Annotated in this window: 52 protein-coding genes and 1 riboswitch (1 of these 53 running past the window's edge); of the genes, 27 read left to right on the top strand and 25 right to left on the bottom strand. The window is 68.8% G+C overall.

The window, feature by feature from the left end; genetic code table 11:
• The 3 genes in view from rfbB to E3O44_RS19010 are tightly spaced (each overlapping or abutting the next) and all read left to right on the top strand, a layout consistent with a single transcriptional unit that may run on beyond the window.
• Positions 1-807: the 3' portion of a dTDP-glucose 4,6-dehydratase gene (gene rfbB, locus E3O44_RS19020; RefSeq protein ID WP_134536757.1), read on the top strand. Its footprint begins 183 nt before the window's first position; only the last 807 of its 990 coding nucleotides appear in the window; its start codon lies off the left edge, out of view; it ends in the stop codon at positions 805-807.
• Positions 804-1,658, top strand: coding sequence for a dTDP-4-dehydrorhamnose reductase (rfbD, locus tag E3O44_RS19015; protein ID WP_134536755.1), 855 nt, complete (start codon positions 804-806; stop codon positions 1,656-1,658). Before rfbB ends, rfbD begins: the two co-directional genes overlap by 4 nt.
• The gene (locus tag E3O44_RS19010) at positions 1,655-2,800 is read left to right on the top strand and encodes a glycosyltransferase family 4 protein (protein ID WP_134536753.1); all 1,146 of its coding nucleotides are present in this window, start codon (positions 1,655-1,657) and stop codon (positions 2,798-2,800) included. Before rfbD ends, E3O44_RS19010 begins: the two co-directional genes overlap by 4 nt.
• A gap of 43 nt (positions 2,801-2,843) precedes the next feature.
• On the opposite strand, the gene E3O44_RS19005 is transcribed toward E3O44_RS19010, so the two are convergent.
• The 4 genes from E3O44_RS19005 to E3O44_RS18990 form a co-directional block, all read right to left on the bottom strand.
• Positions 2,844-3,959, bottom strand: a complete 1,116-nt coding sequence (locus E3O44_RS19005) for a tocopherol cyclase family protein (protein ID WP_134536751.1) — start codon at positions 3,957-3,959, stop codon at positions 2,844-2,846.
• Positions 3,960-3,998: 39 nt separating this feature from the next.
• Complete coding sequence (locus E3O44_RS19000; RefSeq protein ID WP_134536749.1) at positions 3,999-5,360, bottom strand: LCP family glycopolymer transferase; 1,362 nt, start codon at positions 5,358-5,360, stop codon at positions 3,999-4,001.
• On the bottom strand, positions 5,357-5,824 hold the full coding sequence (purE, locus tag E3O44_RS18995; RefSeq protein ID WP_134536796.1) for a 5-(carboxyamino)imidazole ribonucleotide mutase: 468 nt from the start codon (positions 5,822-5,824) through the stop codon (positions 5,357-5,359). The genes E3O44_RS19000 and purE overlap by 4 nt, the downstream gene beginning before the upstream one ends.
• A gap of 104 nt (positions 5,825-5,928) precedes the next feature.
• A complete protein-coding gene (locus E3O44_RS18990) occupies positions 5,929-7,065 on the bottom strand; it encodes a 5-(carboxyamino)imidazole ribonucleotide synthase (RefSeq protein ID WP_134536747.1) in 1,137 nt (378 codons plus the stop codon).
• A gap of 122 nt (positions 7,066-7,187) precedes the next feature.
• Here E3O44_RS18990 and E3O44_RS18985 point away from each other — a divergent pair, with 122 nt between their 5' ends.
• Positions 7,188-7,712, top strand: coding sequence for a GtrA family protein (locus E3O44_RS18985; RefSeq protein ID WP_134536745.1), 525 nt, complete (start codon positions 7,188-7,190; stop codon positions 7,710-7,712).
• Here the strand turns inward: E3O44_RS18985 and E3O44_RS18980 are convergent.
• Both E3O44_RS18980 and E3O44_RS18975 read right to left on the bottom strand, forming a co-directional pair.
• Positions 7,668-8,228 carry a PH domain-containing protein gene (locus E3O44_RS18980; protein ID WP_241976440.1) on the bottom strand — a complete coding sequence of 187 codons (561 nt, stop codon included), beginning with the start codon at positions 8,226-8,228 and terminating at the stop codon, positions 7,668-7,670. The two genes, E3O44_RS18985 and E3O44_RS18980, sit on opposite strands and share 45 nt — an antisense overlap.
• A 7-nt stretch (positions 8,229-8,235) precedes the next feature.
• Complete coding sequence (locus E3O44_RS18975) at positions 8,236-9,120, bottom strand: biotin--[acetyl-CoA-carboxylase] ligase (RefSeq protein ID WP_134536743.1); 885 nt, start codon at positions 9,118-9,120, stop codon at positions 8,236-8,238.
• A 182-nt stretch (positions 9,121-9,302) separates the two neighbouring features.
• Here E3O44_RS18975 and E3O44_RS18970 point away from each other — a divergent pair, with 182 nt between their 5' ends.
• Entirely contained in the window at positions 9,303-10,916 is a 1,614-nt protein-coding gene (locus E3O44_RS18970) for an acyl-CoA carboxylase subunit beta (protein WP_372488145.1), read from the top strand.
• A 9-nt stretch (positions 10,917-10,925) separates the two neighbouring features.
• Entirely contained in the window at positions 10,926-11,189 is a 264-nt protein-coding gene (locus tag E3O44_RS18965; RefSeq protein WP_134536740.1) for a hypothetical protein, read from the top strand.
• 269 nt (positions 11,190-11,458) lie between these two features.
• On the opposite strand, the gene E3O44_RS18960 is transcribed toward E3O44_RS18965, so the two are convergent.
• The 4 genes from E3O44_RS18960 to E3O44_RS18945 form a co-directional block, all read right to left on the bottom strand.
• Positions 11,459-12,499 carry a hypothetical protein gene (locus tag E3O44_RS18960; protein WP_134536738.1) on the bottom strand — a complete coding sequence of 347 codons (1,041 nt, stop codon included), beginning with the start codon at positions 12,497-12,499 and terminating at the stop codon, positions 11,459-11,461.
• Entirely contained in the window at positions 12,499-13,752 is a 1,254-nt protein-coding gene (locus E3O44_RS18955; protein ID WP_134536736.1) for a sensor histidine kinase, read from the bottom strand. The genes E3O44_RS18960 and E3O44_RS18955 overlap by 1 nt, the downstream gene beginning before the upstream one ends.
• 49 nt (positions 13,753-13,801) lie before the next feature.
• Positions 13,802-14,506: a response regulator transcription factor gene (locus E3O44_RS18950; protein WP_134536785.1), complete on the bottom strand. Its 705-nt coding sequence runs from the start codon at positions 14,504-14,506 to the stop codon at positions 13,802-13,804.
• Between the two features lie 118 nt (positions 14,507-14,624).
• Complete coding sequence (locus tag E3O44_RS18945; protein WP_134536734.1) at positions 14,625-15,938, bottom strand: class I SAM-dependent RNA methyltransferase; 1,314 nt, start codon at positions 15,936-15,938, stop codon at positions 14,625-14,627.
• A 57-nt stretch (positions 15,939-15,995) separates the two neighbouring features.
• Between E3O44_RS18945 and E3O44_RS18940 the strand changes: the two genes are divergently transcribed.
• From E3O44_RS18940 to E3O44_RS18930, 3 genes are all read left to right on the top strand, one after another.
• Complete coding sequence (locus E3O44_RS18940; protein ID WP_134536732.1) at positions 15,996-16,664, top strand: Maf family protein; 669 nt, start codon at positions 15,996-15,998, stop codon at positions 16,662-16,664.
• Between the two features lie 109 nt (positions 16,665-16,773).
• Positions 16,774-18,543, top strand: a complete 1,770-nt coding sequence (locus E3O44_RS18935; protein WP_134536730.1) for an acetyl/propionyl/methylcrotonyl-CoA carboxylase subunit alpha — start codon at positions 16,774-16,776, stop codon at positions 18,541-18,543.
• Positions 18,544-18,628: 85 nt separating this feature from the next.
• Positions 18,629-18,982 carry an MmcQ/YjbR family DNA-binding protein gene (locus E3O44_RS18930; protein ID WP_134536728.1) on the top strand — a complete coding sequence of 118 codons (354 nt, stop codon included), beginning with the start codon at positions 18,629-18,631 and terminating at the stop codon, positions 18,980-18,982.
• An 84-nt stretch (positions 18,983-19,066) separates the two neighbouring features.
• Here E3O44_RS18930 and E3O44_RS18925 read toward each other — a convergent pair whose 3' ends face one another.
• Positions 19,067-20,512, bottom strand: a complete 1,446-nt coding sequence (locus tag E3O44_RS18925; RefSeq protein WP_134536727.1) for an NAD(P)H-quinone dehydrogenase — start codon at positions 20,510-20,512, stop codon at positions 19,067-19,069.
• 191 nt (positions 20,513-20,703) lie between these two features.
• Here E3O44_RS18925 and E3O44_RS18920 point away from each other — a divergent pair, with 191 nt between their 5' ends.
• On the top strand, positions 20,704-21,537 hold the full coding sequence (locus E3O44_RS18920) for a purine-nucleoside phosphorylase (RefSeq protein WP_134536725.1): 834 nt from the start codon (positions 20,704-20,706) through the stop codon (positions 21,535-21,537).
• A 497-nt stretch (positions 21,538-22,034) separates the two neighbouring features.
• Positions 22,035-23,750 carry a phospho-sugar mutase gene (locus E3O44_RS18915; protein ID WP_241976446.1) on the top strand — a complete coding sequence of 572 codons (1,716 nt, stop codon included), beginning with the start codon at positions 22,035-22,037 and terminating at the stop codon, positions 23,748-23,750.
• A gap of 44 nt (positions 23,751-23,794) precedes the next feature.
• Here E3O44_RS18915 and E3O44_RS18910 read toward each other — a convergent pair whose 3' ends face one another.
• The 10 genes from E3O44_RS18910 to E3O44_RS18865 all read right to left on the bottom strand — a co-directional run bounded on the left by E3O44_RS18910 (position 23,795) and on the right by E3O44_RS18865 (position 34,253).
• The gene (locus E3O44_RS18910) at positions 23,795-24,067 is read right to left on the bottom strand and encodes a PTS sugar transporter subunit IIB (RefSeq protein ID WP_134536723.1); all 273 of its coding nucleotides are present in this window, start codon (positions 24,065-24,067) and stop codon (positions 23,795-23,797) included.
• Complete coding sequence (locus E3O44_RS18905) at positions 24,064-24,540, bottom strand: PTS sugar transporter subunit IIA (RefSeq protein ID WP_134536721.1); 477 nt, start codon at positions 24,538-24,540, stop codon at positions 24,064-24,066. Before E3O44_RS18905 ends, E3O44_RS18910 begins: the two co-directional genes overlap by 4 nt.
• A 41-nt stretch (positions 24,541-24,581) precedes the next feature.
• Positions 24,582-25,700 (bottom strand): adenosine deaminase, encoded by a 1,119-nt coding sequence (locus tag E3O44_RS18900; protein WP_174775107.1) that lies wholly within the window; start codon positions 25,698-25,700, stop codon positions 24,582-24,584.
• Between the two features lie 87 nt (positions 25,701-25,787).
• Positions 25,788-27,098, bottom strand: coding sequence for a thymidine phosphorylase (locus E3O44_RS18895; RefSeq protein WP_134536717.1), 1,311 nt, complete (start codon positions 27,096-27,098; stop codon positions 25,788-25,790).
• Positions 27,095-27,616 (bottom strand): cytidine deaminase, encoded by a 522-nt coding sequence (locus E3O44_RS18890; RefSeq protein WP_134536716.1) that lies wholly within the window; start codon positions 27,614-27,616, stop codon positions 27,095-27,097. The genes E3O44_RS18895 and E3O44_RS18890 overlap by 4 nt, the downstream gene beginning before the upstream one ends.
• Positions 27,613-28,839, bottom strand: coding sequence for an ABC transporter permease (locus tag E3O44_RS18885; RefSeq protein ID WP_241976444.1), 1,227 nt, complete (start codon positions 28,837-28,839; stop codon positions 27,613-27,615). Before E3O44_RS18885 ends, E3O44_RS18890 begins: the two co-directional genes overlap by 4 nt.
• Positions 28,840-28,919: 80 nt before the next feature.
• Entirely contained in the window at positions 28,920-30,218 is a 1,299-nt protein-coding gene (locus tag E3O44_RS18880) for an ABC transporter permease (RefSeq protein ID WP_134536714.1), read from the bottom strand.
• Entirely contained in the window at positions 30,215-31,735 is a 1,521-nt protein-coding gene (locus tag E3O44_RS18875) for an ABC transporter ATP-binding protein (protein ID WP_134536712.1), read from the bottom strand. Before E3O44_RS18875 ends, E3O44_RS18880 begins: the two co-directional genes overlap by 4 nt.
• A 108-nt stretch (positions 31,736-31,843) precedes the next feature.
• Positions 31,844-32,947 carry a BMP family lipoprotein gene (locus tag E3O44_RS18870; protein WP_134536710.1) on the bottom strand — a complete coding sequence of 368 codons (1,104 nt, stop codon included), beginning with the start codon at positions 32,945-32,947 and terminating at the stop codon, positions 31,844-31,846.
• 184 nt (positions 32,948-33,131) lie between these two features.
• Positions 33,132-34,253, bottom strand: a complete 1,122-nt coding sequence (locus E3O44_RS18865) for a mannose-1-phosphate guanylyltransferase (protein ID WP_134536708.1) — start codon at positions 34,251-34,253, stop codon at positions 33,132-33,134.
• Between the two features lie 100 nt (positions 34,254-34,353).
• Here E3O44_RS18865 and E3O44_RS18860 point away from each other — a divergent pair, with 100 nt between their 5' ends.
• From E3O44_RS18860 to E3O44_RS18820, 9 genes are all read left to right on the top strand, one after another.
• Complete coding sequence (locus E3O44_RS18860; protein ID WP_134536706.1) at positions 34,354-35,508, top strand: glycosyltransferase family 4 protein; 1,155 nt, start codon at positions 34,354-34,356, stop codon at positions 35,506-35,508.
• Positions 35,509-35,621: 113 nt separating this feature from the next.
• A complete protein-coding gene (gene sdhC, locus E3O44_RS18855; RefSeq protein ID WP_134536704.1) occupies positions 35,622-36,038 on the top strand; it encodes a succinate dehydrogenase, cytochrome b556 subunit in 417 nt (138 codons plus the stop codon).
• 11 nt (positions 36,039-36,049) lie between these two features.
• Entirely contained in the window at positions 36,050-36,502 is a 453-nt protein-coding gene (locus E3O44_RS18850) for a succinate dehydrogenase hydrophobic membrane anchor subunit (protein WP_134449413.1), read from the top strand.
• 16 nt (positions 36,503-36,518) lie between these two features.
• Positions 36,519-38,333, top strand: a complete 1,815-nt coding sequence (sdhA, locus tag E3O44_RS18845) for a succinate dehydrogenase flavoprotein subunit (RefSeq protein ID WP_134536702.1) — start codon at positions 36,519-36,521, stop codon at positions 38,331-38,333.
• Positions 38,334-39,092, top strand: a complete 759-nt coding sequence (locus E3O44_RS18840; RefSeq protein WP_134449415.1) for a succinate dehydrogenase iron-sulfur subunit — start codon at positions 38,334-38,336, stop codon at positions 39,090-39,092. It begins immediately after the preceding gene.
• Between the two features lie 377 nt (positions 39,093-39,469).
• On the top strand, positions 39,470-40,543 hold the full coding sequence (locus E3O44_RS18835) for a YihY/virulence factor BrkB family protein (protein WP_134536700.1): 1,074 nt from the start codon (positions 39,470-39,472) through the stop codon (positions 40,541-40,543).
• Positions 40,544-40,582: 39 nt separating this feature from the next.
• On the top strand, positions 40,583-41,446 hold the full coding sequence (locus E3O44_RS18830; protein ID WP_134536698.1) for an exodeoxyribonuclease III: 864 nt from the start codon (positions 40,583-40,585) through the stop codon (positions 41,444-41,446).
• A gap of 156 nt (positions 41,447-41,602) precedes the next feature.
• Positions 41,603-42,607 (top strand): tryptophan--tRNA ligase, encoded by a 1,005-nt coding sequence (gene trpS / locus E3O44_RS18825; RefSeq protein ID WP_134536697.1) that lies wholly within the window; start codon positions 41,603-41,605, stop codon positions 42,605-42,607.
• A gap of 11 nt (positions 42,608-42,618) precedes the next feature.
• Positions 42,619-43,191: a GNAT family N-acetyltransferase gene (locus E3O44_RS18820; RefSeq protein WP_134536695.1), complete on the top strand. Its 573-nt coding sequence runs from the start codon at positions 42,619-42,621 to the stop codon at positions 43,189-43,191.
• 97 nt (positions 43,192-43,288) lie between these two features.
• Here the strand turns inward: E3O44_RS18820 and glpK are convergent, their stop codons facing one another.
• From glpK to E3O44_RS18805, 3 genes are all read right to left on the bottom strand, one after another.
• Positions 43,289-44,803: a glycerol kinase GlpK gene (glpK, locus tag E3O44_RS18815; RefSeq protein WP_134536693.1), complete on the bottom strand. Its 1,515-nt coding sequence runs from the start codon at positions 44,801-44,803 to the stop codon at positions 43,289-43,291.
• A gap of 114 nt (positions 44,804-44,917) precedes the next feature.
• Positions 44,918-45,682, bottom strand: coding sequence for an MIP/aquaporin family protein (locus E3O44_RS18810; protein ID WP_134536691.1), 765 nt, complete (start codon positions 45,680-45,682; stop codon positions 44,918-44,920).
• 152 nt (positions 45,683-45,834) lie between these two features.
• A complete protein-coding gene (locus tag E3O44_RS18805) occupies positions 45,835-47,604 on the bottom strand; it encodes a glycerol-3-phosphate dehydrogenase/oxidase (protein WP_420897946.1) in 1,770 nt (589 codons plus the stop codon).
• 102 nt (positions 47,605-47,706) lie between these two features.
• Here E3O44_RS18805 and E3O44_RS18800 point away from each other — a divergent pair, with 102 nt between their 5' ends.
• Positions 47,707-48,675, top strand: a complete 969-nt coding sequence (locus E3O44_RS18800) for a sugar-binding transcriptional regulator (RefSeq protein ID WP_134536689.1) — start codon at positions 47,707-47,709, stop codon at positions 48,673-48,675.
• A gap of 518 nt (positions 48,676-49,193) precedes the next feature.
• Here E3O44_RS18800 and E3O44_RS18795 read toward each other — a convergent pair.
• A complete protein-coding gene (locus E3O44_RS18795) occupies positions 49,194-50,084 on the bottom strand; it encodes an endonuclease domain-containing protein (protein ID WP_134536687.1) in 891 nt (296 codons plus the stop codon).
• Between the two features lie 390 nt (positions 50,085-50,474).
• Positions 50,475-50,605: riboswitch (FMN riboswitch) on the top strand.
• A gap of 93 nt (positions 50,606-50,698) precedes the next feature.
• On the opposite strand from E3O44_RS18795, the gene ribD reads away from it, so the two are divergent.
• From ribD to E3O44_RS18765, 6 genes are all read left to right on the top strand, one after another.
• Entirely contained in the window at positions 50,699-51,811 is a 1,113-nt protein-coding gene (ribD, locus tag E3O44_RS18790) for a bifunctional diaminohydroxyphosphoribosylaminopyrimidine deaminase/5-amino-6-(5-phosphoribosylamino)uracil reductase RibD (RefSeq protein ID WP_241976439.1), read from the top strand.
• A 1-nt stretch (position 51,812) separates the two neighbouring features.
• On the top strand, positions 51,813-52,445 hold the full coding sequence (locus E3O44_RS18785) for a riboflavin synthase (RefSeq protein WP_134536685.1): 633 nt from the start codon (positions 51,813-51,815) through the stop codon (positions 52,443-52,445).
• Entirely contained in the window at positions 52,442-53,704 is a 1,263-nt protein-coding gene (gene ribA, locus E3O44_RS18780; protein WP_134536683.1) for a GTP cyclohydrolase II, read from the top strand. Before E3O44_RS18785 ends, ribA begins: the two co-directional genes overlap by 4 nt.
• A complete protein-coding gene (gene ribH, locus E3O44_RS18775) occupies positions 53,701-54,180 on the top strand; it encodes a 6,7-dimethyl-8-ribityllumazine synthase (protein WP_134536681.1) in 480 nt (159 codons plus the stop codon). The genes ribA and ribH overlap by 4 nt, the downstream gene beginning before the upstream one ends.
• 267 nt (positions 54,181-54,447) lie before the next feature.
• A complete protein-coding gene (locus tag E3O44_RS18770) occupies positions 54,448-55,815 on the top strand; it encodes an MFS transporter (RefSeq protein WP_134536680.1) in 1,368 nt (455 codons plus the stop codon).
• A 230-nt stretch (positions 55,816-56,045) separates the two neighbouring features.
• On the top strand, positions 56,046-57,467 hold a 1,422-nt coding region (locus E3O44_RS18765), incomplete at its 3' end, for an ABC transporter ATP-binding protein (protein ID WP_241976442.1).

Below are 57,467 nucleotides of genomic sequence, written 5' to 3'. Positions count from 1 at the left end.
GGCGACATCCGTGACGCGGCCCTGCTCGACACGATCTTCCCGTCCCTGGACGCGGTCGTGCACTTCGCGGCCGAGTCCCACGTGGACCGGTCCGTGCGCGACGCCTCCATCTTCGTCGAGACCAATGTCCTCGGCACCCAGCAGCTCCTGGACGCGGCGCTCCGCCACAACCTGGCCCGGTTCGTGCACGTGTCCACGGACGAGGTCTACGGGTCGATCGCGGAGGGCTCCTGGAACGAGGAACGCGCCCTGGAACCCAACTCCCCGTATTCCGCCTCCAAGGCCGGCAGTGACCTGCTCGCCCGCTCGTACCACCGCACTCACGGCCTGAACGTGTCGATCACGCGCTGCTCGAACAACTACGGCCCGTATCACTTCCCCGAGAAGGTCATCCCGCTGTTCGTGACGAACCTGATCGATGACAAGCACGTTCCTCTGTATGGGGCGGGCAACAACATCCGCGACTGGTTGCACGTGGACGACCACACCCGTGCGATCGCGATGGTCCTCGTCGGCGGTCGCGCCGGCGAGATCTACAACATCGGCGGCGGCACCGAACTGACCAACCTGGAGCTCACCCAGTTGCTGTTGGACTCCACCGGCAAGGACTGGTCCTACGTGGACCGGGTCGCCGACCGTCTCGGCCATGACCTGCGCTACTCGGTGGACATCGGAAAGATCCAGGCCGAACTCGGCTACGCCCCCCAGGTCCCCTTCGAGAAGGGCCTCGCCGACGTCGTGCAGTGGTACCGCGACAACCGAGCCTGGTGGGAACCTCTCAAGGCCCGCGCGGCCCTGGGCTCATGACCCGCTACCTGATCACCGGTGCTGCCGGGATGCTCGGCCGCGACCTGCAGAACGCCCTGACCGGGCGGGACGTGACCGCGTTCGACCGCACCGAACTCGACATCACCGACGAGGCCGCCGTTCAGGCTGCCGTGACCGGGTTCGACGTGGTGATCAACGCGGCCGCGTACACGAAAGTCGACGACGCCGAAACGAACGAGGACGCCGCGTACCTGCTGAACGCGATCGGACCGCGGAACCTCGCCCGGGCCGCGAAAGCGACGGGCGCGCGCCTGGTGCAGATCTCCACCGACTACGTCTTCGCGGGCAACGCCACCTCCCCCTACCCGGAGGACGCGCCGGCCGCGCCCCTCTCCGCGTACGGGCGCACCAAGGCCGCCGGCGAGGAATTCGTGCTCGCGGAGAACCCCGGCCGGACCTACATCGTGCGCACCGCGTGGCTCTACGGGAAGAACGGCCCCAACTTCCCCAAGACCATGCTGAAACTCGCCGCGACCCGCGACACCCTGGCCGTCGTCGAAGACCAGGTCGGCCAGCCCACGTGGACCGTCGACCTCGCGGAGCAGATCGTCGCGCTCCTGGACGCGGACGCCCCGGCCGGGATCTACCACGGCACCAACTCCGGAGTCACCAGCTGGTTCGGCTTCGCTCAGGCCGTCCTCACCGCAAACGGCCTCGACCCCGCTCGCGTGCACCCGACCGACGGGGCCTCGTTCGTCCGTCCAGCACCCCGCCCGGCGTACTCCGTCCTCGGCCACAACGCCTGGGCCACCGCCGGACTCGCCCCCATGCGCGACTGGCACGACGCCCTCGCCCAGGCCGTGACCGAAGGCGCCCTCGAAACCGCATGATCACACTGCGGGTTATCGTCGACCAGATGATCGCGCCGGTTCCCGGCGGAATCGGTCGATACACCGAGGAACTGACCCGAGCGCTCATCGCGAGCGCTCCCCTCAACTGCGAAGTCGAAGGGATCGTCTCCGCGTCACAACCCGAACAGTATGCGGCGATCGAGGAAGCCCTGCCCGGGCTCGCCGGCCTGTACAAGACAGCGCTCCCCCGTCGCGAGCTCGCCGCGGCCTGGCAGCTCGGCGTGACGACCTCCCCCGGTCCCGGCATGATCCACGCACCGGGCCTGATGGCGCCGCTGCGCCGCCACGACCGGCAGAACGACCACACCCAGGTCGCCGTGACCGTGCACGACGTGCTCGCGTGGACGCATCCGGAGGCTCTCACCCCCACGACCGTCGCCTGGACCAAGGCGCGCATGAAGCGGGCGCGGAAGCACGCCGACGCGATCGTCGTCCCGAGCCACGCCGTCGCCGCGCAGCTCGCCGAGATCGTCAACCTCGGCGACCGGGTGCGCGTCATCGGCGGCGCCGTCGGCACGGGCTTCCGCCTGCCGTCCAACTCCTCGGCCACCGAACTCCTCGCCACGGCCCTCGATCTGCCGTCCGAATACATCGTCACCGTCGGCACCCTGGAACCGAGGAAGGGCGTCACCGCGCTCATCACCGCCCTCGGCCTGCCCGGCGCCTCCGACCTGCCCCTCATCGTCGTCGGCCCGGACACCTGGGGTGAAGTCGATCTCGGCTACGTCGCCGAGGAGGCCGGGCTCACGCCGGGCCGGGTCCGGGCGATGCCCGGACTCACCGACGAGGAACTCGCCGTCGTGATCTCCCGCGCGAGCGTTCTCGTTTTCCCGAGCCTCGAAGAAGGCTTCGCGCTGCCGATCATCCAGGGTTTCCACCTCGGTACCCCGGTCGTGCACTCCGACGCCCCCGCCCTTCTCGAGGCGGGCGGCGACGCCGGTCTCGTCGTCGAGCGCGAGGATGCCGCCGGGTACCCCGAACGCCTGGCCGAGGCCATCGGGCGGGTACTGACCGACCGCGCCCTCGTCCAGCGGTTGCGTATCTACGGCAGCGACCGGGCGAAGGCCTTCAGCTGGCGAGACTCGGCCGAGCGGGTCTGGCAGCTGCACGCTGACCTGTAGGGCGCGGCGCGGGCATCCGCTCGGGGTAGTCGACTGAACGGCCTCAGTAGGCGCCGTACTCGCAGCCGGTGTTGCGCATGTCGATGTCGTCGATGAGGGTGCGGGTGCCGCGCGTCTTCGCATAGAGGCGAATGCGGCCCGTTCCGGTACCGCCGTTCCACAGCCGGGTGTGCCGTTTGACACCGTCGGGGGCCTCATAGTTCACGAGCAGCATCTCGTCCTTGGCACAGCGGACGTCGACGGTCAGGGCGTGGCTCGGATTCTCGGCGGTGACGTGCCAGACGATCTCGGTATCGGTCTCGCTGCAGTCGAAGGCCGTGGTGCTGCGCGTCCAGAAACGGGAGAAGTTGAAGTCGTAGTCGATGCCGTCGTGGTGGAAGCCGACGATCAGCCTGCGCCCGATCGGCACCCCGACGACCTGGGGCCGGCCGCCGCCGATGTCGATCGCCGAGTCGAGCAGCTGCTCGCCGGTGGATCGCCGGGTCAGGTTGCTGCTGGCCAGCCACACCCACGGATTGGTGAAGTCGGAGCCCCAGTTCTTGTCGGCATAGCCGTACGAGGTCTCCGGCGTGACCAGGTAGGTCTCGCCGTCGATCGTGACCGTTCCGCGGTAGAGGGTCTTCATCCCCTCGGCATGCCAGAACATCGTGAACGCGTTCAGCCGCCGGAAGAACGCCGAGGCCCCGTAGCCGACGTTCAGGGCGAGCCGCTTGTCGATCGCGAGGTCCCAGCTCATCCGACCGCTGTCGCTCATGTACTCGGGATGCTGCGCGGCAGCATCCGCTGTCACGCTCACGTCGCCGGCGGCGTGCGTCTCGGTGAGCCGCGCGGTTCCGACCTCGACGGAGAGTGGGTCGGACGAGATCCGTGCCTCGGAAACGGGGAAGAACGCGTGCAGTTGCTTTCCCCGGCCGCCCGCGCCCCACGACCCGGCCTTGAGCATTACATAGGACGGGATCTCGCTGACCGGCGGCTGGCCGAAGGTGGTGACGCCCGGCGAGACTGCCGGGTTGATCACGAAGTACTCGACGAAGAACACCCGCTCCTCGCCGGTCACGGCGTGGCGGCCGGTGAAGGAGTGCCACCACCAGTCGTAGCCCCGCCGGGCCAGTCGTCCGGTGAGCATGTAGCGATCGCGGGCGAGGTCTGAGCGGTTCATACCTCCATCCTCGCCCCGTCTACTGGGGAGTGGATACCGCTAGGGGGTGGGCGTCGCCGTGGCCGGGGTGAGGGCCGCTGAGATCAGGGACCTGATCTGGTCGAAGTCGGGATTCTCCTGGTCGACGTTGTTCGCCGGCGTCAGTTCGACCGTGTTGATCGGGTGCGTCTTGGACTTGGCGGCGAGCGTCACGAAGTAGCCGAGCATGCTCTGCGGGATATCGGTCTTCACGACCTGGGACCCGGCAGAGGCCACGGACTCGAACTTCGCGAGCACGTTCGCGGGGCTGGCCTGGGCGAGGATCGCCTCCTGAAGCTGGTGCTGGCGCTCCATGCGGCTGAAGTCGCTCGTGCCGTGCCGCGACCGGGCGTACCAGAGGGCATGGTAGCCGTCCATGTGCTGCATGCCCGGCTCGAACCAGAACAGCACGGTGGTGAAGGTGTCGTCTGTGTGCACGGGCACGCGTTCGGTCACGTTGATGTCGACTCCGCCGAGGGCGTCGATGAGCTCGGAGAAGCCCTGCATGTCGATGAGGCCGTAGTACTGGATGGTCAGACCGGTGATGCCCTCCGCGGCGTCCCGCATGCCTTCGATGCCGGGCTCGCTGCCGGCGTCGATGGCCTTCGGATACATCTCCGGGCTCTTCAGCTCGACCTCCGTGTAGATCGAGTTGAGCTTGCAGGGGTTGACTTCGCATCCGTCGACGGCGCCATAGCCTCTGGGGTACACAGCGGCCATCGGGGAGCCGGCCACGAATGGCACGTCCTCGAGGTCGCGGGGCAGGCCGATCATGGTGACCTGGCCCGTGGTGGCGTCGATGCTCGCCACGGTGATACTGTCCGGGCGGAGACCGTCCCGGTCGGCCCCGGCGTCGCCGCCGAGGAGCATGATGTTGTAGCGCCCGTCGACCGGGGGGACGGTCGGCCCGGTCACGAAGACCGAGGAGAGGAAATCGCTCGCGGTCGCGGCGACGTATGCGCCGTAGCCGGCCGTGCCGGCGAGGACGACCATGAGCACGGTCGCGAAACCGGCGATGAGCGGGCGGGCGCCGGGGCCCGCCTTGACGAGGCGGACGAGCCGGAGCGTGTCGAGCGTGAGCACGACCCAGACGATGCCGTAGAACACCAGCACCGCCGCGGCGACCCAGAGCCCGATCGAGTTGGTGAAGGCGGTGAGCACGACCTCGGGCCAGAACAGGTAGACGAGCCCCACGATCACGACGAGGCCGATCAGGGTGAACGTGCAGCGCAAGCCGAAACGGCCGAGGCGACGACTCCCGGCAAGCACCTGCGCCGAACCGGGCAGGACGACGTTCAGCAGGACGAGCCACCAGGCCCGTTTGGTCATCACACGGGCTGACCCGGATTCCGGGTTCCTGATCGGGTTGGCGGCGATGCTCATAGCGTGGCTTGGAGATCCGAATTCTTCTGTTCGACCTGCGCGGCGAGGCCCGCGGCGTAGGCGACGAGCTGGTCGTGCAGGTCGGTGTCGGACAGGGCCAGGATCTTCACGGCGATAAGCGCCGCGTTACGGGCCCCACCGATGGAAACGGTCGCGACGGGCACTCCGGCCGGCATCTGCACGATGGAAAGGAGGGAGTCGAGACCGTCGAGCCGGCTGAGCGGAACGGGAACGCCGACGACCGGAAGCGCGGTGACGGCCGCGAGCATGCCGGGGAGGTGCGCTGCACCGCCGGCGCCGGCGATGATGACCTTGAGGCCGCGCCCGTGGGCATCTTCGCCGTAGGCGATCATCTTCTTCGGTGTGCGGTGCGCGGACACGACCTGCACTTCGTAGTCGACCCCGAAGTCGCGCAGGAGCTGCGCGGCGTCGCTCATAACCGGCCAGTCGGAATCGGAGCCCATCACGACGCCGACGAGCGGCGCACGCGGCGCCGGGGGCGTTTCTCGGTTCTCCGACAGCGGGATGGTTGCTATGGGGTTCTCGGGCACGCAGTCGATCTTAGGTGTCAGTCCTGAAAAAACGCCGCAGTGGCACGCGCTTCGTAGGCGACGTCGTCCAGATCCGCCCCGCCCACGGTGACGTGGCCGACCTTGCGGCCGATTCGCGGATCCTTCCCATAGTTGTGCACCTTGGCCGACGGATGCGCGGCGAAAGCGGCCGGGTACCGATCGAAAAGAGTGCCCTCCGCGGGCCCACCGAGGATATTCACCATCACCGACCACTCGTCGCGCGGCGTGGTCGCACCGAGCGGGAGATCGAGGACGGCACGCAGGTGCTGCTCGAACTGGCTCGTGGTCGATCCTTCGATCGACCAGTGGCCGCTGTTGTGCGGGCGCATCGCCAGTTCGTTGATCAGGAGGCGCTCATCCATCGTCTGGAAGAGTTCGACGGCCATCACGCCGCACACGCCGATGCCCTCGGCGACGCGCGTGGCGATGTCGGCGGCCACCGCGGCGAGGCGTCCGCTCGACAGGGGGGCCGGCGCGATCACCTCGGCGCAGACTCCGTCGCGCTGCACGGTCTCGACGACGGGCCACACGGCGACCTGGCCGGACGGTCGCCTGGCCACGAGCTGGGCGAGCTCGCGGGTATACGGCACGTGCTCCTCGACCAGGAGGGCACCGCCGTTGGCGTCTTCGGCGAGTGCGGTGAACCAGTCGTCGACCTCGTGCTTGTGCGTGACCACGCGGACGCCCTTGCCGTCGTAGCCGCCGCGCGGCGTCTTGACGACGGCACGGCCGCCGTGTTCGGCGATGAAGGCGGCGAGCTCGGTCGGGTTCTCGACCGCTGCCCAGTCGGGGACCGGCAGGCCGAGCTCGCCGAGGCGCCGACGCATCTCGATCTTGTCCTGGGCGAAGACGAGGGCCTCCGGCCCCGGGCGCACGGTGACCCCGCGGGCGACGAGCTCGCGGAGCACGGACTGCGGAACGTGCTCGTGGTCGAAGGTGATCACGTCGACGGTCTCGGCGAAGGCGAGGACCGTGTCGAAATCGCGATAGTCGCCCACCATGCTCGCGGCGAGACCCGCGGACATCCCGTCGGCTTCGGCCAGGACGCGCAGGTCGATCCCGAGGTTCACCGCCGCGGGAATCAACATCCTGGCCAGCTGGCCGCCCCCGATTACGCCGACTGTCGTGCTCATTTCATCACCGATTTCTGTGCGACCCTTCATTTTCGGACGCACCAATTTTCAGTCTGAAGCGGCAGCTGCGCCGTAGACTCGTGGATTGTTGTTCTATCTTCGCCCATAGACCGGATGGATGTATGCCGATTACCTCGGGAAAATCAGCACGGCTCGTCGCACTCGCGATTCAGATCGCAAGCTTCGGCGCCGTGGGGCTCGTCGGCTTCGCCGTCGACTTCTCGGTGTTCAATCTGCTCCGCACCACGGTCTTCGATCCGCACCTGGTCCACGCCGGGCCGATCTACGCCAAGGTCGTCTCGACCATCCTCGCGATCGCCGTGAACTGGATCGGCAACCGCTACTGGACCTTCGGTAAGAACCGCCAGTCGCAGACCCTCCGCGAGGGCATCGAATTCTTCGCCGTCAGCCTCGTCGGCATGGGCATCGGCCTCGCCTGCCTGTGGGTGAGCCACTACGTGCTCGGCCACACGAGCGTCGTCGCCGACAACATCTCCTCGAACGTGATCGGCCTCATCCTCGGCGCGATCTTCCGCTTCGTGCTCTACCGCTACTGGGTCTTCGCCCCGCACCGTCGCATTGTCGCTCCGGTCACGGCGAGCCTAGCGACCATTCCAGATGGTCGTCTGGTCGGCAGCGAACGCTGATTCCTCGCGCCGCCGCGAATCGAACCCGGTCTGCGACTGTTCGATGAGGTCGTGCAGCACGCGCTGCACCAGAGTCGCGTTCGGCACGTCCTTGAGCACGAGCGGCCGTTCGGAGCCCGAGGCGATGATCACGTCGCCTGATCCGCTCAGGGTCTGCAGCCAGGTCGTCCGCACGCTCACGTCGTAGCCGCGGCTGTGCAGCAGTTCCTGGCGCGTGCGCACGAAGAAGCCGCGCCGGAAGATGATCCGCCGGGTCGTGATCGTGTATCGCCGGTTCAACCAGGACGCGAGCGGCAGCAGCCAGAGCAGCACGACCGCCGCGGAAGCGACACCGAGCAGGGCGCTGTCCTGCCACGGCTCCGCGAGGTTGCCGTAGAAATACCCGGTTGCCGTGCAGACGCCGAGCAGCGCGAGGGTCGGCCAGAACAACACGCGGCCGTGCGGGCGCAGCGCGGCCACGACCCGTTCGGTCGGCGCCGCCGGATCTGCCGGGCCCGTCCCCCTGTTGTTCGTCATGACCCTATTAATACCTCAGGTGGGTCACATCGCCCGCAGCGACGGCCTGCGGTTCGCCGGTGGCCTGGTCTTCCACGATCAGCCGGCCCGACTCGTCGAGCGCGATCGCGACCCCGACGAGGTCGTCGCCGCCGGGCAGTTGCACCCGCACCATCGAGCCGAGCGTGCCGCACAGCCCCGTGACGGTGTCGAAGAGTCCGCTCGCGACCGGGTCCCCACCTGCCGCGAGGAACGCGGCCGTGAGGCGGGCGAGCTCGGTCAGGTAGCGGGCGAGCACCGCATCCGCTCCGGGGGCGCGCCCGGTCACCAGGAGAAGCGACGTCGAAGTGAGCGTGGGCAGGTCGTGTTCGTCCAGGGAGAGGTTGAGGCCCGCGCCGACCACGAGGCCACGGGTGTCGGGGAGCAGCTCCGAGAGGATGCCGGACACCTTGTAGCCGTCGATCAGCACGTCGTTGGGCCACTTCAGGGTGACCTCGTGAGCGGGGTGTTCCCCGTCGTCGGGGCCGCCCGGGGCGGCACTCCCGGCCGCGGTGCCCGCTACGAGGAGGCTCGCCTCGACCTCCGCGCGCACGGCGATGGTCATCGCCGCACCGGCGAGGAGCGGGAACCAGCCGAAGCGGTCGACCGGGAGCGGGGCACCCTGGCCCGCGCTCGTGCCGATGAGCGGGCGCAGCAGCACCGAGATGGCGAGCGACTTGCCGGTGGGTGCGAGCCAGGTGCGTCCGAGCCTGCCCCTGCCGCGGGTCTGGTTGTCGGTGACGACGGTCGACAGGTGCGGCCAGCCTGCGGCATCCGCCCCCGACGCGTGGCCGACGAGCACGTCGTTCGTGGACCCGGCCTCGTCGAGGTAGTCGAACCGGGTCACCGCCTCGCGGCTGAGTGGAAACTGCATCTGCCCTACTTCCGCTGCATAACTCCTGCAATTCTCCCGGAAGATGCCCCCGATGCCACATTTTGGGCCCGATTTGCGGAATCTGCAGGAGTTCTGCCCACCCGGGAGAACAGAACGGCCAGCGAACCGGCCGGGTTTTGTAGGGTTTCGTCAACGGTCCGGGCCACGGGCTGGCCGGTAGAGTGAACGGCGTGAGTGACAATTCGCCCGTTTCGGGACCAGATCTGTACACGACGGCTGGAAAGCTCGCCGACCTCAAGGTTCGCTATCACGAAGCCGTGACCGCGAGCGGTGAAGCGGCGATCGAAAAACAGCACGCCAAGGGCAAGATGACCGCGCGCGAGCGCATCGAGCTTCTGCTCGACCAGGGCTCGTTCGTCGAGCTCGACGAGTTCGTGCGACACCGCACCCACGGCTTCGGCATGGAGAACAAGCGGCCGTACGGCGACGCGGTCGTCACCGGCACCGGTACGATCCACGGGCGCCAGGTCGCGGTCTACTCGCAGGACTTCACCATCTTCGGCGGATCGCTCGGCGAGGTGGCCGGCGACAAGATCATCAAGGTGATGGACCTCGCCCTCAAGACGGGCGTGCCGATCATCGGCATCCTCGACTCCGGCGGAGCGCGCATCCAGGAGGGTGTCGTCGCCCTCGGCAAGTACGGCGAGATCTTCCGTCGCAACACGGCGGCCTCCGGCGTCATCCCGCAGATCTCGATCATCTGCGGCCCGGCCGCCGGTGGCGCGGTCTACTCCCCCGCACTCACCGACTTCGTGATCATGGTCGACAAGATCAGCCAGATGTTCGTCACCGGCCCCGACGTGATCAAGACGGTCACGGGCGAGGACGTCGGCATGGAGGAGCTCGGCGGCGCGCTCACCCACAACAAGATCTCCGGTGTCGCGCACTACCTCGCGAGCGACGAGGCCGATGCGCTCGACTACGCCCGCACCCTGCTCGGCTTCCTGCCGGACAACAACCTCGCCGAGCTTCCGGCCTTCGACAGCGACGTCGAGCTCGAGACGACGGATGCCGACCGCACGCTCAACACGATCATCCCGGACTCGCCGAACCAGCCCTACGACGTCAAGACCGTGATCGAGCACATCGTCGACCGCGGCGACTTCCTCGAGACGCAGCCGCTGTTCGCCCCGAACATCGTCGTCGGCTTCGCCCGCGTCGAAGGCCGGTCCGTCGGCATCGTCGCCAACCAGCCCAACGCCATGGCCGGAACGCTCAACATCCAGGCCGGCGAGAAGGCCGCCCGCTTCGTGCGGTTCTGCGACGCGTTCTCGATCCCGATCCTCACCCTCGTCGACGTCCCCGGGTTCCTGCCCGGCACCGACCAGGAATGGACCGGCATCATCCGTCGCGGCGCGAAGCTGCTCTACGCCTATGCAGAGGCGACGGTGCCGCTCGTGACCGTGATCCTGCGGAAGGCCTACGGCGGCGCGTACATCGTGATGGGCTCCAAGCAGCTCGGCGCCGACATCAACCTGGCCTGGCCGACCGCCGAGATCGCCGTGATGGGCGGCCAGGGCGCCGTGAACATCCTCTACCGCGCCGAGATCAAGAAGGCGGAAGCCGCGGACGAGGACGTCAACGCCGTGCGCACCCGCCTCGCCAACGAATACACCTACAACGTCGCGAGCCCGTTCCTGGCCGCCGAACGCGGCGAGCTCGACGGGATCATCGAGCCGGCCGCCACCCGGGTTGCGATCACCAAGGCCCTGCGCGCCCTCCGCACCAAGCGCTCGAGCCTGCCGCCCAAGAAGCACGGCAACATCCCGCTGTAGGGATCGACCATGGCAGACGACGAGAACACCCGGCAGGATGCGCCGGAGGACACCCCCACGGACACCCCCGCGCACCTGCGGTTCCTGACCCGCGGCATCAGCCCGGTCGAGGCCGCCGCCGTGTCCGCCGTGCTGCACGGCCTGCTCCGCGAGGAGACCGGCAGCCTGCACAAGAAGCCGACGGGCGCCCGGAGTGGCTGGCAGGCCGGCCAGCGCGCCATCCGGCCGCCCTTCGTCTCCGGGCAGAGCAGCTGGGGCGAGTTCCGGGCCTGAACCCCGGATTCGAGCCGGTCCCCCTAAATGCCGACTTTTGAATTGCGCACGGGTCGACCACTATAGATATTGCTAGGTGTCGCTCACTGAGTTACACAACCAGAACTCGTCGACTAGGGTAAGCAGGCGAATTCTGGGGGCACGTCAGGGTGACATTCGGGTTGTCGCCCTGGCACAACGTAAAAAGGGGACCAACCTCCGGGTTGGTCCCCTTTTTTGTGTGCCCGGCCGCATCGGATCAGGCCAGACGCCGGCTTCCGTTCGCGTCCTCAGGCGCCGAGGGCGGATGCCGTGGCCGGATCCCTGGGGATCTCGAGCCACAGGTCGACCTCGGGCTCCGGCGAGTCCTGCCCCAGGGCGCTGAGCCGGGCATCCGCGCTGCTGAGGCCGACCACGGTCACGGCCGTCGCGGACCCTTCGCCCGCGGTGCGGGCGATGATCGTGTCGGCCGTCGATTCGCCGATGGCGGCGGCGAGCTGGTCGAGGACGGCCTCGAGCTCGGTGCCGTCGAGATCGTCGATCGTGCCCTCGTCGAGCAGCGTCACGATGGCGCCGCGGCGCCTCGCCGCCATCACCTGCTCACGCACGGCGTCGTTGAGCAACTTGCGGCCGCGGATCTCGTCCCGGACGGCGGCTTCGAGGTAGCGGCACTCCTGGCGGTCGTCCGCGTCGAGCTCACCGTGCCTGTCGATGATGTGGCGGAGCATCGGTGCCGCAAGGCGGAGCGTCTGTGCCAGGCGCATCTGGCGTTCGAACAGGTGCGCTTCCTGGGCGGCCTGCCACTCGGTCGCCTCCCGCTCGGCGAGCGCGTACTGGCGGGCGTCACGCCCCGCCTTGGCGAGGGCGCGGGCGAGGAGCACGGCGACGGTCACCCAGACCACGCTCCCGATCACGCCCATGTCGAGCAGCTGGGCCGGGCCGGCCCAGATGATCGTGTGCACGACGAGCGCTCCGACGCCGACCCAGGCCAGGGTGGTGCGGCGGCGGGTCGCCGTGATCGTCATCAGGGTTCCGACGGCCGCGACGTACCAGGTCGCGTAGCCGTTCCGGGCCGAACCGTCCAGCTGGCTGCCGACGAGCAGCGGGATCACGACGCAGACCGCGACATTGAAGAAGGCGAGCGCCAGGCCCATCCGCATCGGGCTCGACGGCCACAGGCTCAGCGCCGTCGCGAGCGCGTAGAGTGCGAGCGCGAAGATCGTCGGCCCCGGGGTGCGCGGCAGGTCGATCGAGTAGATGCCGAGCACGACGTGGTACGCCGAGAAGAGGCCGGCGAGGAACAGGACGAGCCCGCGGGGGACGGTGATCATCAGGGATTCACCCCGGCATCCTTCGGCCACTCGATGGTGATCGTGGTGCCCTGCCCCGGCGTGGAGCACACCAACACGGAGCCGCCGACACTCTGTACCCGCTCCGCGATCGAAATGCGCAGGCCGAGCCGCGCGCTCGGGACGAGACCGGGGTCGAAGCCGACGCCGGTGTCGGAGATCTCGACGGTGCATCCGCCCTGGCTGTTCGCACTCATCGTCAGCACCCGCTCGGGATCGGGCGTCCCCGGGCCCGCGCCGGCATGCTGCACGCTGTTGGCCATCGCCTGGACGGAGGCCGCGAGGATCGCGTCGGAGACGTGCACGGGCATGGCGAGCCGGGGGATCGAGCACTCGACGATCGTGAACGGGCGGGCGAGCCGGGACGCCGCGAGGCGGATCTGCCCGGCGAGGTCCGAGAAGGACACCGTGCTGCCGTCGACGGCCGGGGTGCTCGCGGCCTCGGTGAGCCGCTGGAGGGCGTCCGTCGCCATCCCGGAGGCGAGCTGCGCGGCCTTCGGGCTGCCGGTCGCTGCCGCGGCGAGAAACGTCGCGAGCACGCTGTCGTGCACGATCGAGTCGACCTGCACCCGCTCGACCTCCGTGGCGTGCTGGCGCACGGCCGTCGCGTACTTGTTGAGCGCATTCGTCTGAGCGGAGTCGACGGATGCGGCCGTCTGCCGCAGCATGAAGATCATGATCAGGAGGACCTGGCCGAGGAGCGTCGCGTAGACGGCGTCGAGGGAGGCCAGCAGGGCGTCCGCGTTGCCGCCGGAGGGCAGCGAGCGCACGATCCCGTAAGCGAGCGGGGCCGCAAAGGTGTACGCGCACGCCCAGCCGAGCGGGAAGGCGATGGCGGCGCACGAGGTCGCGACCGTGCAGACGTACCAGAGCCACGGTTTCCCGTCGAGGACGGCCGCCGGGTCCCGCATCAGGAACGGCCACCCGACCAGGGCGGTGAGATAGACGAGTGCGACGGCACCGGTCGCGATCCGCACCCCGACCTTGGTGATCGAGGCCACCACGACTGCGGCGACCGCGAGGGCGAGGGCGACCGGCATGGCGACGCCCATGACCGGCAGCCGCAACGGGATCTGCTGCAGCAGGGCAGGGAGGGCCTGCAGGGAGAACACGACGGCGACCCCGGCGACGGACCGGGAGATCACGACCTCGATCCGCGACCGGCTGATCGGGTTGCGCGGCTGCCGGATGCCGGGCGCCCGGATATCCTCCGCCGCGACGGGTATGAGTTCCAAGCGGTCAGGGGGCAACCGTGTCGAGGGCGGCGGGATCGTGCCCGCTGCTTCAGCCGCGGCCATCTCCGCCGTCCGGGTCCAGCCCCGGGAGGATTCCGTCTTCTACGGCCCGGCGCAGCAGGTCGACTTTCGTCGGCGCCGGCCGGCCGACCTCCACGTACTTCACCCGGATCCTGTCGAGGTACTCGCGCGCGGTCGAGTGCGCGATGCCGAGCTGCATGGCGACCATTTTGAGCGGAAGGCCGGACGCGTAGAGGTGCAGCACGTCCCGTTCCCTGCGGCCGAGCTGGGCCTTGGCGAAGTCGCGGTCCGCGTCGATCGCGGTCGCCCATTCGAGGTTGTTGAGCACGTCGCCGCGGGCCACGGAGGCCACGGCGGCCATCACGGTCGTCGTGGGTGAGGACTTCGGGATGACGCCGGCGGCCCCGGCCGCGAGGGCCTCGCGAACGAGGGCGACCCGGTCGGCGATGCTGTGCACGAGCACCGAGGCTCCTGTGCTCTGCGCGAGGTGCACGTTGTCGGTGACGAGGGAGCCGTCACCGAGGGAGAGGTCGAGCACGATCACGTCGCAGGGACGCCCGCCGATCCCGTCGACGAGCCCCCGGACGGTCGCCGCGGTCGCGACGACCTCGTAACCGACGTTCTCGCAGGCGGCCTGGATGCCGAGGCGGACCGATTCGTGATCGTCGGCGATTCCCACCCGGACGGGGTGGTCAAGCGGCGTGCGCGCTTCGGTGGCGTGCGTCGAACCCACGGTCACACCGACCGGCGCGGCCAGGGCGGCCGCCGCGTTCGTCGGTGAGCTCGCGGGTGTTGTCTGGTGCGTCACTTTTTCCTACATTCTTCCCATTGCACGTACACGTCAACGATAGCTATTTGGTCAGCAGAGCGACGGCTTCAACGTGATGAGTGTTCGGGAAGAGGTCGAACGCGCGCAGCTTCCGCAACTCGTATCCGTGCCCGGCGAGGAGCGCGATGTCGCGGGCAAGGGCGACGGGATCGCACGCCACGTACACGATCTGCTTCGGGGACAGCACCGCGAGCTGGTCGATGACCTCGCGGCCCGCGCCGGACCGCGGCGGGTCGAGGACGACGGTCGCCGCCTGGTGCTTCACCCGTTCCGCTGCACTCGCGTCGCGGGCCAGGCCGGCCAGGAAACGGTCGACCCGATCGGTGCGAACGCTCGCGCCGACCCATTCCGCGAGGTTCTCCGCGGCGAAGTCGGTCGCGTGCGCGTCGCTCTCGACCGAGGTGATCCGGACGGTGCTGCCGAACTTGTCGCCGACGGCCGCGGCGAGCAGCCCGACACCGCCGTACAGGTCGAGGTTCGTGGCCCGGGGGTCGAACATCCCGGGATCGATGATGTCCTGGACGGCGTGGTACAGGGTGTCCGCCGCGCGGACGTGCACCTGCCAGAACCCGCCGGCGTCGAGGCGGAATTCCCGGTCACCGACGACCTCGCGGATCAGCGTGCGCGGCGTGGCCTTGGGCTTACCGTGTGCGTCCGGCTCCGCGACGAGGATCTGCACGGTGCCGAGGCTCGGGGAGACCACGTCGACGGACGCCGCGCCGGGGAAACGCTGGTCGAGAGGGGCGGCCGCTTCGAGCATCCGCTCGGCGAGGGGAAGGTCGCCGACGGGGATCACCCGGTGGGAGCGGGCCGCATACGGGCCGACCGTGCCGTCTGCGTCGACGTGCAGGCGCACCCGGGTGCGCCACCCGGTGCCGTCTGCGGCGTCGCCCGGCGACGCGTTCTGGCCGAGCGGCACGGGTTCGACGACGACGTCGGACTCGATCTTCGCCATGCGCTTCAGGGAATCTGCGAGCACCTGGCGCTTGAGTTCGCGCTGGAAGCCGAGTTCGATGTGTCCGAACTCCGCGCCGCCGGCCCGGTCGTCCGGGTCGCGCTCGAGGGCTGCCGAGGCCCAGATGTGCGGCTGTCGTTCGCGGGCGGCGTCGAGGACCTCGACGGTCTCCGCGCGCCAGAAGCTTTTGTGGTTCGCGGATGTGAGCCGGGCGCGCACGCGCTCCCCCGGCAGGGTGTCGCTCACGAAGACCACGCGGCCTTCGTGCCTGGCGATGAAGATACCGCCGTGAGCTACGTTGGTGACGAGGAGTTCGAGTTCAGTACCCACCTCGGCTTCGGGTGCGGGGAGATTCGCCGGTGTGTCATTGCTGGTGGCCATTGATCGAGCATCCCACATCGCTTCTATCGCCGCTCCTTTCGCGGCACAAAGGGAACCATGCGCCTCTACCTGGCTTCGACCTCTCCGGCCCGGCTCACGCTCCTGCGGGCCGCCGGCATCGAGCCGGTCACGATCGCGCCCGGAGTCGACGAGCACGAGGTCGCAGCGGATGCCGCCCGGACGCTGGGCGTACCGCTCACGCCCCGCCACACGGTCGAGTTGCTCGCCCGCGCCAAGGCGGAGGACGTCTCCCGGGCGATCGTCGCCCTGGACGCCGAGGCGGGCGACGGGGACGACGTGCACCTCGTGCTCGGCGGAGACTCGGTCTTCGTGATCGACGACGTCATCTACGGCAAGCCGCACACGGCGGAGAAGGCCAGGCAGCGCTGGGAGTTGCAGCGCGGCCGCACCGGGCAGCTGTACTCCGGCCACTGGCTCATCGAGCACCGGGCGGGCGTGCCGGGACGGGCAGTCGGGGCCGTCGCCGTCGCCGACGTGACCTTCGCCGACGACATCGACGACGCCGAACTCGACGCATACATCGCGACGGGGGAACCGCTGTTCGTCGCGGGGGCCTTCACGATCGACAGCCTCGGCGCCCCGTTCATCACCCGCATCGAGGGCGACCCCTCGACCGTCGTCGGCCTGTCCCTGCCCACACTGCGCCGCCTCGTGGTGAGTCTCGGGCACTCCTGGCCGAGCCTGTGGAACCGCCCGAACGCCTGACACCCAGCCCGCTTCGGGGGCGTTTTGTAGGCATCCCTACCTTTTTGGGGGTTCTTTTTGTTGAGGAGAACCAAAGCCTGAGGCGCGATGTCCAATAAGCTCAGGCACTGTGTCCCGTATAACGAAGGTCCTCATCGCCAACCGGGGCGAAATCGCCGTCCGGGTGATTCGAGCCGCGAAAGACAGCGGAATTCTCTCGGTCGCCGTCTACGCCGACCAGGATCGTGACGCCGTGCACGCCCGCCTCGCAGATGAGGCGTACGGGCTCGACGGTACGACCAGCGCAGAAACCTATCTGGTCATCGAGAAGATCCTCTCGATCGCCCGCCGGTCCGGCGCCGACGCCGTGCACCCCGGGTACGGCTTCCTCGCCGAGAACGCCGAGTTCGCCCGCGCCGTGATCGACGCCGGCCTGATCTGGATCGGCCCGTCCCCCGACGCCATCGAGCAGCTCGGGGACAAGGTCTCCGCGCGGCACATCGCCGAACGCGTGCACGCGCCGATGGCGCCGGGCACCCTCAACCCGGTGCTCGACGCGACCGAGGTCCTCGACTTCATCGACCAGCACGGGCTGCCGGTCGCGATCAAGGCGGCCTTCGGCGGCGGCGGGCGCGGCCTCAAGGTCGCCCGCACCCGCGAAGAGGTCCCCGAGCTCTTCGACTCCGCCGTGCGCGAGGCCGTCGCCGCCTTCGGCCGCGGCGAATGCTTCGTCGAGAAATACCTCGACAAGCCTCGCCACGTCGAGACCCAGTGCCTCGCCGACGCCTACGGCAACGTCGTCGTCGTCTCCACCCGCGACTGCTCGCTGCAGCGCCGCCACCAGAAGCTCGTCGAGGAGGCTCCTGCGCCGTTCCTGACGACCGCCCAGCACGACGAGATGTACCGCGCGTCCAAGGCCATCCTCAAGGAGGTCGGCTACCTCGGTGCCGGCACCTGCGAGTTCCTGATCGGGCAGGACGGCACCGTCTCCTTCCTCGAGGTCAACACCCGGCTCCAGGTCGAGCACCCCGTCTCCGAAGAGGTCACCGGCATCGACCTCGTCCGCGAGCAGTTCCGCCTCGCCGAGGGCGGCCGCCTCGACTACGACGACCCGATCCCGCGCGGGCACTCCTTCGAATTCCGGATCAACGGCGAAGACCCCGGCCGCGGGTTCATGCCCGCCCCCGGCCCCGTGCACGTCTTCCGGGCGCCGGGCGGCCCCGGTGTGCGTGTCGACAGCGGCGTGCAGGCCGGCGACGTCATCTCCGGATCCTTCGACTCGCTGCTGGCCAAGCTCATCGTCACCGGCGCGACCCGCGAGGAGGCGCTCGAGCGCTCCCGCCGCGCGCTCGACGAGTTCGACATCGCCGGCCTCCCGACCGTGCTGCCGTTCCACCGCACGATCGTGCGCGACCCCGCATTCGCGCCCGCGGCCGGCGAACCGTTCTCGATCTACACCCGATGGATCGAAACCGAGTTCGTCAACGAGATCGAACCGTGGAACGGTTCGCTCACCGACGAGGGCACGGCCGAGAAACGGCACAACGTCGTCGTCGAGGTCGAGGGCCGCCGCATCGAGGTCAGCCTCCCCATTCGGCTCCTGCCCGGCATCGCCGAGAACACCGCCGGTCCTGCACCGCGTCGCCGCGGCGTCGCGCACTCGGTGAACACCGCCATCGGCGACGCCGTGGTCGCGCCGATGCAGGCCACGATCGTCAAGCTCGCCGTCGCAGAGGGCGATGTCGTCGTCAAGGGCGACCTGTTGCTCGTCCTCGAGGCCATGAAGATGGAGCAGCCGCTCACGGCACACAAGGACGGCGTGATCGGCAGCCTCGGCGCCGTCGTCGGCGCCACCGTGTCGAGCGGGTATATGTTGCTCGCCGTGACCGACGCCGCGTAGGCACCGCACGGCAGGCATCCACTCGCTCGATGATCGCTCGACAGGAAGGTGCCGGGCACTCGCCGGCCAGGGAGAGAGGACCGTCGTGGATCCGGACGAACTGACCGCGTTCCTGCTGGACCTGAACGGGGCCGTCGAGACCTACCCGTTCGGGCCGGAGGCCCGGGTGATGAAGGTCGCGGGCAAGGTGTTCTCCATCGACCAGCCGGATGCCCCGCGCCGGTCGATCACGCTCAAGGCGCTCCCGGAGAACGTGCCGCGGCTGATCCGGAGCGTCGCCGGCATCGAGCCCGGGTACCACATGAACAAGCGGCACTGGGTGACCGTGCGCCTGGACGGCTCCGTGCCCGCCGACCACGTGCGCGAGCTGATCACCGAATCGCACGCGATCATCGTCGCGTCCCTCCCCCGAGCCACTCGCCGCGGCCTCGAAGGCTGACCCCTCTCACCGCGAAAGCGTAGTTTTGGCCCTTAAGACCGAGTCATAAGGGCCAAAAGTGTACTCTCGCGAGGCCTGGGCGAGTCAGCGGTTGGTCCGATGGACGATGTGCATGGCGCGGGCGGCATCCGTGATCGAGCCCGTGAGCGATGGGTAGACCGGGAACGCGCGGGCGACCTCGTCGACCGTGAGCCGGTGCTCGACGGCGAGCGCGAGCGGGAAGATGAGCTCGCTCGCCTTCGGGGCGACGATGACGCCGCCGATGACGGTGCCGGTCGTCGTGGTCGCGAAGAGCTTCACGAAGCCGTCCTTGATGCCCATCATCTTCGCGCGCGGGTTCGCGGCGAGGGGCAGCTTGTAGATGGTGCCGCGCACGAGGCCGTCCTCGATCTGCTTCTGCGTCCAGCCGACCGTCGCGATCTCGGGCTGCGTGAAGATGTTGGCCGCGACGTTGCGGATCTCGATCGGGTTCACCGCGTCGCCCATGGCGTGGAACACCGCGGTGCGGCCCATCATCGAGGCGACGGATGCGAGCGGCAGCTCGGTTGTGCAGTCTCCGGCCGCGTAGATGTTCGGCATCGACGTGCGGGCGACCCGGTTAACCCGGATGTGCCCGGAGTCGGTCAGCTGCACGCCGGCCTCCTCGAGGCCGATCCCGCGGGTGTTCGGCACGGAGCCGACGGCCATCAGGCAGTGACTGCCCTCGACCTTGCGGCCGTCGGACAGGGTGGCGAGCACGCCGGTCGCGGTGACCACGACGGATTCGGCGCGCGACTTGCCGAGGACGACCATCCCGTTGCGCTTGAAGACGTTCTCGATCACCGCTGCGGCGTCGGCGTCCTCGCCGGGCAGGACCTGGTCGCGGCTCGAGATCAGGGTGACGCGGGCGCCGAGGGCCCGGTAGGCGGAGGCGAACTCGGCGCCGGTGACGCCGGATCCGACGACGATGAGGTGCTCCGGCACCGCCCGCAGGTTGTAGAGCTGGGTCCAGGTGAGGATGCGCTCCCCGTCGGGGACCGCGGTCGGGAGGATGCGCGGGCTCGCGCCGACGGAGACGACGATCGTGTCGGCGCTGATCCGGTCGAAATCGGTGCCGGAGGCCTCCGAGGTCGCTACGATCACGCCGCTCGTGCCGTCGAGACGCCCGTGACCCTGTACGAGGTGCACGCCGGCCGTGACGAGCGTTGCCCGCATGTCCTCGGACTGCTGGCGGGCGAGCGCGAGGAGGCGCTTGTTGACGGCGGCGAGGTTGATCGCGACCTCGGGGCGGCTCGGCTTGCCGTCTGCCCCGCGGACGAACAGCTGGACGCCGAGCTCGGTCGCGTCTCCGATGGAGTTGGTGGCCTCCGCGGTGGCGATGAGGGACTTCGAGGGGACGACATCCGTGATGACCGCTGACCCGCCGACGCCGACCTCTTCGACGAGCGTGACCTCCGCTCCGAGTTGCGCTCCGGCGATCGCCGCTTCATACCCGCCGGGCCCTCCGCCGAGAATGACGATCTGCTGCTTGCGTTCGAACTCGTAGGCCATGGTGACATTCTGCCGTTCGCCGCCCTTCGCCACCAATCCCGGCCCCTGGCATCCGCCCGCCGCAGCCCGACTCGCCGCCCGCGCCTGACGAATTCGACGGAGTTTTCGCCCAAAACGCCCGTAGGCGGCCACTTTCGGCCCCGAATGCCCAAAATCTCCGTCGAATTGGTTCGGGCGAATAGAGTGGGGGGATGCCGACGATCGACGCAAACCCGCTGGACGAGCCACAAACCGACCCGTTCGAAATCGCCCGGATCGCGGCGGCTGAAATCGCCGAGCTCACGGGCGTCACCCATCACGACGTGGCGCTGACCCTCGGCAGCGGTTGGGGGAAGGCCGCCGAGCTCATCGGCGAGACCACCCACACGATCCCCGCCCAGGCGATCACCGGCTTCAGCGCCCCCGCGCTCGAAGGCCACGTCGGCACCCTGCGCTCCGTGCTCCTGCCGAACGGCAAACGGGCCCTCGTCATCGGCGCGCGCACCCACTACTACGAGGGGCACGGCGTCCGCAGGGTCGTGCACAGCGTGCGCACCGCGGCGGCAACGGGCGCGACGACCATGATCCTCACCAACGGGGCAGGCGGCATCCGTGAGACCTGGACCCCCGGGACGCCGGTGCTGATCAGCGACCACATCAACCTCACAGCGGACTCGCCGCTCGAAGGCGCGACCTTCATCGACCTGACCGATCTCTATTCGAAGCGGCTGCGCGACCTCGCCCGCACCATCGACCCCGGGCTCGACGAGGGCGTCTACTGCCAGTTCCGCGGGCCACACTACGAGACCCCCGCCGAAGTGCAGATGGCGAAGGCGATCGGCGGCCACATCGTCGGTATGTCGACGGCGCTCGAGGCCATCGCAGCCCGCCAGGCCGGCATGGAGATCCTCGGCCTGTCCCTCATCACCAACCTCGCGGCCGGGATCCAGAAGGAGCCGCTCAGTCACGCCGAAGTGCTCGTCGCGGGCCGGCAGGCCGAACCCGTGATCAGCGCACTCCTGGCCAGGATCGTGGCCGCCCTGTGAGCGCCACCGAGACCGGCACCGGGCCCGTGAACACCGGCTCGACCGGCACAGGGCCGACCAGCACCGGCGAGGTTCGCGCACGCGGGCGTCACCGGGCGTTGCCGGATGCTCCCGCTTCCGTCCTGCCGGCGACCCTCGCGCTCGACATCGTCGACGTTCCGTTGCCGGCAGCACCCCCCGTCAACGCCCCGGCTCCCGCCGCCTTCACCGCTCCCGCCGGCGCGGAAACCGCCCTCGCCGCTGCCCCCGCCGTAGCGCACGAGGCCGCCCAGGGAACACCGGCAGCACCGGCTACCGCAGAGCACCCGGAACCCGAATCGGAACCGACCGCTCCCCCCGTGATCGCCCACCCGGCATCCGCCCGGGACGAGCCGACCCCCGTCACGACCGAGATGGACGCCACGGTCGCGACGGACTTCGTTCCGACAGCACTCGTCCACGCCGCACGGGCGGGTTCATCGGCCGCACCGGCACCGGCCCCCGACGACGATGCCACGATCGCCGCGGCCACCGCCTGGCTCGCCCAGGACCCCGACGCCGAGACCCAGGCCGAACTGCGCGCCCTGCTCCGCGGGGCACAGTCCGCAGACCAGGCCGCCATCACCGAGCTGCACGCCCGCTTCGACGAGCGCCTCGCCTTCGGAACCGCCGGGCTCCGCGGCGCGATCGGCGCCGGCTCCAACCGGATGAACCGCGTCCTCGTGTCCCAGGCCGCAGCCGGCCTCGCCGCATTCCTGATCGGAACCGCCCTCCCCGGCCAGACCCCCTCCGTCGTGATCGGCTACGACGGTCGCAAGAACTCCCAGGTCTTCGCGACGGACAGCGCGGCGATCATGGCCGGCGCCGGGGTCCGCGCGATCCTGCTCCCCCGCCTGCTGCCGACGCCCGTCCTCGCCTTCGCCGTGCGCCACCTCGACGCGAGCGCCGGCGTCATGGTCACGGCCTCGCACAACCCCGCGGCCGACAACGGCTACAAGGTCTACCTCGGCGGCGCGAACAACGGGTCCCAGATCGTCTCACCCGACGACGCGTTCATCGCGGCGGAGATCCACCGGGTGGCCACGCACGCGACCATCCCCGACCTGGTCCGCGGCGTCTATGAGACGGCGGAGGAGACGGTCGTCCAGGCGTACATCGCCGAGACCGCTGCGAGCGTCGGCGCTCCGCGCGCCCAGGTCAACGCCGTGTACACGGCCATGCACGGGGTCGGCTGGGACACCACCCGCCGCGTGCTCGAAGCCGCGGGTTACGACCTGCCGACCCTTGTCGACGCGCAGATCGCGCCGGACCCGACGTTCCCGACCGTGGCGTTCCCGAACCCGGAGGAGCCCGGCGCGCTCGACCTCGCCTTTGCGACCGCCCGCGAGGTCAACGCCGAACTCGTGATCGCGAACGACCCGGACGCCGACCGCCTCGCGATCGCGATCCCCGACGCCGACTCCGCGAGCGGCTACCGTCGACTCACCGGCAACGAGGTCGGTGCCATCCTCGGCTGGCGGGCCGCTGAGCGGGCCGAACTGGCCCCCGTCGCCGACGACGCCGTCACCGACGACGACGCGGACGCCTCCGCCCCCGCCCCGCGCAGCGGCACCCTGGCCTGCTCGATCGTCTCGTCGCCGGCGTTGAAGGCCGTGGCGGATGCCTACGGCATGCGCTTCGAGGAGACCCTCACCGGATTCAAGTGGGTGTCCCGCGCCCCGGGTCTCGTGTTCGGTTACGAGGAAGCCCTCGGCTACCTCGTGAACCCGACGACCGTGCGCGACAAGGACGGTATCTCGGCGGCCCTCGCGCTGCTCTCCCTCGTGAGCGACCTGAAGAACGAGGGCTTCACCCTCGCGGACCACCTGCACCACTTCAGCGGCCGTTTCGGACACTTCTCGTCGAGCCAGATCTCGGTGCGCGTCACCGACCTGTCTGAGATCTCCCGGGTGATGGACCGGCTGCGGTCGAACCCGCCGGCGTTCATCGGCCGGATCCGCGTCGACCACATCGACGACCTCGCCGGCGGCTTCGTCGGCCTGCCGCCGAGCGACGTGCTCCGGATCCGCCTCGTCGGCGGCGCCCGGGTGATGGTGCGCCCGAGCGGAACGGAACCCAAGCTCAAGGTCTACCTCGACACGAGCAGCGTCGTCGGCACCGTCGTGGAGCGCCAGGTCGCCGCGAACGCCGTGCTCGCCGAGCTCGAGCGCGGCATGCGCGAACTCATCGCGTAGGGCCGGGAACGCCGGACCCTGCGCGCGACGTCATCGCACCGGGTTCAGCCGAGCGCTTCCTCGAGCTTGGTTGTGAGCTCGTCGAGGTCGAAATAGTTGTCGATCACGACGATGTCCGCGTTGGTCTTGCCGATGTGGGCCACGAGCTCCGACGAGGTCAGGATCACCTGGGCGTCGGCGCCGACGGTCTGCACGGAAGCCACGTCGGTCGCCGTCACCTCCGCCTCGATGTCGAGCCGCGCGAGTGCACGTTCGGCGTTCATCTTCAGGATCGCCGAGGTACCGACGCCGACCCCGCACAGGGCGACGATCTTCATTCCTGGACCCCGCTGGCTTCTCGGGCGGGTGCCGTGACGCCGAGCAGCGCACGGATGCCGGCGGCATCCGTCGCGGCCGCAAGCGAGGGGATGACCCGCGGGTCGTTGAAGAGGTTCGCAAGTTCGGCGACGAGCAGCACGTGCTCGTCTCCGGTCGTCACGGCGAGGCCGAGGACCACGCTGACCGGGTCGTTGTGCGGGTGGCCGAAGGCGACGGGTTCCGCGAGCGTCACGACGCTCAGGCCCTCGGCGATGACGTCGGGGCCCGGGCGTGCGTGGGCGAGGGCCAGGCCGGGGGCGATCACGACATAGGCGCCGAACTCGTCGATGACGTCGATCATCCGCTTCGTGTAGCCGGGCACTGTCGACCCCGAGCGGACGAGACCGTCGCCGGCCGCGGTCACGGCGGCGCGCCAGTCCGGGACATGGATGCCGATCGCGATGGCGGTGAGAGGCAGGTCTGGGAGTTGCATAGGTTCTTTCACTGGGTTTGCGTGTCGGGTTCTGCGGGCTCTCAGGCCTCTTCGAAGCCCGCGACGATGGCGTCGGCGAGTTCTTCGCGCTCTTCGAGCGGGAGGAATGCGGACTGGGCGGCGCTGAGCTGGAAGACCTCGAGGTCGTCGATGTCGTAGCCGAAGGCGTCGCTGAGCAACGCGAGTTCCTGGCTCAGGCTCGTGTCGCTCATCAGCCGGTTGTCGGTGTTGACCGTGACCCGGAAGCCGAGCTGGTAGAGCAGGTCGAAGGGGTGGTCGAGCAGGTCGTCGCCCCACGCGGCGATCGCGCCGGTCTGCAGGTTGGACGACGGGCTCAGTTCGAGGGCGATCTCGCGGTCGCGGACCCACTGGGCAACCGGGCCGAGGGTGACGTAGGTGTTGTCGTCGTCCTCGCGGCCGATGACGATGTCCTCGGCGAGGCGCACGCCGTGGCCGAGGCGCAGGGCGCGGCCGTCGAACAGGGCGCCACGGATGCTGCCCAGCCCGTCTGCCTCTCCGGCGTGCACCGTGACCGGCATGAACTCCTTGGCGAGGTAGTCGAAGGCCGCGAGGTGGTTGCGGGCGGGGAAGCCGAGCTCCGCGCCGGCGATGTCGAAGCCGACGACGCCGTTGCCGCGGTGGCGCACGGCGAGTTCGGCGATCTCGAGGCCGCGGTTCGCGTGGCGCATCGCGGTGATGAGCTGGCCGATACGGATGGTGGACCCGAATTCGGCCGCCTCGTCGATGCCGGACTCGATGCCTTCCTGCACGGCCTCGACGACCTGGTCGAGGGTGAGGCCGCGGGTGAGGTGCTGTTCGGGTGCCCAGCGGATCTCGCCGTAGATGACGCCGTCGACGGCGAGGTCCTGCACGAATTCGTGGGCGACCCGGATGAGGCCCTCACGGGTCTGCATCACGGCCGTCGTCACATCGAAGGTCTTGAGGTAGTCCACGAGCGAGCCGGAGTTGGACTGGTCGGCGAACCAGGCGCCGAGCGCGGCGGCATCCGTCGACGGCAGGTCGAGACCGATGGTGTCGGCGAGTTCGATGATCGTCTGGGGACGCAGTCCCCCATCGAGGTGGTCGTGCAGCGATATTTTGGGCAGCGCGTTGATGCTCGCGCCACCGGGCAGCAGGAATTCCTCAAGGCTCGTATTCACGTTCACCAATCTACCGGCCCCGGCCTCCCCCGGGCCCTCCTCCGAGTCAACTCCCGTAATTTATTGTGATCGGCAACAAACCGAAGGTCACCGACCGATGCGCTCGGCGATCAGGGGGCCGCCGTCGAGGACGGGCTCGCCGGGGTCGCCGATCCGGTATGCGCCCTCGAGGGCCTCGAGGGCCCTGGCGAAACGCTCAGGCTCGTCCGCGCTGAGGGTGAAGAGCGGCTGTCCGGCACGCACGGTGTCGCCCGGCTTGGCGTGCAGGTCGATCCCTGCAGCGTGCTGCACGGGGTCCTGTTTGCGGGCGCGGCCGGCACCGAGTCGCCAGGCGCCGATCCCGAACGGCAGCGCCTGCTGCTCGACGAGCACGCCATCCCGGTCGGCGGTGACGACGTGGGTTTCCTGCGCGACCGGCATCGCGGCATCCGGGTCGCCGCCCTGGGCCCGGATGACCTCGCGCCACTTGTCCATGGCCCGCCCGTCGGTGAGTGCGGCGGCGACGTCGACGCCCGTGATTCCGGCGAGGTTGAGCATTTCGGTGGCGAGGGCGATCGTGAGCTCGACGACGTCTGCGGGCCCGCCGCCCGCGAGAACCTCGACCGATTCGCGGACCTCGTTCGCGTTTCCGATCGCGAAGCCGAGCGGCACGTTCATGTTGGTGAGCAGGGCGGATGTCGCCACTCCGGCATCCTCGCCGAGCGCGACCATCGTGCGGGCGAGTTCCCGGGAGAGCTCGATGTCCTTCAGGAAGGCGCCGGAACCGAACTTCACGTCGAGGACGAGCGCGCTCGTGCCCTCCGCGATCTTCTTCGACATGATCGAGGAGGCGATCAGCGGGATCGCCTCGACGGTTCCGGTGATGTCGCGGAGGGCGTAGAGCTTGCCGTCCGCAGGGGCGAGGCCGCCGCCGGCCGCACAGATCACGCCGCCGTGATCGCGGAGCTGGGCGAACATCTCCTCGTTGCTGAGGTGGGCGCGCCAGCCGGGGATCGACTCGAGCTTGTCGAGGGTGCCGCCGGTGTGCCCGAGGCCGCGGCCGGAGAGCTGGGGAACGGCCGCGCCGAAGACCGCGACGAGGGGCATCAGCGGGAGGGTGATCTTGTCACCGACGCCGCCGGTGGAGTGCTTGTCGGTCGTCGGCTTGCCGAGGCCGGCGAAGCTCATCCGCTCGCCGCTGTTGATCATGGCGAGGGTGAGGTCCTTGATCTCGCGGCGGGTCATCCCGTTCAGGAAGATTGCCATGGTCATCGCGGCCATCTGCTCGTCGCCGACGTAGCCGCGGGTGTACGCGTCGATCAGCCAGTCGATCTGAGGGGTGGCGAGTTCGCCGTGGTCGCGCTTGGTGCGAATCAGGTCGACGGCGTCGAAGGCTTCGAGGTGGGTCTGGGTGTTCACTGGTGTACTTCCCGGTAGTCGGCGAGCTGGCGGGGCCCGAAGGCGTCCGGCAGGACCTGATCGATGGTGCGGAGGCCCGAGACTGTTTCCAGCAGCATGCCGGGTGCGGAGTGTTCGTAGAGGAGCTGGCGGCAGCGGCCGCACGGCATCAGCAGGTTGCCGTTGCCGTCGACGCAGCTGAAGGCGAGGAACCGGCCGCCGCCGGTGAGGTGCAGCACGGAGACGAGGGCGCATTCCGCGCAGAGGGTGAGGCCGTATGAGGCGTTCTCCACGTTGCATCCGCTGATCACCCGGCCGTCGTCGACGAGGGCCGCCGCGCCGACCGGGAACTTCGAGTACGGCGCGTACGCGAGGCGCATGGCCTCGGTGGCGGTGTCGCGGAGGAGCGCCCAGTCGATGACGGGGGTCGAGTGGCCGGACTCCGGTTCGTCCGTCCGGGCCGGCTCGTCCTTCCGGGCCGGCTCGTCCTTCCGGGCCGGTTCGTTCTTTCGGGCCGGTTCGTTCTTTCGGGAGCTCACGATTTGATGTACGGCTTTCCGGAGGCCGCCGGCCCCCGTGACTGGCCGACGAGGCCGGCGACGGCGAAGATCGTGACGAGGTAGGGCAGCATCAGCATGAACTCGCTCGGCACCGGGGAGCCGATGATGCTGAGCACGTTCTGCAGGTTGCTCGCGAAGCCGAAGAGCAGCGCGGCGAGGGTGGCCCTGATCGGGTCCCAGCGGCCGAAGATGACGGCGGCGAGGGCGATGAACCCGGCGCCCGCTGTCATCTCCTTGCCGAAGGCGCCGACGGAGCCGAGGGTGAAGTACGCCCCGCCGAGACCGGCGATCGCACCGGCGAGCGAGACGTTCCAGAACCGGGTGCGGGCGACATTGATGCCCACGGTGTCCGCGGCCTGCGGATGCTCGCCGACGGCACGCAGGCGCAGGCCCCACTTGGTGTGGAAGAGGCCGAAGTACACGCACGCGACCGCCACGTACATGATGTAGACGATCAGGGTCTGCCGGAAGAAAACCGGGCCGATGATCGGGATCTCGCTCAGCAGCGGGATGTTGATGTTCTCGAACCGCGGCGGGCTGTTGAGCGTCGCGGCGTTCGGGGCGAGCAGCTGGGAGAACAGGAAGCCGGTGACCCCGGAGACGAGCACGTTGAGCACCACGCCGACGATGACCTGATCGACGAAGTACTTGATCGCGAACGCGGCGAGCACGAAGGAGACGAGCACACCGGCGACCATCGCCGCGACGAGCCCAAGGAGCGGCTGCTGGGTGATCGAGGCGACCATCGCGGAGGTGAACGCCCCGGCGAGCAACTGCCCCTCGATCGCGACGTTGACCACGCCGACCCGCTCGGAGATGACGCCGCCGAGCGCGCCGAAGATGAGCGGGACGGCGAGGCTCAGCGAACCGAACAGCAGCCCGGGAACCGGGATGGTGTGGTCAGCGGATGCCCAGGCCAGGAAGCCCACCAGCAGGAGCACCGCGAACACGGTGACGAGCCAGAGCGGCACCTTCGCCTTCGAGCGCACGAGCCAGCCGCTCCCCGCCGTGATCAGCAGCAGGAGGGCGACGACGACGACGCCGGTCGGCCGGGTCGGCAGGACCACGTCCGGCAGCTGGATCAGGTCGGTCGTCGTCGACAGGCGCATCGTGCTCTCGCCGTCACGACCGAAGACGACGAGGAGCAGGAAGCCGAGCAGGGTGAAGATCGCGAGGGCGATCGGGGTCTTCCAGCTCTTGATCTGCTCGAAGTCGGGCCCGGTGTCGGCGACGGATGCGCTCGGCCCGGTGGAACCGGCCGGTGAAACGGTTGTCGGGGTGCTCACGAGGCCACCACCTCCGTGGGTGTCGTGGTGCGTTTCCGGGGCGTCTTCGCACCGGGGGTCTTCTGGCCCGGCGTCGGCAGCCGGAAGATGGCGCGCACGAGGGGCGGCGCCGCGATGAACAGGACGATCAGGGACTGCACGATCAACACGATGTCGATCGGAACGCCCTCTGCAGCCTGCATCGAGAACCCGCCAGCCTTGAACGCGCCGAAGAGGATGCCTGCCGCGAAGACCCCCCACGGGCGCGAGCGGCCGAGCAGCGCGACGGTGATCGCGTCGAAGCCGATGCCGGAGTCGATGCCGGCGTCGAAACCGCTCGTCGAGGTGCCGAGCACCTGGTTGATGCCGGCGAGGCCGACGAGGCCGCCGGAGAGCAGCATCGCGTAGACGTACATCCGGTCGACGCTGATGCCGGCGACCCGGGCCGCGTGCGGGTTGAGCCCGACGGCGCGGAACTGGAAGCCGAGGTTCGAGCGCGACAGCAGCCACCAGGTGAAGATCGTCGCGATGATCACGAGGATGAAGCCGAGGTGCAGGTTGTAGGTCGGGCCGAGCAGGTCGGGGAACACTGCAGTCGGCTTGCTCGCGGGGCTCTGCGGGTTGTTGGACCCCGGCGTCTTCAGGAAGCCGTCGCGCAGCAGGTAGCTGACGAGGTAGTAGGCGACGTAGTTGAGCATGATCGTCGTGATCACCTCGTGCGCCCCCGTGCGGGCCTTGAGCAGGCCGACGAGCCCGCCCCAGAGCGCGCCGCCGGCGACACCGACGACGAGGGCGACGACGAGGTGGATGCCGGCGGGCAGGTCGAGCGCGAAGGCCACCCAGCCGCCGAGCGCGGCCGCGATGAGCATCTGGCCGCGACCGCCGATGTTGAACAGGCCGACCCGGAAGCCGAGCGCGACGCCGAGGCCTGCCGCGATCAGCGGGGTCGCGAAGGTGAGTGTCTCGGTGAGCGGCTTGATTCCCGAGGCGAAGTCCGGCTTGCGGAAGTTGTAGACCGAGCCCTGGAACAGGGCGGAGTATGCGCCGGAGACGGAATTCCAGGCCGCCACGACGGTGTCGCCCGGTCGGGAGAAGAAGTAGACCGACGCCTTCTGGACGTCCTCGTTGGTGAAGGCGATCAGGATCGCTCCGACGAGGAGGGCGAGGAGGACGGCGAGCACGGAGATGATCGCATTCCCCGTCGTGATCTCGCGGAAGATCTGATAGACACGGCCGGGCTGGTCCGGCTGGTCCGGCTGTCCAGGCTGGGCCGGCTTCCCGCTGGAAACCGGCGGGGTCTGCAGGGTCTCGCTCATGCTGCCGCTCCTTCTTCGGTCGGCGTTTCGCCGGCCATCATCAGCCCCAGTACGGCTCGGGGGGTGTCGCCGGGGACGATGCCCACGACGCGGCCGCGGAACATCACCAGGATCCGGTCGGCGAGGGCGGCGACCTCGTCGAGTTCGGTCGAGATCACGATGACCGGGGTGCCGGCATCCCGGGTGGCGATGATGCGCTCGTGCACGAATTCGATCGACCCCACGTCGAGGCCGCGGGTCGGCTGGGCGGCGATGAACAGCCGCAGCTCCCGGCTGAGCTCACGGGCGAGCACGACCTTCTGCTGGTTGCCGCCGGAGAGGCGGCCGACGAGGGTGTCGATGCCCTGGGAGCGCACGTCGAATTCCTTGACCTTGTCCTCGGCGAACTTCGCGAGGAAGGACAGCTGTACGTTGAAGCGTTTGACGAACGGCGGCTGGTGCGACCGGTCGAGCATGAGGTTCTCGGCGATCGTGAATTCGCTCACGAGGCCGTCCTCGGTACGGTCTTCCGGCACGAACCCGACACCGGCGTCGAGGATCTTGCGGACCGTGTGGCCGCGGAGCGAGGAGCCGTCGAGGGTGATCTCGCCGGAGACCCGCGGCTGCAGGCCCATCAGGGCCTCGGTCAGCTCGGTCTGCCCGTTTCCCTGCACTCCGGCGATCGCGAGGATCTCTCCGGCGTGCACGGTGAAGCTCACGGAGTTGACGAGCACCTGACCGTGCGGGTCGAGCACGGTGAGGTCGCTGACGACCAGGGCGGGTGCGCCCGGTTCGGCAGGGGACTTGTCCACGGTGAGGTCGACGGCGCGGCCGACCATCATCGTGGCGAGTTCCTCGTTGCTCGCGGTCGGGGAGGCCTCGCCGACGACGGCACCGAGGCGGATGACGGTGATCCGGTCGGCGACGGCGCGCACCTCCCGCAGTTTGTGGGTGATGAAGACGATCGAGGTGCCGGAGTCGCGCAGCTGGCGCATGATGCCCATCAGCTCGTCGGTCTCCTGCGGGGTGAGCACGGCGGTCGGCTCGTCGAAGACGAGCACGCGGGCATCGCGGGAGAGCGCCTTGATGATCTCGACCCGCTGCTGCACACCGACGGGGAGGTCTTCGACGAGGGCGTCGGGGTCGACATCGAATCCGAACCTGGCCGAGATCTCCGTCACCCGGCGGCGGGCGGCCGGGAGGTCGAGGTGGCCGCCGAACCCGGTCTCTTCGTGGCCGAGCATGACGTTCTCCGCGACGGTGAAGACGGGGATGAGCATGAAGTGCTGGTGCACCATGCCGATGCCCGCCGCCATGGCGTCGCCGGGTCCTGCGAAGTGCTGGACGACGTCGTCGAGCAGGATCTCGCCTTCTTCGGCCCGGTAGAGGCCGTAGAGCACGTTCATCAGGGTGGACTTCCCTGCGCCGTTCTCGCCGAGCAGCGCGTGGATCTCGCCGGCCTCGACAGTGAGGTTGATGTGGTCATTGGCGACCAGGGCACCGAATCTCTTCGTAATGCCGCGAAGTTCGAGCTTCATACTTCCCGATTCTATTGAGCCGCCGACCGGAGGGTCGGCTGCCGGGGGTTAAAGCACGCGGGGAGGCCAGCTCTCGCTGGCCTCCCCGCGATGGTACTGCCCGGTGGGTTACTTGGGGGTGGACGGCGACGTGACCGTGAGCTTGCCGCTGATGATGTCGGCCTTGATCGCGTCGACCTCCTTCACGAGTGCGGGGTCGACCTTGGACTCCCAGTCGTGCAGGGGTGCGATGTCGACGCCCTTGTTGTCGAGGGTGCCGATGTACGGGGTCGCGCTGAAGTCTCCAGCGGCCGCGTCAGTGACGATCTTCTTGGTGGCGTCGGCCATCTGCTTCATGATCGAGGTGAGGTAGAGCGCCTTCGTGGCCGGTGCGGTCTCGTAGAGGTCGCTGTCGACGCCGACGATGGCAACGTCCTTGCCGGAGTCCTGAATGGCCTGCGCGGTGCCCTGGAAGAGCGGTCCGGCAACCGGAAGGATGATGTCGGCGCCCTGGTCGATCAGGTTGGTGCTGAGCGCCTTGCCCTGGTTGATGTCATCGAAGCTGCCGGCGAAGGTTCCGGCCTGGGCGGCCTTGTCCCAGCCGAGGAGCTTGACGGACTTCGACTTCTGGGTGTTGTAGTACGTGACGCCGTCGGCGAAGCCGTCCATGAAGATCGTCACGGACGGGAACTGCTTGCCACCATACGTGCCGACGATGCCGGTCTTGGAGGTGCCTGCCGCGAGGTAGCCGGCGAGGAAGGCCGCCTGGGCGGTGTCGTAGAGCACCGGCTTGACGTTGTCGAGGGCAAGGGGGCTGAAGTCGTCATTCGACAGTGCGGAGTCGATGATCGCGAAATCGGTCGTGGGGCTGGCCTTGGCCGCGTCACGGGTCGTGTTCGCGAGTGCGAAGCCGACCGTGAGGATGAAGTTGCAGTTCTGGTCGACCATGCTGCTGACGTTGCCCGCGTACTGGTCGGTCGTCTTGGACTCCGCCTGCTTGAACTTGACGCCGAGGGCATCCGCCGCCTGGGTCATGCCGTCGAAGCTGGACTGGTTGAAGGACTTGTCGTCGAAGCCGCCGGCGTCGGAAACGATGCAGGGGGTGAAGTTGGTGACAGCCGCGGTCGACGTGGCGCCGCCGGTGCTCGGCGCCGCCGCACAACCGGCGAGCAGGGCTACTGCGCCCAAGGTGGCGAGTCCGCTAAAAACGGCCCTTCGTTTGGTGATTGTCAAGATGACCTCCATTGCTGGCCCGGCGCGGGTTCGACGGGGCTGTGTGCAATCAGGTTACCCAATGTTTCACTGCTCAGTTGAGCAAACTCGATAGGTGCGCTAAGCGTTATCAAGCCGCTACCTGCGCGAAACAATTCCGTGCGTAATGCGGAGGCGACCGGCACAAACGATTTCGGGTGCCTCGCTACAGCACGTCGCTGCTTCCGGAGAGCTTCAGGGCGTCGACGACGGCCTTGACTTTCTGCGCATTCGCGCTCGTCGTCACGAGCAGCGCGTCCGGGGTGTCGATCACGACGATGTCCTCGACGCCGATCAGCGCGATCATCCGTCCGGTGTGGCTCACGACGATTCCGCTCGAGGAGTCTGCGAGCACGCGTGCGCCCTCGCCGAGGATCGCCAGGTCGCGCTTGCGCCCGTTGGCGTGGATCTTGGCGATCGAGGCGAAGTCGCCGACGTCGTCCCAGTCGAACTGGCCGGGGATGACCGCGAGCTGGCCACGGGCCGCGACCGGCTCCGCGACGGTGTAGTCGATGGCGATCTTCTTGATCTTCGGCCACACCCTGTCGACGACGGCGCCGCGGCGCGGGGTGTCCCACGCGTCGGCGAGTTCGAGGAGCCCGGCGAGCAGATCGGGCTCCGCCGCACCGATCTCTTCGAGCAGGCGGTCGGCGCGGGCGATGAACATGCCCGCGTTCCAGAGGTAGTGGCCGCTCGCGACATAGGCTTCCGCCGTTGCGAGGTCGGGCTTCTCGACGAAGGAGTCGACGGACTGCGCGTTCGGGGCTCCGGGGATCTCGAGCGGCGCGGCGGTCTTGATGTAGCCGAAACCGATCGCGGGCTCCGTCGGACGGATGCCGATCGCGACGATGTACCCGGCATCCGCTGCCGCGACGGCCTCGACGATGGTCTGGCGGAACAGGACGGCGCCCTTGATAACGTGGTCGGCCGCGAAGGACCCGATGATGACGCCGGGTTCACGTTTCTGCAGGATGGCTGCTGCGAGGCCGATGGCAGCCGTCGACTCGCGCGGCTCGCTCTCGAGGACGACATTGAGGTCGGCGAGCTCCGGCAGCTGCGCCTCGACGGCGGCGCGGTGCGCACGTCCCGTGACGACCATGATGCGCTGGTCGCCGGCGAGCGGGGCCAGCCGGTCCCAGGTGTCCCTGAGCAGGGTCTGGCCGGACCCGGTGAGGTCGTGCAGGAACTTCGGGGCGTCCGCTCGGGACAGCGGCCACAGGCGGGATCCGATTCCGCCGGCGGGGATCACGCTGTAGAAGCGCTCGAGTGGGTCAGGTGCCTGGGTCATTCGGCCAGACTACAGGCCGCACAGCCGCTGTTCACCGGGTATTCACGCAGTGGTTCCGGGTATTCACATGCTTGTTTCGACGGCTGCATACGCTCGAAACATGCGGGTTGCCGTCGTCAGTGAGAGTTTCCTCCCCACGGTCAGTGGGGTCACCACGAGCGTCTGCAAGGTGCTCGAGCACCTGCGGCGAACCGGGCACGAGGCGATCGTGATCGCCCCCGCCGGTGCTCCTTCCGAATACGCCGGCTTCCCGGTCTTCAGCGTCCCCGCCGTCTCCTACCGCCAGTTCCCGGTGGGGATGCCGAGCCCGCACGTGCAGCGCCTCCTCTCCGACTTCGGGCCGGACGTCGTGCACGCGGCCTCCCCGTTCCTCCTCGGCGCGCAGGGCATCGCGTCGGCGAACCGCCTCGACATCCCGAGCGTCGCGATCTTCCAGACGGATGTCGCCGGGTACGCCAGGCGCAACCGGCTCGGCCAGGCGACGAAGGTCGCGTGGCGCCTCGTCAAGTGGATCCACGACGGCGCCGACCTCACCCTGGTGCCCTCCTCCGCCTCGATGGCGGACCTCGAACGGGTGGGCGTACGCCGGCTCGCCCGCTGGACGCGCGGCGTCGACCTCATCGGATACCACCCGAACCGCCGGAGCGAACCGGCCGTCGCCGCGCTCCGCGAACGCCTGTCCCCGAACGGTGAGGTCGTGATCGGCTACGTCGGCAGGATGGCGCCGGAGAAGCAGGTGGAACGACTCAGAGCGCTCAGGGGCCTGCCGGGCATCCGTGTCGCACTCGTCGGTGACGGGCCCTCCGTGCCGCTCATCCAGCGCGAACTCGCCGGCGTGCCGGTGACGTGGCTCGGCCGGCTCTCCGGACCGGCGCTCTCCGACGCGTACGCGGCCTTCGACGTATTCGTGCACGCCGGGACGGAGGAGACCTTCGGCCAGACGATCCAGGAGGCGCACGCGGCAGGGCTCCCCGTCGTCGCACCGCACGCCGGCGGCCCGATCGACCTCGTCGCGCACGGCGACAACGGTTTCCTCTTCGTTCCCGACGACGAACGCGACCTGCGGCGTTGCGTGACGCGCCTCGTCGAGGATGCGCCCCTCCGGTTGCGGATGGGCGAGTCCGGCAGGAGGGCGGTGCTCGGCCGTTCGTGGGAAAGCGTCTGCGAAACCCTTGTCGGTTACTACGACAAAGTCATCGACGAACGCGCCGCCATCCGCGTGATGACGGCCGTTCCCCTCTCGATGCAGCGCTGACGGGCCTCGCGGATAATATCTCGGCCTAGAGACACTTATGATGGTTGCACGCGCACCAGCGCAGTGCCGGCCTGATCATTCGAGGCCGCTCATTCAGCCAGGGAAGGTTGGTCATGCCTCAGGAATCGGCACGGACATTGACATCCCAGCAGAAGACCACCTCACGCCGCCCCGCAGGAACCCTGTACCGGGGCCGCGAAGGCATGTGGTCGTGGGTCCTCCACCGGATCACCGGTGTTGCGATCTTCTTCTTTCTGCTGGTCCACATTCTGGACACGGCGCTCGTGCGCGTGAGCCCGGAGGCATACAACGCGGTCATCTCGACCTACCAGACGCCGCTGATGGGGCTCGGTGAGGTCGCACTCGTCGGCGCGATCGTGTTCCACGCGTTCAACGGGATCCGGATCATCCTGATCGACTTCTGGAGCGCGAAATACCAGAAGGTCATGTTCTACGTCGTGATCGGCCTCTGGGTCGTCACGATGCTGGGCTTCGCCCCGCGTCACCTCATGAACGTCTTCAGCCACTAGGAGGAGCAGCCATGGCAACCACACTTGACTCCCCCAGGAGCCCATACGCCCGCCCGACCGGAAAGCGCGGCACGAACTGGGAAAAATGGGGCTGGATCTACATGCGCGGCTCCGGCGTCGTGCTCATCGTGCTCATCTTCGGCCACCTCTTCGTGAACCTGATGATCGGCAAGGGCGTCGACGCCCTCAACTTCGGCTTCGTCGCCGGCAAGCTCGCGAGCCCGTTCTGGCAGTGGTGGGACGTGGCCATGCTCTGGCTCGCCCTGATCCACGGCGGCAACGGCATGCGCACGATCGTGAACGACTACGCAACCCAGCGGGTCACCCGCGGCATCTTCAAGTGGGCCATCCTCGCAGCCGTCGTGATCCTGATCGTGCTCGGCACCCTCGTGGTCTTCACCTTCGACCCCTGCCCGGCCGGTTCGCCCGCCGACCTTCTGCCCAAGTTCTGCCCGGCCATCTAGGAGCTCACACCAGCACATGACGGATGCATCAAACACCGCACCGACCGAGTCCACCGTGATCGACGGAGTGCACTACCACAAGTTCGACATCGTGATCGTGGGAGCCGGCGGCGCAGGGATGCGCGCGGCCATCGAGGCCGGCCCAGGAGCCAGCACCGCGGTCATCTCCAAGCTCTACCCGACCCGCTCACACACGGGAGCCGCCCAGGGCGGCATGGCCGCGGCCCTCGCCAACGTCGAGGAAGACAACTGGGAGTGGCACACCTTCGACACCGTCAAGGGCGGCGACTACCTCGTCGACCAGGACGCGGCGGAGATCCTCGCGAAGGAGGCCATCGACGCGGTCATCGACCTCGAGAACATGGGCCTGCCCTTCAACCGCACCCCGGAGGGCAAGATCGACCAGCGCCGCTTCGGCGGCCACACGAGCGACCACGGCAAGGCGCCCGTGCGCCGGGCCTGCTACGCCGCCGACCGCACCGGCCACATGATCCTGCAGACCCTGTACCAGAACTGCGTCAAGCGCGGCATCAACTTCTTCAACGAGTACTACGTGCTCGACCTCGTGATGACCCCGGTCGACGGCGTCGACCAGCCGTCCGCCGTGGTCGCCCTCGACCTGTCGAGCGGCGAACTGCACGTCTTCCAGGGCAAGGCGTTCATCTTCGCGACCGGCGGCTTCGGCAAGATCTACAAGACCACCTCGAACGCGCACACCCTCACGGGTGACGGCGTCGGCATCATCTGGCGCCAGGGACTCCCCCTCGAGGACATGGAGTTCTTCCAGTTCCACCCGACCGGCCTCGCCGGCCTCGGCATCCTCCTCACCGAGGGAGCCCGCGGTGAGGGTGCGATCCTGCGCAACGCCTCCGGCGAGCGCTTCATGGAGCGGTACGCCCCGACGATCAAGGACCTCGCCCCGCGCGACATCATCGCGCGCTGCATGGTCAAGGAGGTCGCGGAAGGCCGCGGCGCCGGACCGAACAAGGACTACCTGTACCTGGACTGCACCCACCTGGGCGCAGAGGTACTCGAGACCAAGCTGCCCGACATCACCGAGTTCGCCCGCACCTACCTCGGCGTCGACCCGGTGACCGAACCGGTGCCCGTGATGCCGACGGCGCACTACGCCATGGGCGGCATCCCGACCAACGTCAACGCCGAGGTGCTGCGCAACAACACCACCGTCGTCCCCGGCCTCTACGCCGCGGGCGAGTGCGCGTGCGTCTCCGTGCACGGCTCGAACCGCCTCGGCACGAACTCGCTCCTGGACATCAACGTCTTCGGCAAGCGCGCGGGCAACAACGCCGTCGCCTACGTGAAGACCGCTGAGTTCACCCCGCTGCCCGACGACCCGGCGAAGACGGTGCGCGACCTGCTCGAGGGCATCCGCTCGTCGACGGGAACCGAGCGCATCGCCGTGCTGCGGAAGGAACTGCAGGAGACCATGGACGCGAAGGCGCAGGTGTTCCGCACCGACGAGTCGCTCTCCGAGGTCACCGAGGTGATCCACTCGCTGCGCAACCGGTACAAGAACATCGGCGTGCAGGACAAGGGCCGCCGGTTCAACACCGACCTGCTCGAGGCCGTCGAACTCGGCTTCCTGCTCGACCTCGCCGAGGTCGTCGTCTATTCCGCCCGCAACCGCAAGGAAAGCCGCGGCGGCCACATGCGCGACGACTACCCTCTGCGCGACGACGTGAACTACCTCGTGCACACGATGGCGTACCTCACCGGCGACCCGCTCTCAGCGGATGCCGCAGACCACATTGCGCTGGACTGGAAGCCAGTCACGATCACGCGCTACCAGCCGATGGAAAGGAAGTACTGAGTGAGCACCGCATTCGCAGACGCCCCGGTCGTGCCCGAGGAGATTCAGTCCTTCACCGTCACGCTCATCATCCGGCGCTTCAACCCGGAGGTCGACGACGAGCCGCACTGGGAAGACTTCGACGTGCAGATGTACCCGACCGACCGGGTGCTCGACGCGCTGCACAAGATCAAGTGGGAGCAGGATGGTTCGCTGTCGTTCCGGCGCTCGTGCGCGCACGGCATCTGCGGCTCGGATGCGATGCGCATCAACGGCCGTAACCGCCTGGCCTGCAAGACGCTGATCAAGGACCTCGACATCACCAAGCCGGTCTACGTGGAGGCGATCAAGGGCCTGCCGCTCGAGAAGGACCTCATCGTCGACATGGAGCCGTTCTTCGAGTCGTTCCGGGCCGTGCAGCCGTTCCTGGTTTCGAACACCGCGCCTGTCGGCGGCAAGGAGCGCATCCAGACGGTCGCCCAGCGCGAGCGTTTCGACGACACCACGAAGTGCATCCTCTGCGCCGCGTGCACCTCGAGCTGCCCGGTGTTCTGGACGGACGGGCAGTACTTCGGCCCGGCCGCGATCGTGAACGCCCACCGCTTCATCTTCGACTCGCGCGACGAGAACGCGGCCGTGCGCCTCGACATCCTGAACGACCGGGAAGGCGTCTGGCGCTGCCGGACGACCTTCAACTGCTCGGAGGCATGCCCGCGCGGCATCCAGGTGACGCAGGCGATCGCAGAGGTCAAGCAGGCGATCCTGCGCGGCAAGGCCTGAGCGCAGGGCGCTCAATCGCAGGAATCTCATCCGGGGTAGCCGGTGGCGCCGACTCGGGTTTCGTCGCCACCGGCTGGTCGCCCAAACCGGCGGCTGGCCGGGTCGAGTGACCGTCGCTCAATCCACGGGTCAGATCGACCAGGCTCGGACAGTGCCGAACGAGCCGTGATGAACCCGGGTTAGCCGCGCCGGAGCGAAGCGGACGGGTCCGGCCGGGACATCCGCTTCGGGTGTCGGATGACCGTTCTGAACGGGAGGACTCTCGGATCGTCGCAGATTCGGGCGCCCCGGCACAAGAGGTGAGGGAGACTCACGAGTGAATGCGCCCCGAACTGGGGGTATTCGTGGGTGATTGCGGAAATCGTTAGGCTGGTGCGGTGAAGCCGCCCGCATTCGTGAACCGATTGACGACCCTGGCCAAGAGCGTCATGCAGTGGCGGCCCGTGCGTGCGTTCACGCACTTCGGGGAGAGCAGCGGTGCGATCCTCGCCGGGGGCATGACCTACCAGGCCATCTTCGCGATCTTCGCGGCGATCTGGGTGGGCTTCTCGATCGCCGGGCTGTGGCTGACCTCGAACCCGGCGCTGCTCGACCAGCTGTACTCACTGATCAACCAGTCGGTCCCTGGGCTGATCGCCAAGGGCGGCGTGATCGACCCGGCCGAGCTCTCGAGCACGGGGGCGCTGACCTGGACCGGCGCGATCGCGCTCGTCGGTCTGATCGGCACGACCCTCGGCTGGCTGTCGACGACCGCGCAGGCCGTGCGCAGCATTTTCGGGATGCCGCGCGACGGCACGTTCTTCCTGCTCGTCAAGCTCAGGGAGCTTGGGCTCGGTGCGGGCTTCGGGCTCGCGCTCATCGTCTCCGCGCTGATCTCGCTCGCGAGCACGGAGGCCCTCGGCGGCATTCTCGGCTTCCTCGGCGTTTCCCGGGACTCGCTCGGGTTCATCGTGGGGGCGCGCACGATCGGGCTGCTCGTCGTGCTCGTCATCGACACCGTCACGCTCGCCGTGCTGTTCCGGGTGCTGAGCCGGGTGCACATCCCGTTCCGGCAGCTCGTGACCGGCTCCCTGCTCGGCGGGGCCCTGCTCGGCGGGCTCAAGGTGCTCGGCGGAGCCCTGCTCGGCGGCGCGGGCAAGAACCCGCTGCTCGCGACCTTCGCCGTCGTGATCGGGCTGCTGATCTGGTTCAACTTCATGAACACGGTGATCCTGCTCACCGCGTCGTGGATCTCGGTCGGGATGCAGGACGCGGGCATCCCGCCGCAGCCGGTGAATCCGGACGAAGCCGCTGCTGCGGCCGAAGCGCGCGAGCTCGAGGCGCGGGGGATCGCCGCACTCGCGGAGCTGCGCGACGCCAGGGCGGCACACGAGACGTCCTCCTGGGGCCGGCGCTGGGCATCCGCTCGCCGGCTGCGCGCCGCCGAGAAGCGCGCGGCCCCCTTCGCCTGACCGCGCCGCCGCGCCCGCCCGCCGACCTAGACTTGGTGCATGCCGTCTACGCCTGCAGCTTCAACGCCGTCTGCCCAGCCGCTTCGCATCGCGACGATCAACGTCAACGGGGTGCGCGCCGCTTACCGCAAGGGGATGGGCGACTGGCTGGCCGGACGGGACGTCGACATCCTCGCCATCCAGGAGGTCCGCGCTTCGACAGAGGACCTCGAGGGGCTCCTCGGGCCGGAGTGGAGCATCCTGCACGATGCCGCGACGGCCAAGGGCCGGGCCGGGGTCGCCCTCGCGAGCCGGTCGACGGCAGCCATCCACCGGGTCGAACTCGGCGCGGAGGACTTCGACAGTGCCGGGCGCTGGCTCGAGGCCGACTACGAGGTGAACGGCACGATCGTGACCGTCGTGAGCACCTACGTGCACTCCGGCGAGACCGACACCCCGAAGCAGGTCGAGAAGTACAAGTTCCTCGACGCCATGCTCGCCCGGCTGCCCGAGCTCGCGGCGCACAGCGAGCGCGCCGTTGTGCTCGGAGACCTCAACGTCGGCCACCGCACCCTCGACATCAAGAACTGGCGCGGCAACCGCAAGCACGCCGGATTCCTGCCCGAGGAGCGGGCATACTTCGACCGGATCCTCGGCGCGGAGGACGAAGCCGGCTACAACGCCGGCGCCGGCCTCGGCTGGGTGGACGTCGGCCGGAAGTGGGCCGGAGAGGTCGAGGGCCCGTACACCTGGTGGTCGCAGCGCGGCAAGGCCTTCGACACGGACACCGGTTGGCGACTGGACTACCAGCTCGCGACCCCGCTCCTGGCGGCATCCGTCGTCGACTACGCGGTCGACCGCGCGGATGCCTACGACCAGCGCTGGTCGGACCACTCCCCCGTCGTCGTCGACTACGCGCTCTGACCGAGAGGCCTCAAGCCCTCCGGCCCTCCGGCCGCTCTCTCCGGTTCGGGACCGGTCGGCCAACCGGCTCCTGCGGTTCGCCCCGCACCCCTTCTGACCCATTTCACGCCCCGGGCTCCGGCCCTGAGGCCACACTCTACGAAAGATCTGATTCTCATGGACAAGCCCCGCCTCTACTCCGGCATGCAGCCGTCGGCCGACTCGCTGCAGATCGGCAACTACATCGGCGCGCTGCTGAACTGGAAGGCACTCCAGGAGACGCACGACGCCTTCTTCTCGATCGTCGACCTGCACGCCATCACCGTGGCCCAGGACCCGGCCAGGCTGCGCGCGAACACCCGCCGCACCGCCGCCCAGTACATCGCGAGCGGGATCGACCCCTCGGCGTCGACCCTGTACGTTCAGTCGCACGTCGCCGCGCACGCGCAGCTCGCCTGGGTGCTCAACACCATCACCGGCTTCGGCGAGGCCAGCCGGATGACCCAGTTCAAGGACAAGTCCGCCAAGCAGGGCTCCGACGGGACCACTGTCGGGCTGTTCGCCTACCCGATCCTGATGGCCGCCGACATCCTCCTCTACGACACGGTCGTCGTGCCCGTCGGCGAGGACCAGCGCCAGCACGTCGAGCTCACGCGCGACATCGCCGCCCGGTTCAACACGCGCTTCGGCGACACGTTCGTGGTCCCCGAGGCGGACATCCAGAAGGAGACCGCCAAGATCTACGACCTGCAGAACCCGCTGTCGAAGATGTCGAAGTCGGCCGAATCGCACGCCGGAGTGATCTGGGTGCTCGACGAGCCGTCGGTCACGGCCAAGAAGATCATGCGCGCCGTGACGGATGCCGATGGCGGCGTGGTCTTCGACCGGGAGAACAAGCCCGGCGTTGCGAACCTGCTCACCATCTACTCGACCATGGCGGGGCGCACGATCCAGTCCCTCGAGGACGAATACGCCGGCCGCGGCTACGGGGACCTCAAGAAGGGCCTCGCGGAGGTCGTCACCGGCACCTTCGGTCCGATCCGGGAGCGCGTGATCGAGCTGCTCGACGACCCGGCCGAACTCGACCGCCTGCTGGCCTCGAACGCGGACCGTGCGGCATCCGTCGCCGATGCGACCCTCGCGCGGGCCTACGACCGCGTCGGCCTGCTGCCCCGCCGCTGACCGTGGAGCCGATGGCGCTCTCCTCGACACTGACGGCGGCCCAGGGCGGAACAGGACTTCGGCTCGACCGGCTCACGGCCGCGGATGCCACGGCCGTCTTCGACTACTGCCAGGACCCCGTTTTCGAGCGGTACCTGACCATCCCGTGGCCGTATCTGCGGTCAGACGCGACGTCGTTCATCGCCGGATTCGTGCCGAAGGGGTGGGCGTCTGACGCCGAGTACACCTGGGCGATCCGGGAGGCCGACTCCGACGAGCTGCTCGGCGTGATCGCGCTGCGGCTGCCGAGCGGGTCGCTCGGGTTCTGGCTGGGCGCGGCGCATCGCGGCCGGGGGCTGCTGCCGGAGGCCGTGGGCGTCGTCGCGGACTGGGCGTTCTCGACGGGAGTGACCGACAGCCTCCGCTGGGAGTGCCTCGTGGGGAACACCTCCTCCGCCCGGGTCGCGGAGAAGTGCGGGTTCACCTTTCTCGGTGAGGTACCGGCGGAGTCCGCCTACCGCGACGGCGGACATCCGCTGTCCTGGTCCGGCCGGCTCCTGTCCACAGACCCCCGGACCCCCCGCCCCGGCTGGCCCTGGGCATAACTCCTGCACATTCCGGCCGGCGGATGCTCGAGCCGCGTATTTCCGCGGCAGAGAATTCGAGGCACGAGAATGTGCAGGAGTTATGACATGAGGCGGGCTAGAGGACGTCCTCGTCTACCCAGTCGAGGGACTTGGTGACGGCCTTCTTCCAGTTGCGGAGCAGGCGGTCACGCTCGGCGACGTCGAGCTGGGGCTCCCAGCGGGCGTCCTCCTGCCAGTTGGCGCGGAGTTCGTCGAGGTCGTTCCAGAAGCCGACCGCGAGGCCGGCGGCATATGCCGCACCGAGCGCGGTCGTCTCGGCCACGACCGGGCGCACCACAGAGACGCCGAGGATGTCGGCCTGGAACTGCATCAGCAGGTCGTTGGCCGCCGCGCCGCCGTCGACCTTGAGCTCGGTGAGCGGAACCCCGGAGTCGGCGTTGACCGCGTCGAGAACCTCGCGCGACTGGTACGCGATCGCCTCGAGCGCCGCCCGGGCGATGTGGCCCTTGTTCACGAACCGGGTGAGCCCGACCAGGGCGCCCCGGGCGTCCGAACGCCAGTACGGCGCGAACAGCCCCGAGAACGCGGGCACGAAGTAGGCGCCGCCGTTGTCCTTGACGGACAGGGCGAGCGCCTCGATCTCCGAGGCGGAGCCGATGATGCCGAGGTTGTCGCGCAGCCACTGCACGAGCGCACCGGTGACGGCGATCGATCCCTCGAGCGCGTAGTGCGGTTCGGCGTCGCCGAGCTTGTAGCCCACCGTCGTGAGCAGCCCGTTCTGGGAGTGCACGATCTCGGTGCCGGTGTTGAAGATCAGGAAGTTACCGGTGCCGTAGGTGTTCTTCGCCTCGCCCTGGTCGAATGCGGCCTGGCCGAACGTCGCGGCCTGCTGGTCGCCGAGGATGCCCGAAATCGGAGTCTCCCGCAGCAGGCTGTGGCCGCTCGCGATGCCGTAGACCTCGGAGGAGGAGCGGATCTCGGGGAGCATCGACCGAGGCACGTCGAACGCGGCGAGGATGTCGTCGTCCCACTGCAGGGTTTCGAGGTCCATGAACAGGGTGCGGCTCGCGTTGGTGACGTCGGTCGCGTGCACGCCGCCCTCGAGGCCGCCGGTGAGGTTCCAGAGCACCCAGGAGTCCGTCGTGCCGAACATCAGCTCGCCGGCATCCGCCTTGGCCCGGGCGCCCTCGACGTTCTCGAGGATCCAGACGATCTTCGTGCCGGAGAAGTACGTGGCGAGCGGCAGGCCGACCTGCTTCTTGAAGCGCTCGACACCGCCGTCGGCGGCGAGGCGGTCGACGATGGGCTGGGTGCGGGTGTCCTGCCAGACGATCGCGTTGTAGACGGGGAGCCCGGTGGTGCGGTCCCAGACCACGGCGGTCTCGCGCTGGTTGGTGATGCCGGCCGCGGCGATGTCGTGCCGGGTCAGGTTCGCCTTGGACAGCGCCTGCCCGATGACCTCGCGGGTGTTGTTCCAGATCTCCATCGGGTCGTGCTCGACCCAGCCGGCGCGGGGGAAGATCTGCTCGTGCTCGAGCTGGCCGGTCGAGACGATCGACCCGGCCTTGTCGAAGATGATCGCCCGGGTGCTGGTCGTACCCTGGTCGATCGCGATGACGTAATCAGCCATTGATAACTCCTTCGTTATGCGTGTGTGTGTCAGGTTAAGCGGGTGAGGTGAAAAACAGTGTGGGAATGCCCGGCGAGGCAGCCGTCACGGCCTGCACCACCGGCGGATGCCGCGCTAGGCGAGGATCGGCAGGAGTGCCGTGGAGACGAGGCCGGCGAGCACCCCGCCGATGATGGGACCGACGACCGGCACCCAGGAGTACCCCCAGTCGGAGGACCCCTTGCCCTTGATCGGCAGGATGAAGTGCGCGATGCGCGGGCCGAGGTCACGGGCCGGGTTGATCGCGTACCCGGTCGGGCCACCGAGCGAGGTGCCGATCACAATGACGAGCAGGGCCACCGGAAGGGCGCCCAGGGCGGCGAGGCCACCGGACTCGCCCTGGCGGCCGCCGCCGAAGGCGATCACGACGAAGACCAGCACGAAGGTGCCGATGATCTCGGTGACGAGGTTCCAGCCGTAGGAGCGGATCGCCGGACCGGTCGAGAACACGCCGAGCTTGTTGGCCGGGTCAGGTTCCTGGTCGAAGTGCTGCTTGTACGCCAACCAGCAGAACACGGCGCCGATAATGGCGCCGACCATCTGCGCGCCGATGTAGGCGAGCACCGACAGGACGTTGACCGGAACGCCCGAGCCGAACTCAGTCGCGCCGGAGGCGACGAGGCCGAGGGTGACGGCCGGGTTGAGGTGCGCACCCGAGTTGTAGGAGACGATGACACCGGAGTAGACCGCGAGGCCCCAGCCGACGTTCACCATCAGGAAGCCGCCGCCGAGCCCCTTGTTCTTGGCGAGGGCCACGTTGGCGACCACCCCGCAACCGAGGAGGACCAGCAGGGCGGTGCCCACCAGCTCCGAGAGAAAAACGATACCGAGATTGTCCACAGTGACACCCTTGTTCAGTGAAGCCGAGTCGTTGACGCTTGAGACGAAACATTTTTTGTGCCGGTGATGGCCGTAAAACGAATCTCGAGAAACCTATCGGCTCAGAGCGGTCAATAGTGCATTGAGATTTGCACGTTTGTGCAAATCGCCGCCTACGCGCGTGAAGCGGATGCCGCGTCGACGCGCGCGAGGTCGACCGCATGCCGGTCGCGCAGCACGTCGACGGCGAGGTCGACCTCGGCCGTGCTGCGTCCGGCATCCCAGCCGAGCACGGGTGCGAGCACTCCGGCGAGTTCTTCGAGCAGTGCCAGGCTGAGCTCGCCGCGGAAGGCCATGCTCGTGCGTCGCAGGATCAGGTCCGTCACGTGCACGACCGACTCAGTGGCCGCGAGGTACTCGATCTCACGCCGGGAGTAGTCGGGGTGATGTTCGAGCGCGGCATCCGGTTCCGCGGTGATGAAGTCGATCACGTCGACCGCGCGGGTACCGTAGCGGGTCAGCAGCTGTTCGGCCCTCGAGGCGCCGACCTCGTCGCCGTTCGCGGCGATCCAGACCCGGTGCGCGGCATCCGTCGACGGGAAGTTGCGACCGCCGCCGATGGCGAGGCCGACCGTCGACACGACCCGGGTGCGGCCGAGCAGGGTGAGGATGTCGCCGCTCAGGTGCTCGGCGAGGGCCCGGAACGTCGTCCACTTGCCACCGACGAGGCTGAGCAGGGTGCCCGGCCGGGCGCCGAGCGGACGGGACTCGATGCGGTAGTCGCGGGAGACGAACCCCGGCGCCTCGTCGTCGTGCCGGGGCAGCGGGCGTACGCCGGCGAACCGGAAGACGATCTCCGAGCGGTCGACGGCCACATCCGGGAAAACGTGCTTGACGAGATCGAAGAAGTAGTCGACCTCGGCCTCGGTGCAGCGCGCGGGCTGGGTCACGTCGTGTTCGAGGTCGGTGGTGCCGACCAGCACCCGGCCCGCGAGCGGGTAGATCAGCACGATGCGACCGTCCTTGTGCTCGAAGAAGATCTCGCGGCCGCCCGTTGCTGCGAGGAGCTCCGGGTTGTCGAGCACGATGTGCGACCCCTTGGTGCCGCCCATGTAGGTGCTGGCCTGGCCGAGGGCCGTGTTTGTGAGGTCTGTCCACGGCCCGGACGTGTTGACGACGACGTCGGCCGCGAAGCTGAATTCAGCGCCGGTGACCACGTTGCGGAGACGCACGCCCGCGGTATCCATGCCGATGGCCTCGACGTAGTTGGCACTGCGCGCGTGCGCGCCGGTGGCCAGGCCGTCCGCCAGCACGTCGAGGGCGAGGCGCTCGGGGTCGTGCATGGATGCGTCGTAGTAGGTGGCCGTGTACTTGAGGCCCGGGTTGAGGCGCGGCAGCAGTCTGAGCGACGCCTTCCGGCCGAGGAACTCGTGCCGTGGCACCGTGCCGCCGTCGCGGGAGAAGGAGTCGTAGAGCATCATGCCGATTTTGATCAGCAGAGCGCCGCGCTCCTGGGCCGCGCCCTGGCGGTGGGTGAGGAAGCGCATCGGCGCGGACATCACCCCGGAGAAGGTCGAGTAGATCGGAATGGTCGTCTTGAGCGGCTTGACATAGTGCGGGGCGATCTTGAGCAGGCTGTTGCGTTCCTCGACCGACTCCTTGACCAGGCGGAATTCCCCGTTCTCGAGGTAGCGCACACCGCCGTGGATCATGTGCGAGGAGGCCGACGACGCGCCGGACACATAGTCGCCCTTGTCGACGATCGCGACGTCGACGCCCTGCATCGCCAGGTCGCGGAAGGTCGCGATGCCGTTGATACCGGCTCCGATGATGAGCACCTGGGCCCGGGGGAGCTCCTGCAGGGCGGCCTGGGCGGCGGCGGCGGAGGAGAGCGGACGGGCGGAGGATGACTGATCGGGCGTTGACGGCACTGATTCGCTCACTTCTTTGCGGCTGGGAAACTATGCAGGGCGGGGTACTTCATCTACCCTGCTAAGTTCTACACAAACGGTCAAGCACTCTGAACATATGTGCAAGGAGTCACCATGCCCCACTCGAACGATCCGCCCCTGTCCGACCGCACCAATGACGCCCTCACCGCGGCGCAGCTGTATTACGTGCAGGACCTCACCATGGAGGCCATCGCACAGGAGCTGCACACCTCCCGCTCGTCGGTGTCCCGCCTGCTCAGCCAGGCCAGGGCCAGCGGGCTGGTCGACATCCAGATCCGGTCTCCGCTGGACGCGCCGAGCCGGGTAGAGAAGTTGATCCTGGACCGGTTCCAGGTGACCGCGCACGTTCTCCCCGTTCCCGACCACGCGAGCGACGTCGACAGACTGGAGCGCGTGGCGCTGTCCGTTGCACGGATTCTCGGCGAGTTCTTCGATTCCAACATGATCATGGGCATCGCCTGGGGCTCCACGATGAACGCCGTCAGCCGCCACCTGACGCCCAAGCGCACCCACAACGCCCAGATCGTGCAGTTGAACGGTGCCGGCAACACCCGCAGCACGGGACTCGACTATGCGAACGAGATCCTGCGGCGATTCAGTAACGCGTACGACGCCCGGCTGGAGCAGTTCCCGGTTCCCACCTTCTTCGACGACCCGGCCACGCGCACGGCCTACTGGCGGGAACGCGGCCTGCGGCGACTGCTGGAGATGCAGGGGAACATGGACGTCGCCCTCTTCAGCGTGGGCTCCCCCTTCTCCATGGTCCCCAGCCACGTCTATGTCGGTGGTTACCTCGACGACGACGAGCTCGCGGCGCTCAGCGACGCCGGGGTCGTCGGTGACGTTGCGACGGTCTTCTACCGCGCGGACGGCTCGACCGACGGCATTCCGCTGAATGACCGCGGAACCGGACCGGAACTGTCGGTGCTGCGCCGCACCCCGCGGCGCATCTGCGTCGTCGCCGGCTCGTCCAAGGTGGACAGCCTCCGCGGCGCACTGGCCGCCGGCCTCATCACCGACCTGTTCATCGACGAGGGCACCGCCCGCGCCCTGGTCGAGTAGGGACCCACCGCCCTCCGCACCCTCACCCTCACCCGCACCCGCACCCGCACCCGGGTCATCCTTCTCGGCCGGGATACCGCGGCTTCTGATCACCCGCTGCTGCACGCATCCGCCGCCTGGCACCGGCCCGGCCGGACGCGCGGAACCCGCCTCACCTGCCGCCCCGGGGGCTAACTCAGGAAATCCGCGCCCGCCTGACCCCGCAGCGCCCGGACCAGTGCCGGTGTCTCCGCACCCTCGCCAGAACCTCCTGAGTTAGCCACACACACACGCCCGCCACAGAGACCCCCATCCGGTCGTCCTCGTGCCCTGGGCCGCCGACGCCCGACCTACGGCACCGGCATTGCCCGGCCCGCCCGGGGGCTAACTCAGGAAATCCGGGCACGCACGACCGAGCAGCGCCCGGACCGCTGCCGGCATTCCCGCACGGCCGCCAGAATCTCCTGAGTTAGCCCCCACCCCGGGATGCCGGCAGGTCACGCCCCGATTACTACGGGCCGACTGCGGCGGGACCAGCGTCAGGCGATGACCGTGCGATAGTGGCGGTTGGCGGCCAGGAGACCGGCGATCGCGGAAACAACGCGCGCCGGATTGTGAATGATGTCCCGGTACAGGGCCCGGTACGTCATGTATCCGAGGGCGGCGAGGTCACAATCCCGGGTCCGATCGCGCACGTGCGCGGACCAGCCGTCGTGGAATTTCCTGCTGTCCGCCTCGACGACCAGGCAGCCTTCCACGACCATGTCCACACGGCCGACGCCGGCGATGGACACCTGGGATTCGAACGCGTAGCCTGCCTCCCTCACGATGTAGCGCAGCACCGTCTCCTGGCCCGAGTCGCTCCGGGCATCGACGAACGGACGCAGCGCTCGGGACCGGGCGGGCAGGGCCGCGAAGATGATCGCGACATCCTCGTCACCGATCAGGCGCTGGTGCAGGGCACTGTCCAGGGCGGCCATGGCAAATTTCGGCTCCTGGCAGCGGAACACCTGAACGAGCGCATCCGTCAGTCCCACCCGGTACTCGGTCCCGGCCTCGGAATCGAGAAGCCGCCCCCAGTGAAGTTCAACGCCGTCCCGGTTCCGATCGGAGAGGAGCTCGAACCGGTTGTGCGGTGCTCGCAGCCTGGAGCCCGTCGGATGCACGTGGATGTGCGCAAAGGAATCGTCGAGCGTGAAAACGCCCGCGTGTGCCGCAGCGGAGACACAGGCGAGGCGCCCGCCCAGACGCACCGCCTCGAGCAGGTGTACGTCCGTCCCCGGGAGCGCGTAGTGCCCGCGCCGCGCTCGGATGAGGAATCCGTTGTCGACGGCAGCTTGGAGAGAACGCCAGGTCGAACCCGCCGCGAGGAGAGCAGCCGTCTCGGCGACCTGAACATCGTTGTCATGGAAATACTCGGACCACGTCATGCGGAGAGTGTGATCGCGCCAGGTGCGCCACGACCGGCGTGGACGAAATCTGGGGATAACTCCCGAACCGGTGGTCCCGGCGTGCTCGCTTCTGACCTGCCGCAGTGATCGCGCGGCAGCCCAGCCAACTGTGGCTGACTCAGGAAAAATGCGCCCGCGCAGAAACGGGGCCGCACTGGTCCGGGGCGGCGACTCGGTTCCGCAACGGGTTTCCCTGAGTTAGCCACGGAAGGTTCAGGTGAAGTCGTGGTCAAGCTGCTGGCAAGCTGCTGGCAAGCTGCGGGCAGGCGACGAGGGGGCTCCGAGGCGTAAGAAAACGTCCGATTCCTGCACAGAGCGGACCGGGAATTATCCGGGGGCGGGGGCGTTGGGCTATAACTAGAAGCAAGAAACGTGCTCCGGGGTCGGTGTAAGTCCGAACCGGCGGTGAAAGTCCGCGACCCGTTCCGCCCCAGGGCGAAACGGTTGAGCTGGTGGAATTCCAGCACCGACGGTTAAAGTCCGGAGGAGAGGCGCACGGTTCGGCTGGCCCGTCGGGTCGACCGAATGGATGTGGCGTCTGCGTACCCACAATCCGTCCCCGGAGTTCGTGACACCAACGAATGAGGGCGGGGATGATCCAGGACACCGAGCGTGATCGCCTGATGCGGCGCGCACTGGCCCTGGCCGCCAACGGCCCCTCGACCGGCCAGAACCCGCGCGTCGGCTGTCTCATCGTCGATCCGAACGGCACCGTCCTGGCGGAAGGCTGGCATCGGGGCGCCGGAACCGCGCACGCCGAAGTCGACGCTCTCGCGCACCTTCCCGCCGGCGCCGCCCGCGGCGCGACCGCGATCGTGACCCTCGAACCCTGCAACCACACCGGCCGCACCGGTCCCTGCGCCGTCGCCCTGATCGAGGCGGGCGTCAGCCGGGTCGTCTACGCCGTGTCCGATCCGGGCCACGCGTCGTCCGGTGGCGCCGAGCGCCTGCGCGCCGCCGGCGTCGAGGTCGTCGGCGGGGTGCTCGCCGCCGAGGCCGAGGCCTTCCTCGCCGACTGGCTTATCGCCGCCCGGCTCGGTCGGCCTTTCGTCACGCTCAAGTGGGCCTCGAGCCTCGACGGCCGTGCCGCGGCGGCCGACGGCTCGAGCCGCTGGATCACCGGCGCAGACGCCCGCCTCGACGTGCACCGGCGCCGGGCAGCCTCCGACGCCATCCTCGTCGGCACCGGTACCGTCCTCGCAGACGACCCCGCCCTCACCGCCCGCTCCGCAGACGGCACCCTGCTCCCCACCCAGCCGGTCCCCGTCGTGATCGGTACCCGCACCGTGCCGGCGGATGCCGCGGTGCGGCACCACCCGCATCCGCCGGTGTTGTACCCCGGCCCCGACCTGGGCGTGATCCTCCGCGACCTGCACGATCGCGGCATCCGCCGGGCCTTCATCGAGGGTGGGCCCGGCCTCGCGAGCGCGTTCGTCACGGCCGGGCTCGTGGATGAATACCTCGTCTACCTCGCGCCGACCCTGCTCGGCGGCGACCGACTCGCCCTCGGCGACATCGGCGTGGCCCGGATCGACGAGCAGCGCCGACTCGAGATCGACCACGTCGAACGCCTCGGCGACGACCTCCTCCTGGTCTGCCGGCCGCGGGCGCTCCCGTCCACGCCCGGCACTCGGACGGCCAGCCCCGAAACCACGCCTGCCGACACCCGGCAGGCCGAACCCGCCCGCACCGAGACAAGGATCTGACATGTTCACCGGAATCATCGAGGAACTCGGCACCGTCGACCGGGTCGAGCAGGGCACGGATGCCGTGCGCCTGACCGTCCGCGGGCCGCTCGCCGTCGCCGGGGCCGCGATCGGCGACTCGATCTCGGTCAACGGCGTCTGCCTGACCGTCGTGGAGCGCACGACGGAGACCTTCACGGCCGACGTGATGGCGCAGACGCTGCGGATGTCGACCCTCGCCGAGGCCGGGCCGGGGACGCCGGTCAACCTCGAGCGTGCCGCCCTCGTCGGCGGGCGCCTCGGCGGGCACATCGTGCAGGGCCACATCGACGGCACGAGCGAGCTGCTCTCCGTCACGCCCGGCGAGGCCTGGCGGGTGCTGCGGTTCAGCCTCTCCCCCGACCTCGCCCCGCTGGTCACGAACAAGGGCTCGATCGCCGTCGACGGCGTCTCCCTCACGGTCAGCACGATCAGCCCGGCGACCGAACCCGAGCAGTGGTTCGAAGTCTCCCTCATCCCCGAAACCCTCACGGCCACGACGCTCGGAAAACGAACGGTCGGAGAGCACGTCAACATCGAAACCGATATCCTGGCCCGCCACGTCGAGCGCATGCTCGCCCTCGCGGACGCAGGATCACGAAGGAGTCACTCATGAGCCTCGCCGACATCCCCAGCGCGCTCGCGGAACTGCGTCTCGGCAAGCCGGTCATTGTCGCCGACGACGAGGGACGTGAGAACGAAGGTGACGTGATCATCTCGGCGCAGATGGCCACCCAGGAATGGCTCGCGTGGACCGTGCGCTACTCCTCCGGTTTCATCTGCGCGCCGATGACCAACGAGCTGGCCGACAAGCTCAACCTGCCGATCATGGTGCCGAACAACGAAGACCCTCGCGGCACGAACTACACGATCTCCGTCGACGCCGCCGATCGCCTGAGCACGGGGATCAGCGCCGCCGACCGCGCCCACACCCTGCGCGTGCTCGCCGACCCGGCCTCGACCCCGTCGAGCCTGCACCGGCCGGGGCACATCATGCCGCTCCGCTCGCGGGACGGCGGCGTGCGCGAGCGCGACGGCCATACCGAGGCCGCGGTCGATCTGATGAAGCTCGCCGGGCTCGCCCCCGTCGCGGGAATCTCCGAGATCGTCGCGGAGGACGGCGAGATGATGCGCCTGCCCGGCCTCCTCGAGCTCGGCGAACGCGAGGGTGTGCTGGTCATCACGATCGCCGACCTGATCGTCTACCTCGACGAGTTCCACGCGGACGCCGACCTGCCGACCGCGACGACCATCCGCGAATCCCCGCGCGTCGACTTCGAGGTCGAGACGACCGTGCCGACCCGGCACGGCGACTTCCAGATCCGGGCGTACCGCGACCGGATGACCGGCGCGGACCACGTCGCCCTCGTCTCGGGAGTGCCCGGGGACGGCGCCCTCGTGCGGGTGCACTCCGAATGCCTCACCGGGGAGGCCTTCGGCTCGCTCAAGTGCGAGTGCGGCCCCCAGCTCGACGCGGCCCTCGAGACCATCCAGGAAGAGGGCGGCATCGTGATCTACCTGCGCGGCCAGGAGGGTCGCGGCATCGGCCTGATCAACAAGCTCCGGGCGTACAAGCTCCAGGAGCAGGGCCTCGACACGATCGACGCCAACCTCGCGCTCGGCCTGCCCGCCGATGCCCGCGACTACGGCGCCGCGAGCGCCATCCTCGACCAGATGGGCATCTCCTCGGTGCGCCTGCTCACCAACAACCCCGAGAAGCTCCGCCAGCTCGAAGAGCACGGGGTCACGGTGGTCGAACGCGTTCCGCTCATCGTCGGCGTGGGCATCGACAACCAGGACTACCTCGCCGTGAAACGCGAACGCATGGGCCATCACCTGGCCGACCGAGACATCCTGAAGGGACTTGCACTATGAGTGGAGCCGGCTCGCCCACGGTCGTCGTCGACGGCACGGGCCTCACCATCGTCATCATCGCCGGGCGCTGGCACGACGTCATCACGGACGGGCTGATCGCCGGCGCCACCCGGGTGCTCGAGGCATCCGGCGCCACGTTCTCGCTCGTGCGCGTGCCGGGCAGCTTCGAGTTGCCCGTCGCCGCGAAGGTCGCCCTCGAGAATGGGGCGGATGCCGTGGTCGCGCTCGGCGTGATCATCCGCGGCGGCACCCCGCACTTCGAGTATGTGTCCGCGGCGGCGACGGACGGTCTCACCCGGGTCGCCCTCGACACCGGCAAGCCGGTCGGCTTCGGCGTGCTCACCCTCGACGACGAGCAGCAGGGCCTCGACCGGGCCGGTCTGCCCGGGTCGAAGGAGGACAAGGGCGAGGAAGCGGCATCCGCCGCGATCAACACCGCCCAGGTGCTGCGCGGCCTCCGCATGCCGAAGCGGTAATACCCGAAACCGGTGACTGTGAGCGGATGCCCGCACCGGCATCCGCTCACGCCCTCAGCCCCGGAAACGGAAAGTCCCGATTGGGCCTCGGTCCGCCTCAGGATTTGGGTCCGTGGAGCCACGGACGTATGGTGCAGAGTGACCGCCACAAGCGGACACCTCCCTCCGGGCAACCCCCGCGCGGGCACGACGCCTGATCGACGCCGACGCTCCCGCACGGGTCGATACGCCCGCTCACTCACCCTCACCACGGAATGACTCTCTTCCATGTCTTCAGCCACACTGTCGCCGCCCCCGGCCGCTTCCCCCGCGCCGCAGGCGCCCACCAACCCCCGCAGCCGTGTCGTGCTCGCGAGCCTCATCGGCACCACGATCGAGTTCTACGACTTCTACGTCTACGCGACCGCGGCCGTGCTCGTCTTCCCGCACCTCTTCTTCCCGACCGGCAATGAGACCACGGCGCTGCTCGCCTCCTTCGCGGTCTTCGGCGCGGCCATGGTCGCCCGTCCCGTCGGCGCCCTCGTCTTCGGGCACTTCGGCGACAAGGTCGGTCGCAAGGCGACCCTCGTCGGCGCGCTGCTCACGATGGGCATCGCGACCTTCCTGATCGGGCTGCTCCCGACATACGCCCAGGTCGGCTGGTTCGCTCCGTTGCTGCTCGTCGTGCTGCGCCTCGCCCAGGGCTTCGCGCTCGGCGGCGAGTGGAGCGGTGCGGCCCTCGTCGCGACCGAGAACGCCCCGAAGGGCAAACGCGCCTGGTACGGGACCTTCCCGCAGGTCGGCGCGCCGATCGGCTTCATTATCGCGAACGGCCTCTTCCTGCTGATCGCCATGCTGCTCCCGAGCGACGATCCGACCCGGCCGTCGACGGCCTTCCTCGAGTGGGCCTGGCGGGTGCCGTTCCTGTTCTCCGCGGTGATGGTCATCATCGGCCTGTGGGTGCGGCTGCGGCTCGTCGAGAGCGACGCCTTCACCAAGGCCGCCCGCACGAACCGGGTGCACAAGCTCCCGCTCGCCGCCGTGTTCAAGTCCAACTGGCGCGAGCTGATCCTCGGCACCTTCATCATGCTCGCGACCTACGTGCTGTTCTACCTGATGACGACGTTCAGCCTGAGCTACGGCCGCGCGGCGACGACCGCCCCCGTCGCGGGCCTCGGCTACAGCTACACGACCTTCGTGCTGATGATGATCGTCGGCGTGCTGTTCTTCGGCGTGTTCACGCTCGCCTCCGGCCCCTGGGCAGACCGGTTCGGCCGCCGCCGCACCCTGATCTGGGTCACCCTCGGCATCATCGTCTTCGGCCTGCTCTTCGTGCCCCTCCTCGGCGCCGGGTTCCTCGGCGTAATGATCTTCCTAATCCTCGGGTTCACCCTGATGGGCATGACGTTCGGTCCGATGGGCGCGCTCCTGCCCGAGCTGTTCCCGACCGCGGTGCGGTACACCGGCTCGGCGTTCGCGTACAACATGAGCTCGATCCTCGGTGCGGCGGTCGCCCCGTTCATCGCGGTCTGGCTCTGGACGCTCGGCGGCGGCAGCCCGTTCTGGGTCGGCGTGTACCTCTCGGTCATGGGCGCGATCACCCTGCTGGCCCTGGTCCTCAGCCGCGAGACCAAGGACGTCGACATCGAGGCGTAGCCGCGTCCTTCCGTCACCGTTCCGGTCGAGAGTGCCCGTTCCGCGGGTCGCTCTCGACCGGAACGGGACGGGTCACGGGAGCGGTTTGAGGTTAAGCTCGATTGGTGAGTACCCCGATCAGTGACGCCAGCACGCCCGCCGAAACCGCAGCATCCGCCGGGCCCGCACCGGCACCGGCACCGAAGCCGAAGCCGAAGCCGCGCAGCCGCCTCGGGCGACTCGGGCGCCGAATGGATGCCGCGACCGGGCCCCGCGCGACCTTCGGCCAGCTGCTCCCCTACCTTCTCGAGCACAAGAAGGTGCTCAGCGTCGTCGTCGTACTGAGCATTCTCGGGGCGCTCGCGAGCCTCGCCCAGCCGTTGCTGGTCAGCCAGGTCATCACCGTCGTGCAGCAGAACCAGCCGCTCGGCGCACTCGTCTGGGGACTCGTGGCGCTCGTCGTCGTGTCCGGGCTGATCAGCGGCTACCAGCACTACCTGCTCCAGCGCACCGGTGAGGGCGTCGTGCTCTCGAGCCGGCGCAAGCTGATCGGGCGGATGCTGCGCCTCCCGATCAGCGAGTTCGACACCCGCCGCACGGGCGACCTCGTCTCGCGGGTCGGCTCCGACACGACCCTGCTGCGCGCCGTGCTGACCCAGGGACTCGTCGAGGCGATCGGCGGCTCGCTCACCTTCCTCGGCGCGCTCATCGCGATGCTCGTGATCGACCCGGTGCTGCTCGGGCTGACCGTGCTCGTGATCGCGGCATCCGTCGTCACGGTCACTCTGCTCTCGCAGCGGATCCGCGTCGCGAGCCGCGAGGCCCAGGAGAAGGTCGGCGACCTCGCCGCGAGCGTCGAGCGGGCGATCAGCGCGATCCGCACCGTGCGCGCCTCGAACGCGACCGAACGCGAAATCGCCGCCGTCGACGCCGACGCGACCGGCGCGTACAAGATGGGCCTGCAGGTCGCGAAGATCTCGGCCCTCGTCGTGCCGATCGCCGGCATCGCGATGCAGGTGTCCTTCCTCGTTGTGCTCGGCGTCGGCGGCTTCCGGGTCGCGAGCGGCCAGATCACAGTCGCGAACCTGATCGCGTTCATCCTCTTCCTGTTCCTGATGATCCTGCCGCTCGGCCAGGCCTTCGGCGCGATCACCTCCGTCAACTCGGCGCTCGGCGCCCTCGGCCGCATCCAGGAGATCATCGACCTGCCCGCGGAGGACCAGTTCGACCGCGACCTGTTCCCGCTCGCGATCACCGTCGGCGCCGCCAATGAATCGGTGCGGCCGGACGCCCCCGCGATCTCCTTCGAGAACGTGTTCTTCGGATATGCGGCCCAGACTCCGGCAGCGGATGCCGCGGTGCCCGTCGATGCCGCGGGTGACGGCGGGTCTACCCCCGGGTCCGAAGTCGGGTCAGGAGTCGAGTCGGCTTATGAGAGCCTCCCCGCTGACGCCATGCCGAACGCGCTCGTGACGGCTCTCGTCGCTCCCGGCGTGATCGAGGCGATGCTCGCCGAACCCGACCTCGTCGATGCCGACCTTGCCGCGGCCGACCGCGCCGCAGCCGACCGGGCGGCCGTGGACCAGGCGCACGCCGAGCAGGCCGCCGCCCACCTGGCCGCAGCAGAGCACGCCGCCGCAACCATGGCCGCCGCGCGTCCCGCCGCCGCCCTC

The sequence above is a fragment of the Cryobacterium algoricola genome (genome assembly GCF_004402485.1).
Lineage (GTDB): Bacteria > Actinomycetota > Actinomycetes > Actinomycetales > Microbacteriaceae > Cryobacterium > Cryobacterium algoricola.
This window is presented reverse-complemented; position numbering and strand designations above follow the sequence as displayed.

Excerpts from the sequence above, each read along its gene's own strand:
- E3O44_RS18910 (WP_134536723.1), bottom strand. The coding sequence starts at position 24,067 with ATGAAGATCGTCGCCCTGTGCGGGGTCGGCGTCGGTACCTCGGCGATC.
- glpK (WP_134536693.1), bottom strand. The coding sequence starts at position 44,803 with ATGGCTGATTACGTCATCGCGATCGACCAGGGTACGACCAGCACCCGG.
- E3O44_RS18865 (WP_134536708.1), bottom strand. The coding sequence starts at position 34,253 with ATGACCCAGGCACCTGACCCACTCGAGCGCTTCTACAGCGTGATCCCC.
- E3O44_RS18770 (WP_134536680.1), top strand. The coding sequence starts at position 54,448 with ATGTCTTCAGCCACACTGTCGCCGCCCCCGGCCGCTTCCCCCGCGCCG.
- E3O44_RS18990 (WP_134536747.1), bottom strand. The coding sequence starts at position 7,065 with ATGAGCACGACAGTCGGCGTAATCGGGGGCGGCCAGCTGGCCAGGATG.
- E3O44_RS18975 (WP_134536743.1), bottom strand. The coding sequence starts at position 9,120 with ATGCAGTTTCCACTCAGCCGCGAGGCGGTGACCCGGTTCGACTACCTC.
- ribA (WP_134536683.1), top strand. The coding sequence starts at position 52,442 with ATGAGCCTCGCCGACATCCCCAGCGCGCTCGCGGAACTGCGTCTCGGC.
- sdhA (WP_134536702.1), top strand. The coding sequence starts at position 36,519 with ATGACGGATGCATCAAACACCGCACCGACCGAGTCCACCGTGATCGAC.
- E3O44_RS18785 (WP_134536685.1), top strand. The coding sequence starts at position 51,813 with ATGTTCACCGGAATCATCGAGGAACTCGGCACCGTCGACCGGGTCGAG.
- E3O44_RS18985 (WP_134536745.1), top strand. The coding sequence starts at position 7,188 with ATGCCGATTACCTCGGGAAAATCAGCACGGCTCGTCGCACTCGCGATT.
- purE (WP_134536796.1), bottom strand. The coding sequence starts at position 5,824 with ATGGGCTCCGATTCCGACTGGCCGGTTATGAGCGACGCCGCGCAGCTC.
- ribD (WP_241976439.1), top strand. The coding sequence starts at position 50,699 with ATGATCCAGGACACCGAGCGTGATCGCCTGATGCGGCGCGCACTGGCC.
- E3O44_RS18860 (WP_134536706.1), top strand. The coding sequence starts at position 34,354 with ATGCGGGTTGCCGTCGTCAGTGAGAGTTTCCTCCCCACGGTCAGTGGG.
- sdhC (WP_134536704.1), top strand. The coding sequence starts at position 35,622 with ATGCCTCAGGAATCGGCACGGACATTGACATCCCAGCAGAAGACCACC.
- rfbD (WP_134536755.1), top strand. The coding sequence starts at position 804 with ATGACCCGCTACCTGATCACCGGTGCTGCCGGGATGCTCGGCCGCGAC.
- E3O44_RS19000 (WP_134536749.1), bottom strand. The coding sequence starts at position 5,360 with ATGAGCATCGCCGCCAACCCGATCAGGAACCCGGAATCCGGGTCAGCC.
- ribH (WP_134536681.1), top strand. The coding sequence starts at position 53,701 with ATGAGTGGAGCCGGCTCGCCCACGGTCGTCGTCGACGGCACGGGCCTC.
- E3O44_RS18795 (WP_134536687.1), bottom strand. The coding sequence starts at position 50,084 with ATGACGTGGTCCGAGTATTTCCATGACAACGATGTTCAGGTCGCCGAG.
- E3O44_RS18905 (WP_134536721.1), bottom strand. The coding sequence starts at position 24,540 with ATGCAACTCCCAGACCTGCCTCTCACCGCCATCGCGATCGGCATCCAT.
- E3O44_RS18830 (WP_134536698.1), top strand. The coding sequence starts at position 40,583 with ATGCCGTCTACGCCTGCAGCTTCAACGCCGTCTGCCCAGCCGCTTCGC.
- E3O44_RS18960 (WP_134536738.1), bottom strand. The coding sequence starts at position 12,499 with ATGATCACCGTCCCCCGCGGGCTCGTCCTGTTCCTCGCCGGCCTCTTC.
- E3O44_RS18850 (WP_134449413.1), top strand. The coding sequence starts at position 36,050 with ATGGCAACCACACTTGACTCCCCCAGGAGCCCATACGCCCGCCCGACC.
- E3O44_RS18980 (WP_241976440.1), bottom strand. The coding sequence starts at position 8,228 with ATGACGAACAACAGGGGGACGGGCCCGGCAGATCCGGCGGCGCCGACC.
- E3O44_RS18965 (WP_134536740.1), top strand. The coding sequence starts at position 10,926 with ATGGCAGACGACGAGAACACCCGGCAGGATGCGCCGGAGGACACCCCC.
- trpS (WP_134536697.1), top strand. The coding sequence starts at position 41,603 with ATGGACAAGCCCCGCCTCTACTCCGGCATGCAGCCGTCGGCCGACTCG.
- E3O44_RS18925 (WP_134536727.1), bottom strand. The coding sequence starts at position 20,512 with ATGGCCTACGAGTTCGAACGCAAGCAGCAGATCGTCATTCTCGGCGGA.
- E3O44_RS18940 (WP_134536732.1), top strand. The coding sequence starts at position 15,996 with ATGCGCCTCTACCTGGCTTCGACCTCTCCGGCCCGGCTCACGCTCCTG.
- E3O44_RS18820 (WP_134536695.1), top strand. The coding sequence starts at position 42,619 with ATGGCGCTCTCCTCGACACTGACGGCGGCCCAGGGCGGAACAGGACTT.
- E3O44_RS18945 (WP_134536734.1), bottom strand. The coding sequence starts at position 15,938 with ATGGCCACCAGCAATGACACACCGGCGAATCTCCCCGCACCCGAAGCC.
- E3O44_RS18920 (WP_134536725.1), top strand. The coding sequence starts at position 20,704 with ATGCCGACGATCGACGCAAACCCGCTGGACGAGCCACAAACCGACCCG.
- E3O44_RS18800 (WP_134536689.1), top strand. The coding sequence starts at position 47,707 with ATGCCCCACTCGAACGATCCGCCCCTGTCCGACCGCACCAATGACGCC.
- E3O44_RS19005 (WP_134536751.1), bottom strand. The coding sequence starts at position 3,959 with ATGAACCGCTCAGACCTCGCCCGCGATCGCTACATGCTCACCGGACGA.
- E3O44_RS18875 (WP_134536712.1), bottom strand. The coding sequence starts at position 31,735 with ATGAAGCTCGAACTTCGCGGCATTACGAAGAGATTCGGTGCCCTGGTC.
- E3O44_RS19010 (WP_134536753.1), top strand. The coding sequence starts at position 1,655 with ATGATCACACTGCGGGTTATCGTCGACCAGATGATCGCGCCGGTTCCC.
- E3O44_RS18880 (WP_134536714.1), bottom strand. The coding sequence starts at position 30,218 with ATGAGCGAGACCCTGCAGACCCCGCCGGTTTCCAGCGGGAAGCCGGCC.